The 57,671-nt window shown below is 46.3% G+C and carries 56 protein-coding genes and 3 rRNA genes (2 of these 59 running past the window's edge); 28 read left to right on the top strand and 31 right to left on the bottom strand.

All coding sequences use genetic code 11. The annotated features are described in order from the left end of the window. The 11 genes from OAG1_RS00425 to OAG1_RS00375 form a co-directional block, all read right to left on the bottom strand. Positions 1-422 carry the beginning of an alkaline phosphatase gene (locus tag OAG1_RS00425; RefSeq protein ID WP_338623035.1) on the bottom strand. Its footprint begins 1,813 nt before the window's first position, so 422 of the gene's 2,235 nt are visible here — the first part of the coding sequence; its start codon is at positions 420-422; its stop codon lies off the left edge, out of view. A 318-nt stretch (positions 423-740) separates the two neighbouring features. Continuing rightward, positions 741-2,684: a methyl-accepting chemotaxis protein gene (locus tag OAG1_RS00420; RefSeq protein WP_338623033.1), complete on the bottom strand. Its 1,944-nt coding sequence runs from the start codon at positions 2,682-2,684 to the stop codon at positions 741-743. Further along, positions 2,681-3,595, bottom strand: coding sequence for a hypothetical protein (locus tag OAG1_RS00415; protein ID WP_338623031.1), 915 nt, complete (start codon positions 3,593-3,595; stop codon positions 2,681-2,683). The genes OAG1_RS00420 and OAG1_RS00415 overlap by 4 nt, the downstream gene beginning before the upstream one ends. A 175-nt stretch (positions 3,596-3,770) precedes the next feature. Next, positions 3,771-4,580 carry a TatD family hydrolase gene (locus OAG1_RS00410; RefSeq protein WP_338623029.1) on the bottom strand — a complete coding sequence of 270 codons (810 nt, stop codon included), beginning with the start codon at positions 4,578-4,580 and terminating at the stop codon, positions 3,771-3,773. Continuing rightward, complete coding sequence (gene tatC / locus OAG1_RS00405; protein ID WP_016400023.1) at positions 4,558-5,298, bottom strand: twin-arginine translocase subunit TatC; 741 nt, start codon at positions 5,296-5,298, stop codon at positions 4,558-4,560. The genes OAG1_RS00410 and tatC overlap by 23 nt, the downstream gene beginning before the upstream one ends. Before the next feature lie 3 nt (positions 5,299-5,301). Continuing rightward, positions 5,302-5,685, bottom strand: a complete 384-nt coding sequence (gene tatB / locus OAG1_RS00400; protein ID WP_152783942.1) for a Sec-independent protein translocase protein TatB — start codon at positions 5,683-5,685, stop codon at positions 5,302-5,304. 2 nt (positions 5,686-5,687) lie between these two features. Continuing rightward, positions 5,688-5,924, bottom strand: coding sequence for a Sec-independent protein translocase subunit TatA (gene tatA / locus OAG1_RS00395; protein WP_016400025.1), 237 nt, complete (start codon positions 5,922-5,924; stop codon positions 5,688-5,690). A 45-nt stretch (positions 5,925-5,969) separates the two neighbouring features. Next, a complete protein-coding gene (gene ubiB, locus OAG1_RS00390) occupies positions 5,970-7,598 on the bottom strand; it encodes a ubiquinone biosynthesis regulatory protein kinase UbiB (protein WP_016400026.1) in 1,629 nt (542 codons plus the stop codon). Continuing rightward, on the bottom strand, positions 7,595-8,194 hold the full coding sequence (locus OAG1_RS00385) for an SCP2 sterol-binding domain-containing protein (protein ID WP_338623023.1): 600 nt from the start codon (positions 8,192-8,194) through the stop codon (positions 7,595-7,597). Before OAG1_RS00385 ends, ubiB begins: the two co-directional genes overlap by 4 nt. A 9-nt stretch (positions 8,195-8,203) precedes the next feature. After that, positions 8,204-8,956, bottom strand: coding sequence for a bifunctional demethylmenaquinone methyltransferase/2-methoxy-6-polyprenyl-1,4-benzoquinol methylase UbiE (ubiE, locus tag OAG1_RS00380; protein ID WP_016400028.1), 753 nt, complete (start codon positions 8,954-8,956; stop codon positions 8,204-8,206). 171 nt (positions 8,957-9,127) lie between these two features. Then, positions 9,128-9,412 (bottom strand): hypothetical protein, encoded by a 285-nt coding sequence (locus OAG1_RS00375; protein WP_016400030.1) that lies wholly within the window; start codon positions 9,410-9,412, stop codon positions 9,128-9,130. Positions 9,413-9,931: 519 nt separating this feature from the next. Here OAG1_RS00375 and OAG1_RS00370 point away from each other — a divergent pair. The 7 genes from OAG1_RS00370 (at position 9,932) to OAG1_RS00340 (ending at position 19,258) form a co-directional block, all read left to right on the top strand. After that, entirely contained in the window at positions 9,932-10,366 is a 435-nt protein-coding gene (locus OAG1_RS00370) for a hypothetical protein (protein WP_016400031.1), read from the top strand. Between the two features lie 202 nt (positions 10,367-10,568). Next, entirely contained in the window at positions 10,569-11,312 is a 744-nt protein-coding gene (locus tag OAG1_RS00365) for a GntR family transcriptional regulator (protein WP_338623018.1), read from the top strand. Continuing rightward, positions 11,312-12,196, top strand: a complete 885-nt coding sequence (prpB, locus tag OAG1_RS00360) for a methylisocitrate lyase (protein WP_338623016.1) — start codon at positions 11,312-11,314, stop codon at positions 12,194-12,196. The genes OAG1_RS00365 and prpB overlap by 1 nt, the downstream gene beginning before the upstream one ends. Positions 12,197-12,324: 128 nt before the next feature. Then, complete coding sequence (prpC, locus tag OAG1_RS00355) at positions 12,325-13,452, top strand: 2-methylcitrate synthase (RefSeq protein ID WP_338623014.1); 1,128 nt, start codon at positions 12,325-12,327, stop codon at positions 13,450-13,452. A 61-nt stretch (positions 13,453-13,513) separates the two neighbouring features. Continuing rightward, the gene (gene acnD / locus OAG1_RS00350; protein WP_338623012.1) at positions 13,514-16,102 is read left to right on the top strand and encodes a Fe/S-dependent 2-methylisocitrate dehydratase AcnD; all 2,589 of its coding nucleotides are present in this window, start codon (positions 13,514-13,516) and stop codon (positions 16,100-16,102) included. An 8-nt stretch (positions 16,103-16,110) separates the two neighbouring features. Continuing rightward, entirely contained in the window at positions 16,111-17,289 is a 1,179-nt protein-coding gene (gene prpF, locus OAG1_RS00345; protein ID WP_338623010.1) for a 2-methylaconitate cis-trans isomerase PrpF, read from the top strand. Positions 17,290-17,371: 82 nt separating this feature from the next. Then, positions 17,372-19,258: a propionyl-CoA synthetase gene (locus OAG1_RS00340; RefSeq protein WP_338623008.1), complete on the top strand. Its 1,887-nt coding sequence runs from the start codon at positions 17,372-17,374 to the stop codon at positions 19,256-19,258. Positions 19,259-19,588: 330 nt separating this feature from the next. Here the strand turns inward: OAG1_RS00340 and OAG1_RS00335 are convergent, their stop codons facing one another. Both OAG1_RS00335 and yeiP read right to left on the bottom strand, forming a co-directional pair. Next, positions 19,589-20,176 (bottom strand): hypothetical protein, encoded by a 588-nt coding sequence (locus OAG1_RS00335; protein ID WP_338623006.1) that lies wholly within the window; start codon positions 20,174-20,176, stop codon positions 19,589-19,591. 106 nt (positions 20,177-20,282) lie between these two features. After that, a complete protein-coding gene (gene yeiP / locus OAG1_RS00330; protein ID WP_338623004.1) occupies positions 20,283-20,855 on the bottom strand; it encodes an elongation factor P-like protein YeiP in 573 nt (190 codons plus the stop codon). Between the two features lie 259 nt (positions 20,856-21,114). On the opposite strand from yeiP, the gene OAG1_RS00325 reads away from it, so the two are divergent. Both OAG1_RS00325 and OAG1_RS00320 read left to right on the top strand, forming a co-directional pair. Beyond that, a complete protein-coding gene (locus tag OAG1_RS00325) occupies positions 21,115-21,633 on the top strand; it encodes a hypothetical protein (RefSeq protein ID WP_338623002.1) in 519 nt (172 codons plus the stop codon). A gap of 86 nt (positions 21,634-21,719) precedes the next feature. Continuing rightward, positions 21,720-22,223, top strand: a complete 504-nt coding sequence (locus OAG1_RS00320; RefSeq protein WP_338623000.1) for a hypothetical protein — start codon at positions 21,720-21,722, stop codon at positions 22,221-22,223. 55 nt (positions 22,224-22,278) lie between these two features. Here OAG1_RS00320 and OAG1_RS00315 read toward each other — a convergent pair whose 3' ends face one another. Further along, positions 22,279-23,529, bottom strand: coding sequence for a leucine-rich repeat-containing protein kinase family protein (locus tag OAG1_RS00315; protein ID WP_338622998.1), 1,251 nt, complete (start codon positions 23,527-23,529; stop codon positions 22,279-22,281). A 240-nt stretch (positions 23,530-23,769) separates the two neighbouring features. On the opposite strand from OAG1_RS00315, the gene OAG1_RS00310 reads away from it, so the two are divergent. Beyond that, positions 23,770-24,993 carry a dicarboxylate/amino acid:cation symporter gene (locus OAG1_RS00310; RefSeq protein ID WP_338622996.1) on the top strand — a complete coding sequence of 408 codons (1,224 nt, stop codon included), beginning with the start codon at positions 23,770-23,772 and terminating at the stop codon, positions 24,991-24,993. Here OAG1_RS00310 and OAG1_RS00305 read toward each other — a convergent pair. Genes OAG1_RS00305 through OAG1_RS00295 form a run of 3 tightly spaced genes read right to left on the bottom strand, consistent with a single transcriptional unit; the run spans position 24,990 to position 28,285 of the window. After that, positions 24,990-26,351 (bottom strand): sigma 54-interacting transcriptional regulator, encoded by a 1,362-nt coding sequence (locus OAG1_RS00305; RefSeq protein WP_338622994.1) that lies wholly within the window; start codon positions 26,349-26,351, stop codon positions 24,990-24,992. The two genes, OAG1_RS00310 and OAG1_RS00305, sit on opposite strands and share 4 nt — an antisense overlap. Beyond that, positions 26,338-26,859, bottom strand: coding sequence for a hypothetical protein (locus OAG1_RS00300; RefSeq protein WP_016403827.1), 522 nt, complete (start codon positions 26,857-26,859; stop codon positions 26,338-26,340). Before OAG1_RS00300 ends, OAG1_RS00305 begins: the two co-directional genes overlap by 14 nt. Then, on the bottom strand, positions 26,849-28,285 hold the full coding sequence (locus tag OAG1_RS00295) for a HAMP domain-containing sensor histidine kinase (RefSeq protein ID WP_152783976.1): 1,437 nt from the start codon (positions 28,283-28,285) through the stop codon (positions 26,849-26,851). The genes OAG1_RS00300 and OAG1_RS00295 overlap by 11 nt, the downstream gene beginning before the upstream one ends. 346 nt (positions 28,286-28,631) lie before the next feature. On the opposite strand from OAG1_RS00295, the gene OAG1_RS00290 reads away from it, so the two are divergent. The 10 genes from OAG1_RS00290 to OAG1_RS00245 all read left to right on the top strand — a co-directional run bounded on the left by OAG1_RS00290 (position 28,632) and on the right by OAG1_RS00245 (position 39,234). Further along, positions 28,632-28,976: a hypothetical protein gene (locus OAG1_RS00290; RefSeq protein WP_016403829.1), complete on the top strand. Its 345-nt coding sequence runs from the start codon at positions 28,632-28,634 to the stop codon at positions 28,974-28,976. Positions 28,977-29,144: 168 nt separating this feature from the next. Then, a complete protein-coding gene (gene asd, locus OAG1_RS00285) occupies positions 29,145-30,254 on the top strand; it encodes an aspartate-semialdehyde dehydrogenase (protein WP_152783978.1) in 1,110 nt (369 codons plus the stop codon). A gap of 226 nt (positions 30,255-30,480) precedes the next feature. Beyond that, positions 30,481-30,777: a hypothetical protein gene (locus tag OAG1_RS00280; RefSeq protein WP_016403831.1), complete on the top strand. Its 297-nt coding sequence runs from the start codon at positions 30,481-30,483 to the stop codon at positions 30,775-30,777. A gap of 137 nt (positions 30,778-30,914) precedes the next feature. Beyond that, the gene (locus OAG1_RS00275; RefSeq protein WP_152783982.1) at positions 30,915-31,940 is read left to right on the top strand and encodes a GGDEF domain-containing protein; all 1,026 of its coding nucleotides are present in this window, start codon (positions 30,915-30,917) and stop codon (positions 31,938-31,940) included. Positions 31,941-32,086: 146 nt separating this feature from the next. Then, entirely contained in the window at positions 32,087-34,201 is a 2,115-nt protein-coding gene (locus OAG1_RS00270) for a substrate-binding domain-containing protein (RefSeq protein ID WP_338622987.1), read from the top strand. A 278-nt stretch (positions 34,202-34,479) separates the two neighbouring features. Then, a complete protein-coding gene (locus tag OAG1_RS00265; protein WP_338622985.1) occupies positions 34,480-35,082 on the top strand; it encodes a TetR/AcrR family transcriptional regulator in 603 nt (200 codons plus the stop codon). A gap of 41 nt (positions 35,083-35,123) precedes the next feature. Next, entirely contained in the window at positions 35,124-35,951 is an 828-nt protein-coding gene (locus tag OAG1_RS00260; RefSeq protein WP_338622983.1) for a hypothetical protein, read from the top strand. Between the two features lie 19 nt (positions 35,952-35,970). Continuing rightward, entirely contained in the window at positions 35,971-36,990 is a 1,020-nt protein-coding gene (locus tag OAG1_RS00255) for a Gfo/Idh/MocA family oxidoreductase (RefSeq protein WP_338622980.1), read from the top strand. A 63-nt stretch (positions 36,991-37,053) separates the two neighbouring features. Beyond that, positions 37,054-37,767, top strand: a complete 714-nt coding sequence (locus tag OAG1_RS00250; RefSeq protein WP_338622978.1) for a sulfite exporter TauE/SafE family protein — start codon at positions 37,054-37,056, stop codon at positions 37,765-37,767. 108 nt (positions 37,768-37,875) lie between these two features. Beyond that, a complete protein-coding gene (locus OAG1_RS00245; protein ID WP_016403838.1) occupies positions 37,876-39,234 on the top strand; it encodes an MATE family efflux transporter in 1,359 nt (452 codons plus the stop codon). A gap of 11 nt (positions 39,235-39,245) precedes the next feature. On the opposite strand, the gene OAG1_RS00240 is transcribed toward OAG1_RS00245, so the two are convergent. The 4 genes from OAG1_RS00240 to OAG1_RS00225 form a co-directional block, all read right to left on the bottom strand. Continuing rightward, complete coding sequence (locus OAG1_RS00240) at positions 39,246-39,557, bottom strand: DUF3301 domain-containing protein (protein WP_152783992.1); 312 nt, start codon at positions 39,555-39,557, stop codon at positions 39,246-39,248. Positions 39,558-39,632: 75 nt separating this feature from the next. Next, positions 39,633-40,052 carry a secondary thiamine-phosphate synthase enzyme YjbQ gene (locus OAG1_RS00235; RefSeq protein WP_016403840.1) on the bottom strand — a complete coding sequence of 140 codons (420 nt, stop codon included), beginning with the start codon at positions 40,050-40,052 and terminating at the stop codon, positions 39,633-39,635. 78 nt (positions 40,053-40,130) lie between these two features. Beyond that, positions 40,131-41,714, bottom strand: coding sequence for a GMC family oxidoreductase (locus tag OAG1_RS00230; protein WP_338622974.1), 1,584 nt, complete (start codon positions 41,712-41,714; stop codon positions 40,131-40,133). Further along, positions 41,707-42,237, bottom strand: coding sequence for a hypothetical protein (locus tag OAG1_RS00225; RefSeq protein ID WP_338622972.1), 531 nt, complete (start codon positions 42,235-42,237; stop codon positions 41,707-41,709). Before OAG1_RS00225 ends, OAG1_RS00230 begins: the two co-directional genes overlap by 8 nt. A gap of 278 nt (positions 42,238-42,515) precedes the next feature. Between OAG1_RS00225 and OAG1_RS00220 the strand changes: the two genes are divergently transcribed. Next, the gene (locus OAG1_RS00220; protein WP_338622970.1) at positions 42,516-43,151 is read left to right on the top strand and encodes a TetR family transcriptional regulator; all 636 of its coding nucleotides are present in this window, start codon (positions 42,516-42,518) and stop codon (positions 43,149-43,151) included. On the opposite strand, the gene OAG1_RS00215 is transcribed toward OAG1_RS00220, so the two are convergent. Beyond that, positions 43,132-44,040 (bottom strand): LysR substrate-binding domain-containing protein, encoded by a 909-nt coding sequence (locus OAG1_RS00215; protein ID WP_338622968.1) that lies wholly within the window; start codon positions 44,038-44,040, stop codon positions 43,132-43,134. The two genes, OAG1_RS00220 and OAG1_RS00215, sit on opposite strands and share 20 nt — an antisense overlap. Before the next feature lie 112 nt (positions 44,041-44,152). Here OAG1_RS00215 and OAG1_RS00210 point away from each other — a divergent pair, with 112 nt between their 5' ends. Next, positions 44,153-45,058 carry a DMT family transporter gene (locus tag OAG1_RS00210; protein ID WP_152784000.1) on the top strand — a complete coding sequence of 302 codons (906 nt, stop codon included), beginning with the start codon at positions 44,153-44,155 and terminating at the stop codon, positions 45,056-45,058. A gap of 212 nt (positions 45,059-45,270) precedes the next feature. Further along, positions 45,271-46,041, top strand: a complete 771-nt coding sequence (locus OAG1_RS00205; RefSeq protein ID WP_338622965.1) for a transporter substrate-binding domain-containing protein — start codon at positions 45,271-45,273, stop codon at positions 46,039-46,041. A gap of 36 nt (positions 46,042-46,077) precedes the next feature. On the opposite strand, the gene OAG1_RS00200 is transcribed toward OAG1_RS00205, so the two are convergent. Continuing rightward, positions 46,078-46,410 carry a GIY-YIG nuclease family protein gene (locus OAG1_RS00200; RefSeq protein WP_338622963.1) on the bottom strand — a complete coding sequence of 111 codons (333 nt, stop codon included), beginning with the start codon at positions 46,408-46,410 and terminating at the stop codon, positions 46,078-46,080. Further along, complete coding sequence (locus tag OAG1_RS00195; protein ID WP_152784006.1) at positions 46,410-47,279, bottom strand: TIM44-like domain-containing protein; 870 nt, start codon at positions 47,277-47,279, stop codon at positions 46,410-46,412. Before OAG1_RS00195 ends, OAG1_RS00200 begins: the two co-directional genes overlap by 1 nt. 327 nt (positions 47,280-47,606) lie before the next feature. Between OAG1_RS00195 and OAG1_RS00190 the strand changes: the two genes are divergently transcribed. Next, on the top strand, positions 47,607-48,305 hold the full coding sequence (locus OAG1_RS00190) for an AAA family ATPase (RefSeq protein WP_016403850.1): 699 nt from the start codon (positions 47,607-47,609) through the stop codon (positions 48,303-48,305). After that, complete coding sequence (locus tag OAG1_RS00185; RefSeq protein WP_152784009.1) at positions 48,265-48,585, top strand: ribbon-helix-helix domain-containing protein; 321 nt, start codon at positions 48,265-48,267, stop codon at positions 48,583-48,585. Before OAG1_RS00190 ends, OAG1_RS00185 begins: the two co-directional genes overlap by 41 nt. 21 nt (positions 48,586-48,606) lie before the next feature. Here the strand turns inward: OAG1_RS00185 and OAG1_RS00180 are convergent, their stop codons facing one another. After that, positions 48,607-48,921, bottom strand: coding sequence for an MGMT family protein (locus OAG1_RS00180; protein ID WP_016403852.1), 315 nt, complete (start codon positions 48,919-48,921; stop codon positions 48,607-48,609). 5 nt (positions 48,922-48,926) lie between these two features. Continuing rightward, positions 48,927-49,328 (bottom strand): SMI1/KNR4 family protein, encoded by a 402-nt coding sequence (locus tag OAG1_RS00175; protein ID WP_338622961.1) that lies wholly within the window; start codon positions 49,326-49,328, stop codon positions 48,927-48,929. Between the two features lie 92 nt (positions 49,329-49,420). Here OAG1_RS00175 and OAG1_RS00170 point away from each other — a divergent pair, with 92 nt between their 5' ends. Continuing rightward, positions 49,421-50,074, top strand: a complete 654-nt coding sequence (locus tag OAG1_RS00170) for a dienelactone hydrolase family protein (RefSeq protein ID WP_338622959.1) — start codon at positions 49,421-49,423, stop codon at positions 50,072-50,074. Here the strand turns inward: OAG1_RS00170 and OAG1_RS00165 are convergent. After that, entirely contained in the window at positions 50,066-50,983 is a 918-nt protein-coding gene (locus tag OAG1_RS00165) for a LysR family transcriptional regulator (protein WP_338622957.1), read from the bottom strand. The genes OAG1_RS00170 and OAG1_RS00165 overlap by 9 nt on opposite strands. 103 nt (positions 50,984-51,086) lie before the next feature. Between OAG1_RS00165 and OAG1_RS00160 the strand changes: the two genes are divergently transcribed. Continuing rightward, on the top strand, positions 51,087-52,430 hold the full coding sequence (locus tag OAG1_RS00160) for an aspartate aminotransferase family protein (protein ID WP_338622955.1): 1,344 nt from the start codon (positions 51,087-51,089) through the stop codon (positions 52,428-52,430). Between the two features lie 18 nt (positions 52,431-52,448). After that, the gene (locus tag OAG1_RS00155) at positions 52,449-53,939 is read left to right on the top strand and encodes a CoA-acylating methylmalonate-semialdehyde dehydrogenase (RefSeq protein ID WP_338622953.1); all 1,491 of its coding nucleotides are present in this window, start codon (positions 52,449-52,451) and stop codon (positions 53,937-53,939) included. Positions 53,940-53,997: 58 nt separating this feature from the next. On the opposite strand, the gene pssA is transcribed toward OAG1_RS00155, so the two are convergent. The 4 genes from pssA to OAG1_RS00135 form a co-directional block, all read right to left on the bottom strand. After that, positions 53,998-55,470: a CDP-diacylglycerol--serine O-phosphatidyltransferase gene (gene pssA, locus OAG1_RS00150; protein WP_338622951.1), complete on the bottom strand. Its 1,473-nt coding sequence runs from the start codon at positions 55,468-55,470 to the stop codon at positions 53,998-54,000. Between the two features lie 43 nt (positions 55,471-55,513). Beyond that, positions 55,514-55,629, bottom strand: a 5S ribosomal RNA gene (gene rrf, locus OAG1_RS00145). A gap of 100 nt (positions 55,630-55,729) precedes the next feature. Beyond that, positions 55,730-55,845: ribosomal RNA gene (gene rrf, locus OAG1_RS00140) — 5S ribosomal RNA — on the bottom strand. A gap of 111 nt (positions 55,846-55,956) precedes the next feature. Next, positions 55,957-57,671, bottom strand: a 23S ribosomal RNA gene (locus OAG1_RS00135) (it continues 1,175 nt past the right edge of the window).

The raw sequence follows: 57,671 nt of genomic DNA, 5'->3' as shown, positions 1-57,671 counted from the left end.
TTCTGGTTACCAAAGTCGTCGTACTTGCGTTGCAATTCCATTGGGATATCAAATACCACTTCAGCATCGGCATCTTCACCAATCGCTAAGTCGCGCTCGGCACTCCAGCTTGGGTCAGAGATTTTGAAGGAGTACTCACCAGGCTGCATGCTAAATAAGGCAATGTATTCACCGTCGCCTTGGTAGTGTAACTGAGCTTCTGGGCGCGAAGACCAGCTATTCATAGAGCCCTTGATATACAAGCGACAATCTTTGTTGGCGTCGGCAGCAATTTCTTCATCGCTACATTTAAACGGCCCTAAATCAATACTGTCGGCGATGGGTGGATCGAGATACACATATTCGGTATCACTATTACAACCGACTACAGCAGATGCTATAGATACCCCTGCAACTACTTTTAATACTTTCCCTAAACGCATTACATTTCCTCAATAAGTACTGATTAACTTGCGGATACATCGAAATAAATACCGCGGGAAAGCTAGCTGCGAATAATGACACTTATATTAAGCCTATGAATCAAAAGCGGTTTACCATCAAAGCAAATGAGCAATTAAGCTCACTTAAAGATCAAAAAGAGGAAGATTAAACTAGCGAGAAGATCAGAAAGGCTTTTCAAAATGAATCGAAAACATTTTCATAAAGTAGGAAATAAAAAATAAGAAATAATTGTGACAGACCAGGTTAATAGTAAAAACCAAGGGAGACGCTAAACCAGCTTCCCTTGGTATACACTCTTACACTTTAAAATTAGCGATACTGGCTTGAATGAGGCTACTTAGTTGGCCTACTTTTTTGGCTTGCTCTGCGGTTTGTTCGGTACCTTCTAAACTCATTTGAGCTGCCGATTCAATATCTTGCATTTCACTAACCACTGTTTCAGAGGTTGATAATTGCGCATCACAAGCCGCACTTACATCATCAAGCAAACGTGTGATGTCGCTTACCAATTGATGGGTTTTCTCTACTGAGAGCTGCATTTCTGACATCAGTTCAAAACTGGTATTAGCTTGCACTTTACCTTGTTGCATTTGCCCCTCGGTTTTCTCAGCACCTTTCACTAAATCACTCATCATTTGTTCGATTTGATCGGTTGAACCACGGGTTTGCTTAGCTAAATTGCGGACCTCATCGGCAACTACCGCAAAGCCACGGCCATGCTCACCAGCGCGCGCAGACTCGATCGCAGCATTAAGCGCCAGCAAGTTAGTTTGTTCGGCAATGCCGTTAATCACTTCTAAGATTTTGCTGGCGTCTTTACTGTTTTGCGCTAATTCACGCATATCTACCGAGGCTGTATCTACTTGACTCACCAAGTGCTTAATTTCATTGGTAGCCGATTGAGTCAGGGTATTTCCTTGCATTGACGCTTCATCAATCGCAATTGCCGACTGATCAGCATTACGTACATGATTGGCCACTTCATTAAAACCTTGCGACAAGCTGCCAATATGCTGGCTTACTTCGGCAACAACTTGTTGCTGTTGACCTACTTGCCCCTTAGATTGCTGGGCCAACTGGTTCAGCTGATTGGCCGCTTCATTCAAGGTGGCAACATGCTGGTTAATGCTTGTAACCGTGCCTTGCAGCAACTCAATAAATTGATTAAATGCCGCCGCCAGCTGGGCTAATTCATCTTTACCTTTAACTTTTAAACGCTGGGTTAAATCCCCATCTCCTTGGGCAATCGCCTGCATGGCTTGCACCATAGTAACCACCGGTTGGCGAATGAGTCGAGTAATCACCCATGCGAGCAACAATGAAATAAATACAATTGATACGCCAAAAGCCAAGCTTGTGCGCGCAGTTTGGTGCAGCTGCTGGGCAATAGCTTGGCTAGATTCTCCTAAAATTTGCCATTGTGTTTGCTGGCTATCTCCTGCCCCTTTTACCACTTGCTCAGCAGCGGGATTAAGCAAATCGTCCATCAGTAACTGCTGCTCTTCGAGCAATTCAAAAATGCTGTTGGCAGCAACAGAGAGCTGGCCCACATACTGTTCTACTTCAATAATCCACGCTTTGTGGTGCTCTCTGTTTAAGCCCTTTTTCAAATCAATAAGATCATTTTCTGCGCCAAACAACTCCAAGTAAAACTGATCTTTACTGCGGCTATCACGGCGATTTAAGTGACTCATTAATCCGATACATGCAGCCTGAATATGATTCGCTAAACTCACGGTTAAAGCAGGTAAACGCCCTGAGTTAAGAAGATCTAAGGTGGCATGAATATCCGATGTTTTAGCTAAGGCTTGTGGCACTAGATGGCGCAGCACGGTGTTCTCGAGGCTACTCACCTCGGCTAACAGCGGCACCAGTTCATCAGCAAAGTGCTGATCCAACAATTGGCTATTGCTAGTTATTTGCTCGGCATTATTAAAGGCTGCCAAATAAGGGCTCTTAGCCAAAGCTAGGGCTTGCTCTGCCAACTGCTGGTATTGCTGCAACAAACGCGGGTCTTCTGTTTGGCTATAGCGCGATTGCAAAACCAGACGCTGCAAGGCATTCACCGACAGCTCACCAGCTAAGCGGGCGCTAGGTTCTACAGTATCGGAGAATTCTACCGCTTGTTGCTCTACACCACTAAGCGAGTAATGGCTATTCCACAGCATCAGCGCAAGCAGCAACACTATGCCCGCAGGGATAAGCGCAATTTTTTGGCTTAGGTTTAATTTGTCCATCATAAGGCTGCCGCTCCTACCATTACCAACAAGCCACTGCGCAAACTTACAAAGGCAGCATAAGCCTGATTAGCATCGGAATAGGCGTTTACTTGCTTGGGCGGGCTGTCTTTTTCTATTTGTAGAATGGTTTTAGCGCGATGCAGCTCGGCCAGTATATTCACACTTGTATCCACAAGTTGATAAGCGCTAGACTCTCCGGCCGGCAAACGCCCCGGTTTGCTAGGCTCAATAGCCAGTTGGCGAAACAGTCTTTCGAGCAAATACCAAGATTGCAAGGCAACAATGTTTACATCTGTTAGCTCTCTGCCGCTGACACTTTGCTCACTGGAAAACTGCAAAGGTAGTTCTCGGGCTTGGCTGATAAGTAGCAGTTCTGCTTGGGTTTTATTGACGTTGTTGGCTAAGTCTTGCAGTGAGTCTCGCTCGACCAAACCTTCAAACAGGTACTCGATGAGCACCAACTGTTGATACACATCGTTAACCGATTTCCCCAATGGTCGCTCCACTTCTGGCCCTGCGGGTACACCCAACTTAGTCATCACTTGACTCAACTGCAGCTCTAATTCCTCTAGATAAGGCATTACACTGCGTGGGCGAATTACACTATAAGCCACTGGCTTCGGCTCTATTGGGTTTAAACCTTGCGCACCTAATAAGCTAGCAGCCAAAGCACTTAGCTGACGAGTTTTAAACACCAAATGCACTGCTAGTTTATCGGCAAATATCTGTGGTTCGCTCTGTAATTCACTTAAATCTTTGGCTGAGCGAATGGCCTGCAATTGCCCGCTAATAAACTGCGTTTTTTGAAATAAGTGGTTGTTATTTACAATCGCCGCGAAGCTACTAGGGCTTATCAATAACAAACACACCCATACACTACGCCACGGTTTAACAATAAGTGATAAAATCATCAAAGTTTTTTCTCTTCCCTGAACTGCTATTCATAGCCAAATTGATTAAAGCTTACGATGAGTTTCAGATTTATCTTTCAAGCATAGAAAGCTTTTAAGAATAAAGCCAAGCAAGAGCCAAACCAACAAATGATGTTAGTCATAAAAAGATGACAATTGAATGACTTATATCAGCTTAGAGATTAAATAAGCGTTTTATGTTCTGCTGAGTGTGCAGCTGTATATCGGCCACCGTTTGCTCGCGCAAACCAGCGACTGTTTGATAGATGTGGGGCAAATAGCAAGGTTCGTTACGACGGCTTTTAGGCTTTGGGCGCAAATCGCGAGGTAACAAATAAGGGGCGTCGGTTTCTAACAACAAGCGATCATTAGGAATCTCGGTTACGCGCTGTTGCAGGTCTTCACCGCGGCGTTCATCACATACCCAGCCTGTGATACCAATATATAAGTCTAAATCTAAGCACGCTTTAAGTGCGGCTTTATCACTGGTAAAACAGTGCAACACTGCGCCGGGAAGCTTATCTCGCCAAGGTGTGAGGATATCGATAAAGCGTTGATGGGCATCACGTTCATGCATTACCACCGGCATGTTCAACTCGGCAGCTAAAGCTAACTGGGCTTCAAAAATGGCTTCTTGCTGCGGGCGCGGAGAAAAGTCACGGTTGAAATCTAAGCCACATTCCCCCACTGCCAGCACCTGTGGTTGTGCAAGCAAAGGTTTAAGCTGTTGTAATTGCTCAATAGTTACCGACTTTGCATCATGAGGGTGCACACCTGCGGTGGCATAACACACGCCAGGCCATTGCAAAGCCAACTCGCTAACCGCTAAGCTTTCATCCATATCGCTAGCCAGCAACAACATGCCGTTTACCCCGGCTTGTTGGGCGCGAGCGATCACTTCATCACGATCTTTATCAAACTGCGAGCTAGTTAGATTTAGTGCAATATCGAACATGGGTACGTTAAGCTTGCGCTTCTTCGTCATCTTTACGTACATAAAAGCGCGCAAAGAACAATCCCACTTCAAACAGCAACCACATTGGCAACGCCAACAAGGTTTGTGAAATAACATCTGGTGGAGTTAGCAACATGCCCACCACAAAGGCCCCCACAATTACGTAAGGGCGCTTGCTGCGCAGCTTTTCAGGCGTGGTGGCGCCAGACCAACATAACAACATGGTAGCGATGGGAATTTCAAAGGCTAAACCAAAAGCAAAAAACAGCTTAAGTACAAAATCCAAATAGTTGGAGATGTCGGTGGCAATGGTTACGCCTTCGGGCGCAACCGCAGTGAAAAAAGCAAACGCCAGTGGAAATACCACATAAAAGGCGAACGCCACGCCTGCATAAAACAACAAGCCTGAACCAAACACTAAGGGGATTAGCAGCTTGCGCTCGTGTTGATACAAACCCGGTGCAATAAAGCCCCAAGCTTGCGCTAACAAATACGGCATGGCTAAAAATACCGAGGCCACCAACGTTAGTTTTATCGGGGTAAAAAATGGCGCAGCAACATCGGTAGCAATCATGCTGGCGTTTTCTGGCATTACGCTTAACAAAGGCTCGGCGAGCAAGGCGTAAATGTCGTTAGCAAAATACACTAGGCAGAGAAAAATTAGCAAACAAGCCAATACTCCACGTAACAAGCGATTGCGTAACTCAACTAAATGCTCAATTAAGGGCTGCGCAGGGGCGTCACTCATAGCTTATTTTTTATCTTCTTGGCTGGATTCAGGTGGCGGATCACTGGGCATGGTTACCGTGTCGGCCTCGTGTTGATTTTGCTCTGGTGAACTCTTTTGATAAGGGCGAGTCACCGATTCGGCGCGGGCTTTTAAGGTTTCGAAAGATTCACTTAAATCACCATTAAGCGACTCAAGACCTTGCTGCTCGGCTTTTTTTAGGTTTTGGTGAAGCTCGTCTAGCTCAAGCTCTTGCTTAAGCTCGGTAGTTACCGAAGAGACTGACTGCTTTACCTTACGCACCACCGCCAACACACTACGAATAGCGCCTGGCAAGCGTTCTGGGCCTAGTATCACCAAGCCCATCACCGAGATAAGGATTAACTCCCAAAACCCAATATCAAACATGCTTAGCCTTGCTGTTGGTCTTTGCTTTTAGCGGTTTCTTCAGCTTGCTCTTTGTTTTGAGCAAGTTGTTCTGGTGTAGATTTTTCAGCCGTTTTGCTTTCATCGTCGTTCATGGCATTTTTAAAACCTTTTACTGCAGAACCTAGGTCTCCACCCATGTTACGCAGTTTTTTGGTTCCAAATAGCAACACCACAATTACCGCTACGATCAACAGTTGCCAAATACTAATTCCACCCATCTGTTTTTCCTTTTCCTATTCTGCTTAGCCACAATGGCTATATATCTATTTTAGTTGTCGCCAACTCATTAACCCAACAAACCCACTACTTATTGCCAAGGCTATCGATACAATCGGTAAACTTGGGTAAAGCAAAGCTGCCGAAATCAAACTTGAAGCGGCTGCCAAGGCTAAAATTAAACTACGCTGGCGCTGCTTTTGTTGCTGCAAATACTGTGCGGTAAATTGCTGAAACTTAAGCTGCTGTTGCTTTGCCAATTGCAGGTTATCATAAACCAACTCTGGTAAATGCGGCAGCGTTTCCAACCAGTAAGGCGCCTTTTCTTTAAAGGCGGTAAATACTGCCTCTGGCCCCACTTGTTTGCGCATCCAACGTTCTAAAAAGGGTTTAGCGGTTGCCCACAAATCCAATTCTGGATAAAGCTGACGCCCTAAACCTTCTATATATAACAAGGTTTTTTGTAACAATACCAACTGCGGCTGAACTTCCATATTGAAGCGACGCGCAGTATTAAACAAATTCAATAGTACGTGACCAAAGGAAATCTCTGATAGCGGCTTGGCAAAAATAGGCTCACACACGGTGCGAATTGCAGCCTCAAACTCTTCCACTTTGGTATCTGCTGGTACCCAACCCGAATCTACATGTAACTGGGCCACCTTGTGATAATCGCGATTAAAAAACGCCAGAAAGTTTTCGGCCAAATAGCGCTGATCTTCCTTGTTCAAGGTACCCACAATGCCGCAATCAATACCAATGTATTGCGGGTCTTCTGGGTGCTCGCGTGATACAAAAATATTCCCTGGATGCATATCCGCATGGAAAAAGCTGTCTCTGAATACCTGAGTAAAGAACACTTCCACACCACGCTCAGCCAATAGTTTCATATTGGTGTTTTGCGCTGTTAACTCATCAATGTTGGCAACAGGGATACCGTAAATGCGTTCCATAACCAACAAGGTCTTGCGGCAATGATCACTGTACACCTCTGGAACATACAGCTCTTTTGCGTCAGTAAAATTACGGCGTAGTTGTATGGCGTTAGAAGCTTCGCGCGCTAGGTCTAATTCATCAACAATGGTTTTTCGGTATTCTTCCACCACTTCTTTTGGACGCAAGCGGCGACCATCAGCAAAAAATAGGGCAAAAAAGCCAGCAACCCGCTGCATTAAAGCAATGTCTGAGAGTATGGTTTGCTCGATGCCAGGGCGAATAACTTTAAGCACCACCTCTTGGCCATTTTCTTTTAAGGTGGCGGTATGTACTTGGGCAATAGAGGCCGATGCCAATGGCTGCATATCAAAGTCATCAAACAGCTCGTCGATGGGGCGTTCTAAAGCCAACTCAATTTGTTGTTTAGCTAGCTCGCCAGAAAACGGGGACACTTGATCTTGCAGCAAAGCTAGCTCATCGGCGATATCAGGCGGTAACAAGTCGCGACGGGTCGACATCATTTGGCCAAATTTTATGAATACTGGCCCTAACTCTTCCATCGCCATGCGAATACGGGCACCAGCAGAGTCATTTTTATGCTGATTACGCCACCAAAACACCATACTGCGCAGTAAACGTAACGGCCAAGGCCAAAAACGCTTAGGTAACAGTTGGTCGATACCATAACGACAAAGGGTGCGGTTTATTTGACGAAAGCGCGCAAACTCCTTGGGCGTCATTTACTTAGCCCCTCAATGCGCAAGGCTAGTTTATCGAGATCCTTACTCATGGCTTGAACTTGCTGCTGCCAGCTTTGGTATTCCAATTGCCCAACCAGCAATCCCCATTCTTCACTGGCTATTTCATTTATCTTTGCTGGAGTTTTATTCAATACACTTTTAAGCGCTTGCGCCACCGTGCGACTTTTAGACACCACTTGGTAAGCGGCCACATCGCCAATGCGCTGCGATAGTTTCTCTTCAAAATCTGGATCTAGCTGCAAGAACAAATCGGCAAACTGTTGAGCAAGTTTAATGTCGCCTTCCAGTTGCAACTTATCTTGTTTAATTAAACTAGGGATTTTGTCGGCTTGTTTTAACTCAGCCAAGGTAAACAACGACATGCTTAAACTGCAATCGGGCTCTGCCTCATATTGATTAAGCACATCCAGCTGCTGTTCGCTAATCACGAAGTAAATACACGGTAGCGGCGTTATTTTAATCGCCAACACTTTACCCGCTAATTGGCCACGGCGCGCTTCACTGGATTCATCCAGCGCCAATACTTGGTTGCTGAGGGCTTCTACACCAGCACTAATTAAAGACGATAAGGGCATAGCGGCCTCTTAAAACTTATAACCACGATGCAGCGCAACTACACCACCGGTTAAATTGTAATATTCCGCACCTTCAAAACCCGCTTGCTGCATCATCTCTTTCAGCGTGTCTTGGTCAGGATGCATACGAATAGATTCCGCCAAGTATTGATAGCTCTCGGCATCATTGGCAATCAGCTGGCCCATTTTAGGTAATAAATGAAAAGAATAAGCATCATAGACTTTGCTCACTGCTTCAAGCTCTGGCTTTGAGAACTCTAGCACCAGCAAGCGTCCGCCAGGTTTTAATACGCGATACATAGAACGCAATGCAGCGTCTTTATCGGTAACGTTACGCAGGCCAAAGCTAATGGTGATCGCATCGAAGGTATTATCAGGAAATGGCAGGGCTTCGGCATTGGCTTGAACATAACGCACATTGCCTACGATACCTTTGTCACGCAATTTGCTGCGGCCCATTTTTAGCATCGAGTCATTAATATCGGCTAATACCACCTCGCCTTTACTGCCCACAATACGTGAAAACTTAGCGGTTAAATCGCCGGTTCCACCAGCCAAATCTAAGACTTTTTGACCAGGGCGAACGCCGCTGCAATCAATAGTGAAACGTTTCCATAAACGGTGAATACCACCCGACATAAGGTCATTCATTACGTCGTATTTAGCTGCAACCGAATGAAATACATCAGCGACAAGGTTTACCTTTTCATCGCGATTAACGGTTTTATAGCCAAAATGGGTAGTATCTTGCTCAGCGCTCATGTTTGCTTCCTACTTATGCGGTGTGTCGCTAGTGTACTGTAGCTGAGCTAATGCTCCAACACTTGCGAGAAATCGGTTATCGATTTTGTAACAAAATGAGTACTTCAACCTCGGTGAACGTCTTAAAAACACGGAAGAATAAACAAAAAAGCGCCCCGCAGGGCGCTTATTTTACGTCTCTATTTTCACAGTTTTCTGTCGTGTGCGCCAAGCTTTGTGGCTAGTTTGCTGCTTAAGCTCTTTAGCTTTAGTGGCTGGCTCAGCTTGCTTAACTTTGGCTCTAAATCGACCATCGGGATCGGCACCAATATCTTTAGCGATGTGGGCGTTTATACCCTCTACTCGCCAGCTTTGTTGGCGTTGTTGCTTAAGCCATTGCTGGACCTCTAAATGTGCTTGGTAGCGCAATAACAACTCTACAGTAAAGCTTAATACGCGAATTTTAAGTGACATCATGTCTCGTTCTCCTTGATAGAGAGCGAAGTGACACAGTTAAGATAGGGTTAAATTTGGAATTCCTTCACTGCGACACTTAGCAGCTCGGGTAAAATTGGTAGGTAACTCAATCTTAAATTAGCTGCATAGCCTTGCATTTCGCATCGCGGGTTTATTGTGACCAACGCGAACCGAGATAAAAGACGGAAGTCGGGCTGAGCGATATGCTGAACATAAACAATGTTTCATTGTTGCCTCGACCTATGCAGTAATTGATTGAAGGCATAACATAGCGTGAGTTTGCTCAAATAACAAGCTGCTTAATAAACATTTTTTAAGTTTTTTGTCAGCGCTTTAAGCAGCAGAATATCTACTAAAAACAAACGATTAATTCAGATTAAAACACTAAAATTCTTATTTTAAATTACAATTAGTCTAGTGATTTGCAGTTAGTTTGATTTACTAGTTTAATAAGAGAAATGAAGGCAATACGCGTTAATTAACATCCTTACCGCTGTAAGCAATTAATTCGAGGTTTGAATGCATCCAGCCAGTCATGGTTACTACCAACTGCACGCTCAAGAAGGATTCTTGCTGGCACAGCTTTATGATAGCTGGAACGTCACCACCACTAAGGAATATCGCAAAGACGTTCAACAGGAAATGAGCCAATTTGGCCCTAAACCTTGGGCGGCTATTTTTGATATTCGCCACTGGCAATTTCTTACCCCAGAAAGCCTGCCTATTATGCAACAGCAAATAGCTTGGTGTTTGCAAAATCAACTCAGCCACTGCATTTACCTAGCTCCAAACTCAGGCATATTAGAGTACTTAAAACAGCAAGCCCATGCCGAGGTGCCTAAGCACAATTGCAAATTTGTACAACTAAGCACTATTGAACATAGTTTGCAGCAGTTTAAAGACTGGCAGGTAGAAGTTCCCTCATCAGTAATATCTCAATTGCACATTAGTTAACTAAGCCCCCATTAAACTAACTCTAAAAGATTGTTAACAATCTCGCTTCTCGCTCGCCTTTTGTAAACAAAACCCAGCTTAAACAGGCTTTTTAAGGCCATTAAACTAAAGTATAAGCACAAATTGTCGACAATAATTTGATCGAAGCGCAACATCCGATCTACACTGTGCAACATTCAAGCAACCTGAGTGTAACCCGTATATGTCTCAACTTAGCCCCAGCAAATCGCTCAGCGACAAACAAAATCTACTCTCGCAGAACTTAAGCGACACCTTAATTGAAGCAATAGTGAGCGGCCAAATAGCTCAGGGAGAAAAAATCTCTGAGCCTGAATTAGCAAGGCATTACGGCGTTAGCAGAGGCCCATTACGCGAAGCAATCCTTAAATTACAAGGTATGGGATTAGTTGAACGAGTTCCGCACGTTGGCGCTAGAGTAGTACAACTAAACCAGCAGCAATTGTTAGATATTTACTCGGTGCGAGAAGCGCTTGAAGGTATGGCTTGTCGCTTAGCCGCAGAGCAATTGTCGACAATTCAGCTTGAAGAGTTAAAAACCTTACTTGAACACCATCAAAGTTACCTGCAACAACACCAAGGTAAAGCCTATTTTGAGCAACAAGGTGATTTCGATTTTCACTATCTGATCATTAAAGGCAGCGCGAACCAACGTTTAGTGAACCTACTATGTGATGAGCTCTATCATTTACTGCGCATGTATCGCTATCAAGCTGCTAAACAAGTTTCGCGCCCAGAGCGCGCATTAAAGGAACACTGGGCGATTTGGCAAGCACTGGCCGATCGCGATGGTGAACTCGCCGAATTACTGATGCGTCGCCACATTGCTCGCGCGCGCAAAGCCATAGAACAACAACACCAAAATACCCAGACCGACCAAAGCTTAGAAACCACCGCTTCGGCAAATCAAATTCAAGGAGTGAACTAATGAGCAGCTCAAAACTCTCGCCCGGCGCACGCTTTCGCCAAGCAGTAAGCCAACAAAACCCATTACAAATTGTTGGCACTATTAACCCCTACTGCGCCATGATGGCACAGCGCGAAGGCCACCAAGCTATTTACCTCTCAGGTGGCGGAATTGCCAATGCCTCATACGGTTTACCCGACCTTGGCATTACTACTATGAATGACGTACTAGAAGATGTTCGCCGAATTACCGCCGCCTGTGATTTACCTTTGCTGGTAGACATAGATGTAGGTTTTGGCGGCGCATTTAATATTGCTCGCACCGTAAAAGAAATGATCCGCTCCGATGCTGCCGCCGTGCACATGGAAGACCAAGTCGCGCAAAAACGCTGTGGCCACCGCCCCAATAAAGCCATTGTTTCTAGCCAAGAAATGGTTGATCGCATCAAGGCTGCAGTAGATGCCCGCGTAGATCCAGATTTTGTGATAATGGCTCGTACCGACGCCCTGCAAATAGAAGGCATGGGAGGCGCCATTGAACGTGCTTGCCAATATGTTGAAGCTGGCGCCGACATGATCTTCCCCGAAGCCATGCTCACGCTTGAGCAATACCAACAATTTGCCGACGCTGTAAAAGTGCCGATTTTGGCCAATATTACCGAGTTTGGCCAAACCCCATTATTTAGTGGCGAAGAGCTAGCGAGCGTAGGTGTAGATATGGTGCTTTACCCACTATCGGCCTTTAGAGCAATGAACCAAGCCGCAGTAAATGTATATCGTAGCTTGCGTGAAAATGGCCACCAGCGTGATGTTGTTAACAGCATGCAAACCCGCGCTGAGCTCTATGACTACTTGGGCTACCACGACTACGAACAAAAACTGGACCAATTATTTAAGCAGGATTAATAAACCCCAACTACGTGAACGGACTTAGCCAGCCAAACCAAGATTTAGCGGCTAAGCCACTATTAACAAGCCAAAAATTCGCGCATCAGACGCCACGCTTGTTAACCAAAGGAATGAAGGAGAACATCATGGTACAAAAAGCTTTAGGAGGCGCAGGCTTACGAGGCCAAAGCGCAGGTGAAACCAAATTATGTACAGTTGGCCAAAGTGGTTCTGGGCTTACCTATTGTGGTTACGATATTAGTGAGTTGGCCGAGCAAGCGACCTTTGAAGAAGTGGCTTATTTGTTATTTCATGGCGAGCTACCTAATCGTGACCAACTAGCTGCGTATCACGACACCTTGCACAATCTACGTGAATTGCCAGATGCGCTTAAAGCGGTATTAGAGCTTATTCCCGCAGATGCTCACCCAATGGATGTTATGCGTACTGGGGTTTCTATGCTGGGTAACTTAGAAACCGAAGCCAGCTTTGCAGAGCAACAGCAACACACTGACCGTTTATTAGCGACCTTGCCGGGCATTATCTGTTACTGGTATCGCTTTAGCCACGACGGCGTGCGTATCTCCACCCAAAGTTCTGCTAAGTCTATTGCTGGGCATTTCTTAGAGTTATTGCATGGCCAACCTGCCGATCCGCTACACGAACAAGTCATGCAATGCTCACTGATTTTATACGCTGAGCATGAATTTAACGCCTCCACTTTTACTGGCCGAGTTATCGCCTCAACCCTTTCCGATATTCATTCTGCTGTATCTGGCGCGATTGGAGCCTTACGCGGGCCGCTGCATGGTGGCGCGAACGAGGCCGCCATGGCAATGATTGAAAATTGGACCAGCGCTGAACAAGCTGAAACTGAAATCATGGCCATGTTAGCTCGAAAAGATAAAATCATGGGTTTTGGTCATGCGATTTATCGCACCAGCGATCCACGCAACGCGCTGATTAAAGCCTGGTCGAAAAAGTTAAGCGAAGCCACTGGCGATCAGCACCTTTACGTCGTATCCGAGCGCGTAGAAGCGGTAATGTGGCGCGAAAAAGAGCTGTTTTGTAACGCAGACTTTTTCCATGCCAGCGCTTACCACTTCATGAATATTCCCACACCACTATTTACGCCAATTTTTGTTTGCTCGCGGGTAAGTGGCTGGGCTGCACACATCATGGAACAGCGTGCCAATAACCGGATTATTCGCCCCAGCGCCGACTACACCGGTAGCGAGCCTCGCAGCTATGTACCGCTAGAGCAGCGCGACTAGTTTTTGCCAGTAAGTGGAGCCAAGTGCTCCACTGCCTTCCCTTTTTGCTGTGGAAACGCTTATGAATACCGAATACCGCAAACCTCTAGCCAATAGCCAACTCGACTATTTTGATACTCGCGCGGCAGTAGAAGCCATTCAAGCTGGTGCCTACGCTGGCCTGCCTTATACCTCGCGGGTGCTGGCCGAAAACCTAGTACGCCGCTGCCCCCCCGAGCAACTCAATGCTGCGCTTAGCCAAATCATTAAGCGCAAACGCGACTTAGATTTTCCGTGGTACCCTGCTCGCGTAGTCTGCCACGACATTCTAGGCCAAACCGCCTTGGTCGATTTAGCAGGCTTGCGAGACGCCATTGCCGATAAAGGCGGTGATCCCGCCAAGGTAAACCCTGTGGTGCCCACCCAGCTAATTGTTGACCACTCCTTAGCAGTAGAGCATGCCGGCTTTGAAGCCGATGCCTTTGAAAAAAACCGTGCCATTGAAGATCGCCGCAATGACGACCGCTTCCACTTTATCAACTGGTGTAAAACCGCCTTTGAAAATGTAGATGTTATTCCGCCAGGTAACGGCATCATGCACCAAATCAATCTGGAAAAAATGTCGCCGGTGATTCAAGCGCGTGAGGGTGTGGCCTTTCCCGATACATTAGTGGGCACCGACAGCCATACTCCGCACGTAGATGCCTTAGGGGTCATTGCTATTGGTGTGGGCGGATTAGAAGCCGAAAACGTGATGCTTGGGCGCGCATCTTACATGCGTTTACCCGATATTATTGGCGTAGAACTAACTGGCCAGCGCCAAGCTGGCATTACCGCCACCGACATCGTACTGGCCATTACCGAATTTTTGCGTGAGCAAGGGGTAGTGTCTAGCTACTTAGAGTTTTATGGTGAGGGGGCTGCGCAGCTAAGCTTGGGCGACCGCGCCACGATCTCCAACATGACTCCAGAATTTGGCGCAACCGCTGCCATGTTTTACATCGACAACAATACTCTCGACTACCTTAAACTCACAGGGCGAGAGGCCGAGCAAGTAGCCTTAGTAGAAAACTACGCCAAAACCACTGGCCTATGGGCCGATGACTTACAACAGGCCGAATACGAACGCGTGTTACACTTCGACCTATCCAGCGTTGGCCGCAATATCGCAGGGCCGTCCAATCCGCATCGTCGGGTAGCCACCAGCGATTTAGCTAGCCAAGGTATTGCGTCACCGGTACCACAGCTTGACGGCATAATGCCTGATGGCGCGTGTATTATTGCCGCTATAACCAGCTGTACCAATACCTCTAACCCACGCAACGTTATTGCCGCGGGTTTATTAGCGCGTAAAGCCAATCAATTAGGTTTAAGCCGCAAACCATGGGTAAAAACCTCCCTCGCACCTGGCTCAAAAGCAGTACAACTATATTTAGAAGATGCCAATTTGTTGGCCGAGCTAGAGCAACTAGGTTTTGGCATTGTGGGATTTGCCTGTACTACCTGTAACGGCATGAGCGGTGCGCTCGATCCTAAGATTCAGCAAGAAGTGATTGAACGAGACCTTTACGCCACCGCGGTGCTATCGGGCAATCGTAACTTCGACGGCCGTATTCACCCCTACGCCAAGCAAGCCTTTTTGGCATCGCCACCTTTGGTTGTGGCTTATGCCATTGCCGGCACTATTCGCTTTGATATTGAAAAAGACGCATTAGGCCACGATAGCCAAGGTAAGCCTATTACCCTAAAAGATATTTGGCCAAGTGATGAAGAAATAGATGCAGTGGTTAAACAAAGTGTTAAACCCGAGCAATTTCGCCAAGTGTACCAACCAATGTTCGACCTAAAAGTCGATTATGGCAGTGCCAGTTCTCCTCTCTATGAATGGCGGCCACAAAGCACCTATATTCGCCGCCCTCCCTACTGGGAAGGAGCCTTGGCTGGCGAGCGAAGCTTACAAGGTATGCGCCCGTTGGCGGTATTGGGGGATAACATCACCACCGACCATTTATCCCCGTCGAACGCGATTATGCTAGACAGCGCCGCTGGCGCTTATCTCGATAAGATGGGTTTACCGGAAGAAGATTTTAACTCCTACGCCACTCACCGCGGTGACCATTTAACTGCACAACGCGCCACCTTTGCCAACCCTAAGCTGTTCAACGAAATGGTGAAAGAAAGCGGCAAGGTTAAGCAAGGTTCTCTAGCGAGAGTAGAGCCCGAAGGCAAAGTAATGCGCATGTGGGAGGCCATAGAAACCTACATGCAGCGTAAGCAACCATTAATCATTGTGGCAGGTGCTGACTATGGCCAAGGCTCGTCTCGCGATTGGGCCGCCAAAGGGGTGCGCCTTGCAGGCGTTGAGGTAATAGTGGCCGAAGGCTTCGAGCGAATTCACCGCACCAATTTAGTGGGCATGGGGGTATTACCGCTGGAATTTACCAAGGGTAACAACCGCCATAGATACCGCATAGATGGCAGCGAAACCTTCGATGTAATTGGTACACCAGCACCGGGCGAACTGCTTACTTTAGTGATTACTCGCACCAGCGGCGAACGCATCGACTTACCGGTAGTTTGTCGCTTAGACACCGCCGAAGAAGTCTCGGTTTATCAAGCCGGTGGAGTATTACAGCGCTTCGCTCAAGACTTTCTTGAGAATAGCCAATAGGAGGCAGCATGAGCCAAATTAAGCAACAACGCATTGCTGCCACCTATATGCGTGGCGGCACCAGTAAAGGGGTGTTTTTTAAGCTTGATGACTTGCCCAAAGCTGCGCAGCAACCCGGTGAGGCGCGTAACAACTTGTTGTTGCGAGTGATTGGCAGCCCCGACCCTTACGCCAAGCAAATTGATGGCATGGGTGGCGCTACGTCAAGCACCAGCAAAACGGTAATTCTAGCGAAAAGCCAGCAGCCTAATCACCATGTCGATTACCTGTTTGGCCAAGTTGCTATCGAAAAGGCCTTTGTAGATTGGAGTGGCAACTGCGGCAACTTAACCGCTGCTGTGGGCGCTTTTGCAATTAACGCAGGCTTGATAGATGCCGCTACTCTGCCACAGAATGGCCTTGCCAGCATCCGCATTTGGCAAGCCAACATTCAAAAAACCATTGTTGCTCATGTACCTATGCTTAATGGCGAGGTGCAGGAGTGTGGCGATTTTGAATTAGATGGCGTGACCTTCCCGGCTGCCGAAGTGCAAATTGACTTCATTGACCCTGCCGATGGCGAAGGGGCCTTATTTCCTACTGGTAACTTGTGCGAACAATTAGAGGTTCCGGGAATTGGTAGCCTGCAAGCCACCATGATTAACGCCGGCATCCCTACAATTTTTGTTGATGCCAAGCAGCTTGGTTACAGCGGCGTAGAGCTACAAGAAGACATTAATAATGATGAAAAAGCCTTAGCCATGTTTGAAAGCATTCGCGCCCATGGCGCACTTAAAATGGGCTTAATAGACTCACTGGAACAAGCCGCTCAACGCCAACATACACCCAAAGTCGCCTTTGTTGCCAAGTCGCAAAACTATCAAAGCTCTAGCGGCAAACAGATTAAAGCAGAAGACAACGACTTATGTGTACGCGCTTTATCTATGGGTAAATTACACCACGCCATGATGGGCACCGCAGCAGTAGCCATAGGCACAGCGGCAGCTATTCCCGGTACTTTGGTAAATCAAGCCGCTGGTGGCGGCGAGAGCGAGGTAGTACGTTTTGGCCACCCCTCAGGCAGCCTTAAAGTTGGCGCACAAGCTCAACAAGTTAACCAACAATGGCAAGTGACCAAAGTAAGCATGAGTCGCAGCGCCAGAATACTAATGGAAGGTTGGGTACGCGTGCCCAGCAACAGCTTTTAAGTTACCTAAGGTAACCAAAGTAAAGCCTAATAAAAAATTCCCCTTGCCAAGTGGTAAACAGCTTAGGGACGAGGAGCATATTATGAGTTATCAGCAACAAGCAGACCACGCCAAACAGCAACCCGAACAGTTTTGGTTAGAGCAAGCCCAACAATTGGCTTGGTATAGCCCGCCAGAACAAGCACTTAGCCAAGATGAACACGGCAATTATCGCTGGTTTAAAGGCGGCAGCATGAACACCGCGTATTTGGCGCTTGATTACCATTGTGAAAATGGCCGAGCGGAACAAACCGCGCTTATTTATGACTCGCCAGTAGCCGAGCAAAAACAACAATTCACTTACGCACAATTGCGTGATGAAGTAGCCAGTACCGCTGGTATGTTAGCTGCCCAAGGCGTCACTAAAGGCGACCGAGTGGTGCTGTATATGCCAATGATCCCTCAAGCTGCCATCGCCATGCTAGCTTGTGCACGCCTTGGAGCGATTCACTCGGTGGTATTTGGTGGCTTTGCTGCCCAAGAATTAGCGGTACGCATAGACGACGCCCAACCTAAAGTCATTCTTACCGCCAGCTGCGGGCTGGAAGGCGCCAAAGTCATCAACTACATGCCCATGTTAAGCCTGGCTTTAGAGCAAAGCCAACAGATGACTACCCCAGTATTAGTATGGCAACGCCCTCAGCAAGCGGTTGAATTTAATCAGCAATATCTAGATTGGCAAGCACTGCAACAGCAAGCTGAGCCGGCTGATTGCGTTCCGGTAGACGCCACCGATCCGCTATACATTTTGTATACCTCTGGCACCACCGGCAAACCCAAAGGTGTGGTGCGCGACAACGGCGGCCACGCGGTTGCGATGAACTACTCGATGCAAGCGGTGTACAACGTAAAACCCGGTGATGTATTTTGGGCTGCCTCCGATGTAGGCTGGGTAGTGGGTCACTCTTACATCGTTTACGCTCCGTTAATTTACGGCTGCACCACCATCTTGTACGAAGGCAAACCAGTGCGCACTCCCGATGCTGGCGCATTTTGGCGGGTTGCTAGCGAGCACAAAGTAAAAGTATTGTTTGCCGCCCCTACTGCCTTTCGCGCGATTAAAAAAGAAGATCCCGATGGCGCGTTGGTTAAAGATTACGACCTAAGCCAACTGCAAGACATCTTCATGGCGGGCGAACGTTTAGACCCACCAACATTAGAATGGACCATCAACAAAACCGACAAACCAGTGACCGACCACTGGTGGCAAACCGAAACCGGCTGGGCCATTGCAGGTAACCCTCTTGGCTTAGAACGTATGCCAGTAAAAGCCGGCAGCGCCACCAAAGCCCTACCCGGCTACCAAGTCACTATTTTAGATGAAATGGGCGACGAGTGTGGTCCAATGGCGCAAGGCTTTATCGCCATAAAACTGCCGCTTCCGCCTGGTTGTTTGCCTACCGTTTGGGGAGACCAAGCGAGGTTTGAATCGGCCTATTTAAAACAGTTCCCCGGTTACTATGTCTCTGGTGATGGCGGATACATTGATGAAGATGATTACCTGTTTGTAATGGGTCGTATCGACGATGTAATTAACGTAGCAGGTCACCGTTTATCAACCGGTGAGATGGAAGAAGTGGTTGGCGCCCACCCCGCGGTAGCCGAGTGCGCGGTTATTGGCAGCCACGACGACCTAAAAGGCCAAGTGCCCTTTGGCCTAGTGGTGCTTAAAGATGGCGTGCAACAAAGTGAGCAAGAGGTATCCAAAGAACTGGTACAAAAAGTACGTAATGAAATTGGCCCTTTAGCCTGCTTTAAACAAGCCATTATTGTGCAGCGTTTGCCTAAAACCCGCTCCGGCAAAATCCTCCGCCGCACCCTGCGCCAACTGGCCGACGGCGAAGAATACGCCATCCCTTCCACCATCGACGACCCAGCCAGCTTAGGCGAAATAGAAGAGCTGATGCGCCAAGGTAGAACGATGATTTAGTTAGAAAAATATTAAAAAAGCAGCCGAAAGGCTGCTTTACGTTTTCTAAGTTTCACTAGTCTTGGAGCAGTCTCGCAGCAAGTTCACCCTCACTCCTGTAAGTATCAACTATCCAAGTGCGTGCTAATTTCCCTCATCACCGCCGAGTAGCGTAAGTCATCTAGCGATTAAAGCTAAGGCCTGTTTGAGCGAAGCGAGTTGCCGCGGCGCGCTGGATGATGCGCAACGCAGGATGAAGGTGATGCGGGGCGGGCTTTCTTTTGCTTACTGTTCTTTGCCCGTCAAAGAAAAGTAAGTCGCCAACGGCGAAAAAGTTTGGTTCAATGCAGTTTATCGTGAACCGTTATACTCGACACTTATCTTATTTAAGCCAATATCATTACGCATAGCATTGGTTAGAAGTAATGCGTGATAACGAATGTCTTCCCAAGATGTAGGCTTATCGTCGTAAATCAATGCCAACAAAAGATCCATCAATTTGTCGTTTGCATCCATAATATTTTGAGGCGCTAACATCGCCAAATATCCGTATATTCTTAACCTTTCAGCTTCAAAAAGCTCTTGTTCTTCTGGCGAAAGCTTCTCTTTATTTTTTAAATATACCATTTCAATCTTAGCCAACATTGTTGCAACAAGGTCTATAGTCGCCCTATAAATCATGAGTTTATCACTGTGTTCTCTGAGGTGGGTCTGTTTGTAGATTTCAATCTCACTGGTTAATTTTGACAGATATTCCTCACTATCCCTTCGTAACTCATTACGAAGAGACTCTATTTCTCTATCGTACTTATTGCGCTCTTTTGCAAACAGCCTATTTGCCCATATGCTTCCTAAATAGTTAGATAGCCCCCAAATAATCACTCCACTAGTCCCTAGAGAAGCAAGTATCGCTGTTGCAACATTTAAATAATTAACCACCTTTTACTCCTAACAAATATCAAAAAAGCTAAACAACCTACCTAATAGCGCAAACAAAAAAGCAGCCCTAAAGCTGCTTTGTCCACCTAACTTCCATCAAAGCAAGTTACTTCTCTGCGCGACTCATAAATTTCTTCTCGGCAGTGCTTACCTTAATCTTCTCGCCGCTGGCGATGTATTCAGGCACCTGTACCGACAAGCCGGTGCTTAAAATAGCTGGCTTAGTGCGGGCGCTAGCTGAAGCACCTTTAATTGAAGGGTCTGTTTCTACGATCACCAACTCAACACTGGCAGGTAGTTCAACAGCTACTGGGGCGCCGTCTACGGTAACCACTTGCATACCCGCGGTATCTTCGGTGATGAAGGGAATTTCATCACCGATGGTTTCGCTGTTTAGGTTGTAAGGGGTGTAGTCCTCATTATCCATAAACACATACTCGTCACCATCAATGTAAGAAAACATCACTTGATGGCGGCTCACATCAGCAAGGTTAATCATTTCGTCGGCTTTAAAGCTTTCGTCAGCTTTTGCGCCGGTGGCTACATCGTATAAGCGCATACGGTACAGGCTAGCACCAGCACGTCCGCTAGGGGTTAACTTAGCGATGTCTTTTACAAAATACACTTTGCCGTTATGTTCGATGGCGGCATTCTTTTTTATTTCACTGGCCTTTGGCATGGCTGAAGTCCTTAACTAAATCGTGCAACGAAAATATCATGTACAGATTTTTAGGCAACCGTTGGCGGACCTAGAGCTAAGCAATTAGTAAGCTTTGTGTTATTAATCTCGCAAAAACTAAAATAATTACCGATAGTTAGCCAACAATTAAAAGTTTCACTTGCGTCTGTTAAACGCTTTCTGTAAAAAGCTCGGTAATTACTCAGGGACGATAATAGCTAACAGGAAAGTTAGCCTTGTTGCTTATTTAGGAGTTTAAATGTTGTCCCCGCGTATTGCTGTTGTTGCGCTATTGTCTGCTTTATTGATGGCTTGTTCTGTTGAAGATGACCAACCCAGAAGCCAAATTGCTGTCACTTTTTACCCCCCTGCAACGTCTTTCCCTGGTGCTGCCGGCGACACTGAAACGATTACTCAAAAACGTCACTTTAGAGCTGATGGCGGGTCGCCCGCGCAAAGCATCACCATTAACCAACGTCGTGATGGTGAGCAGCCAAGAATTAACGGCGAAGACGCCAGCCAAAACGCTACTTTCTTAATTGATTTTTTAGGCAGCACGACCTTAGATGTTTATTCTGAGAGCGGTGAGTTTTTATATAACATCGATATCTTCGCAGATATGACCCAGCGCCACCTTTGCTTACCCAGTATCTACATGAGCAAATTTGAGCTAGTAGTGGACTCGCCTGTCAAAATTGCCGAAACCAAAAAAGAAGCCCACGAGTTCATTTTAGCCTGCCGAACAATTAATGAAGGCATGGAAGAAAAAGCCGAATAAAACTGAAGATGACGCTTCAAGCTTTTTGAAGCGTCTCTTAAGGAAGCCAAACCACAGGATGTGAAAAACTATAAATAGGAAAGCACATGACCTGTCGATTACTTAGCGCACTGCTATTAACTTTAGGCTTAACGGCCTGTAATGATTCATCTGAAACCGATGATCTCAACCGCGTGTTTCTAACATTTTACCCTTCACAGCAATCTTTCCCTGAAGATGTAGCAAACAACGATACGGTCAACTTTAAGCGCTTGTTAATAGCGAACGGCGTTGAACAGGTGAACGTTACATTAAATCAACGCCTTGATGGTGAAGAACCTTTAGATGACGCGAACAATCCAGCTTATCAATATGCAGTATTTCGTGTGAGTTATGGGACAAGCAATACCTTCGACTTATACGATGAGGACCAAAACTTTCTTTATACGCATACCATTTTTGAAGAAGATAACGATAAGCACTACTGCATAGCGATTGATGAACAAAAGCCACAGCTCATCGAGGCAGATCTAGAAATGCGCTTCCCATCAGATAATGCAGAAGCCCACGAGTTTATTAGCCATTGTAGAACCTTAAATAACCAACAATAAGCGGCTTCTATAAGGTGTGGTTGCTATTTACTGCGACACTCACAAAACCGATATCTTAAAAGCCAAGCAACTCTTTTGCTTGGCTTTTAAGTTGCTTATAGGTATTTGAGGCTTGCGCATTTAGCCTACAAATACTCAGCATATCTTCGATAAAAAACGCCAATGCACGTTGCTCCACTCGTTCAAGTTTCAACTGCACTTCTTTTGGTAGATACTCGTAATGCGAAGCAGCACCAAAATCTCCCAGCACAATATTGTAGTCTTCATCCACCAACACATTATGTGCGTACAAGTCTCCGTGGCACATGTGATGCTCAACCAAGTGTTGCAGAAGGCTTTGCATTTGCTCCACAATCTTAGCAATTGCCACAATGCCCAGTTGCTGTCCCGGTAAAAAAGTATCCCGCGTACAAGTCGCTAAGCTAGGTGGCTGGCCTAAATTGCTAAAATGCTCGGGAATCAGCTTCATTACCACCGCAGAGCAATCGGGTTCACTAATTTGACCAATAAAATTAACCAAGGCTGGATGTTGGTCTACATGTAAGCAGGCGTCTAGCTCATCACTTGGATAACCGTCGCTGGTAAGTTCTCCCTTAAACACTTTAATAGCCACGCTGCTGGGTAGCGCTGCACCGGATTTAGGATGAGCTAGAGAAATAACGCCCGAGGCACCTTGTCCCAGAACTTTATCAAACACAAAATCGTCAAGTGAATATTTTGCTAAACCAGATCCATGCTCAAAACCTTGGCAAAAAGGGTTTCCGGCAAACGCCAGCCATGCCAAGCGCGGAAGCTCTAATAATTGAGTAGGAAAACTAGCCAGTTGGTTGGCGGATACACGCAGTAGTTCTAATTTGTGGCAGTGCTGCATTGATTGTGGCAAGGCAGTAAGGCGGTTGCCCGCCAAGGCACACTTTTGCAGCTCGCTACACTCACCCAGTTGTTCGGGCAAGCTTTCAATTTGGTTGTCGGTAAGAATTAACCAACGCAACTTTGCCGGCAATGCTGCTGCAGATACGTGGCGAATGCTATTTGATTTAAAACCTATCATATCAAGCTTAGCGCAGCGCCCCAGCACCTCTGGCAGTACTTCAAACTGGTTATTAGAGGCAAACACTATTCGCAAGTTTTGCAATTGGCTAAGTGATTCAGGTAAGGCGCTCAATTGATTGTCACTTAAGTCCAGCACCTCGACTTGTGGGCAATACTCAGCAAACTCTTCTGGCAGTTGCTCTAGGTTATCTTTGATATTAATGCGAGTGTGTTGGCGTAGTTGGCCGGAACGAAGTTGCTCTAAAGTATGCATGCTAGGAAAACTAAATAATAAAAGTGCGACATAATAGCCTGTTGAAAAACCGATAGTGAACAATTTAACAATAGAAGCGCAATTACACCTCAAATAACTGCCCGTTCCCCAACATCACCAACAACACATAAAACTGAACATCAATCAAAAATAGGTATATATGATTACTTTATAGCTTTTATGCAGTACAATTCGCGACCATCAATTGCACTGATAACACTATTCACAACAGGAAACTTGATGGACACAGCACAACCACTCTATAAAAATATTGGCGTACAAGTAGTCATAGCAATGATTATTGGTACGGTAGTTGGCGCAGTAATGGGTGAGCAAGCTGCTATATTTGCCCCACTTGGCGCGATCTTCATCCATTTAATTAAAATGCTGGTTATTCCACTCATTGGCGTGTCGATTATTTCTGGCGCAGCCAACCTTGGTAACAGCCCTGCAGCAGGTAAAATTGGTATTTCTACCTTTGGCTTCTTTATGGCAACCTCAGCGGTTGCAGTGGCGCTCGCCTTAGTTATGGGTTCTCTATTCCAACCGGGTACCGGTTTAGACTTAAGCCAAGCTAGCGATATGTTTTCTAACGAATACGCCGATAAAGGTGGCGTACCGGGTGTAATGGAAACCGTAATCGGCATGATCCCAGAAAACATTTTTGCCTCGTTAATGGATGCAAATATTCTGCAGATCATGGTGTTTTGTTTGTTCTTCGGTATCGCCTTATCAAAGCAACCTAGCGATAAAACAGCTCCTATCATGGGCGGCTTAGACACTGTTATTCGTGCCTTTATTTGGATGATCAACGTAGTAATGCTAATTGCGCCACTTGGTGTATTTGGTCTTATGGCTGAATCGGTGGGCACCTTTGGCTTTGCCATGCTAGGCCTTGTCGCTAAGCTGTTTGCCGTATATGTAGCAGCTATTCTTATTTATGGTTTTGTCTTCTACCCACTCACCATTAAGCTGTTCTCTAACATGTCGGTGCGTGAGTTTATGAGTGCTATGAAAAAGCCTCAAGCAGTGGCGCTTTCAACGTCATCGTCTATGGCAACCCTGCCGGTTACCATGGAAGTAGTAGAAGAAGAACTAAAAGTATCTAAAGCGACAGCCTCTTTTGTACTGCCTTTAGGGGCAACCATTAACATGAGTGGTAATGCTATTTACTACGGTTTAGTGGCGGTGTTTTTTGCGCAAATGTTCCAAGTAGACTTAGGCTTAGCGGCTTATGCGGCAATTATTTTTACCGCTACTTTGGGGGCAATTGGTCAAGCAGGTGTGCCAGGCCCGTCGTTCTTGGTAGTCGCGGTATTGCTAGCGGCAGGCATTCCTATTGAAGGCCTACCACTATTGTTTGCATTGGACCGTATTTTCGACATGATCCGTACTTCGTTAAACATCACTGGCGATGCAGCTTGTGCGGTGATTGTTGATCGTTTTAACGAAAAGCACCTTTAAGCACGGAACGATTCGGGGCGCAGATGATGGCGCTCCAGTAACTTATAAAACTCGGTGCGATTACGCATCGCTAAGCGCGCTGCCTGACTCACGTTACCTTGAGTTAGGCGCAATAAGCGCGCTAAATAACCTCGCTCAAACTCATCCCTAGCCTGAGAAAAACTCACCAACTCGGCCTTTTCTCGCAAGGCTTGTTGAACCAGCTGCGCCGGAATCAACGGCCCAGTAGATAAGGCATTGGTTTGCTCAACCACATTCATTAGCTGCCTAACATTGCCTGGCCAACGCGCCGATACCAAGCTAGACATGGCTTCTGGAGAATAGGTTTTTAGCGCACTGCCTTGACGATCGGCAATTTGCTGGCTGAAGTGATGCACCAATAAAGGAATATCTTCGCGGCGCTTGGCTAATGGCGGCAAGCCCAGCTCCACCACATTAAGGCGATAATAAAGATCTTCCCTGAACTCTTGTTGCTGCACTGCTTGATATAGATCTTGGTGGGTGGCCGAGACAATTCGCACATCAACTGGAATGTTCTTGGTTGAACCCACCGGACGTACTTCCCGCTCCTGCAGTGCACGCAGTAATTTAACTTGCACACTTAAGGGCGTATCAGCGATTTCATCTAAAAATAGGGTTCCACCGTTAGCTGCTTGAAATAAACCGGGATGCGCATTGGCTGCACCACTAAACGCGCCTTTGGCATGACCAAATAGCTCAGACTCAAACAAGCCTTCGGGAATAGCGGCACAGTTCACCGCAACAAATGGGCCCTGGTGACGCTGGCTAGCCTGATGAATCGCCTTAGCCAACAACTCTTTACCTGAGCCACTTTCACCCTGAATCATGATATTTACATCACTGGGTGCAACTTGCTGAATTTGCTTGATCAGCACATCCATAATTGGGCTACGACTAATAATGTCACTGCGCCAGCTAGCCTGAGGCTGTTGGCTTTCACTTTCCGCAATATTTGGCTGAAGCTGTAAAGCGTCTGCCACTTTTGCCAGCAACTCTTGGCTGTCGAAAGGTTTAGTTAAATAGCCAAATACACCTTGTTGAGTGGCCGCAATAGCATCGGGAATATTACCGTGAGCGGTAAGTAACATCACCGGCAAGCTGGGGTACAACTGCTTTATTGCATTAAACAAGGCAAGGCCGTCCATACCGTCCATGCGTACATCACTAATAACCAGTTGTGCCGGGTAGCTTTCCAACTCTGCCAAGGCTTCTTTGGCGCTGGCAACAGCGTGCACTTCATATCCGGCTGATTGTAATCGCAGGCTTATCAGACGTAGTAGGCTGGGGTCGTCATCGACAACCAGTAGCTTTCCGCCTTGATGATTAATTTCGTTCATTTAGTTGTTGCTCAATTCGCGTGAGTTCATCTAGCTGCATTTTTAATGCCCCAATTTGCTGCTGCAGTAAATCTTCTTGCTGCTGCTGGGTAGAAGCGAGATCTTCGTATTTATGTAACCAACGCAAGCTATCCGCAATTTGGTCGTTTAAGGCCACCAGCATGCCACGTTGGGCAAATACTTGCTCGCTAGCTAACGCCTTATTAAACAGCGCATGAGCGCGGTGCGGATTCTTCACTGGTGACTTCTTATAGGCATATATTAGGCCAAGTTTAATACCATTATTACCCTGCTGCGGATCCAGTAATAACAGCTCTAACTCGTTGAATATTTGATCTTCACTGAGGCTTTCAAGGTTTAAATAATAGGCCGCTGGGTCAAACTTACCCAACTCAAGTTGCTGAGCGTCGCTAACAGGCACCACTGGTTGATTGGGGCGTGTTAACTCACAACCGCTAAGCATTAGCGTTACCATACTAAGCAGCATTACGTACAATTTAACTTTCATCTAACTCGCTTCCTTGTAAACCTTCTACGACAAATCGACTGCCTTGTTCTAAGCGCTGATAACGCAAACTGGCGTGTTGCCGTTCAACTAACTCTTTGGCAATGGTTAAACCTAAACCGCTGCCTTTTAAACGCGGATCTTTAGCGGTTTTTCCTTGAACGAAGGGTTGGAAGATCCGTTGCTGTAGCTCATCTTCAATGCCTTCACCTTCGTCATCAATATATAAACTTACCCCGTTTACCGTGGCAAACGAGCCTAGTTTTATCACCCCCGCTTGTGGCGAGAACTTAATCGCGTTCGACAATAGATTATCGACGATCACCCGGAGCTGCTCTTGGTTGGCCATCACACAGCTCTCTCCCAGCTCTATCTTAGGGTTTAAGCCCCGGCTAGACAGGCTCAAGCGATGGCTTGCCAACACTTTTTCAATAAGTGGCTTTAAGTCCACAGGGTGATGAACTTGTTCACCAGGGGTATCCAACAGCAAATTAAAATCCAGCAAGGCTTCAATCAACTGCTGTAAGCGCAAACTGCTATCACGCAGTATTTCGGTAATTTCCTGCTGCTGAGCGTTAAGAGGCCCTGCACTGTTGTCATAGAGCAGTTCGTTACCTTCACGAATAGCCGCCAACGGAGTTTTTAGCTCATGCGAAATATGTCGAATAAAAGCGGTTTTTTGCTGCTCTAAACTCAATAGCCTTAAACGCATATCATCCAAGGCATCGGCAATCGCCATCACTTCGGTAGCGCCACTTACCTTAATGGCTTGCTCAAACTCACCCGACTTTAGACGAGCAATTTGTGGCCGTAACTGTTGCAAGGGCCGAGTAATCACCAATACCAGCAATACCGCCGCGGCCAAGGCAAAAGGCAGGCTGATCATGCTAAACAACAAACGTTGCTGAGCCTGTTGCGTAGTATGTTGCAAAGCCATAGCCAGTTCATTAATTAAACTTTGACTGCGTTGGTCGAAGCGATGACTTAAGCTAGCAAAGCGCTTAAATTGTATATTTAGAGCCACTCTTTGTAAGGCTTGAGGGCTCTCCATTAGCTCACTTAAAGATTGCAGTTGCTGCTCTAATTCATAAACAATCTGCAATAGCTCTTTATCTTCAGTGCCAGTACGCAGCTCAAACAAACCTTTAGATACCCGTTGCCACTGGCGCTGATAAAGCTTTAAACGATTTTCATCGGCAAGTACTCTAAACTGCCGCGCACTGCGTTCTAAATCTAATAAAGACTCGTCTAAACGTTTACTTGCCGACACCACTTGCGCCGACAAAAACGCAGTTTGCTGGCCTTGCATAGACACTTGTTGCAAATAATATGAGGCAAGCAATAAACTAAGTAGTAAGGGCAATCCCAAGGTGGCTAAGGCCCAAAAGCTAAGCCGGCGAATAGAGGCCAGCACGCGAAAATTAATCAAACAACTATCCCTAGCGAGGAACAACAATCCAAACAGCGGACTATAATGCCAGAGATGCACAAAAATCCCACTGTCGCCAATCAGAGACAGTTATTACATATGATAAATAACCAAGCTAAGTCTCTGATTTATGGTACAAGTGTAAACTTTTGTTGCTAGTAGGCTAGATTTAAACCGCAAATTTTCCCACCACTGTCGCCAATCAGCGACACTTTTTATCACCTCTACAACTAAGGCTTTGATTTTTAAGTGCTAAATTTTTGGCTTAATTTGTGCTGTAGCTCACAGGGTTTAGGGTGAGCGGCTTCTTATTATCTCGCCAAATTATTTAGCTAAAGGAATCAAAATGGAACAGTTTGATCAACGTTGTTTAAGAATTGGCGATTGGATTTTCGAAATAAAAATGGTGCGCGCTATCCGAGTAAGCGAATATGGGCAACCCTATGATGCCTGCGCCAATATCAACTTTAACGGCACCCAAGCCTACATCGACAGCCAACTCACCCGCAGTGACAACGCCTTTAGCGGTAAGGACTTTGCCAGCTTCGTGCAATTCTGCCAAGAAATGGGCATTACCGATGCTTGCTACGACCGCTATTCCCAAGGAAAGCGCCGCAGCCGCAACATAAACATTAGCGAAGATCAGCGCCAATCTCCCAAAGTGGTTAACTTTCCAACTAGCCCACGCTAAATCGCGCTGCAATCATCTTCGCAAATAGTGGTTGAAAAGCGCTCAACTTTCTTTGATAAGCGCTAGTGTTAAAGGCTTGCCAATGGTAATCTCAAAGATTGGCTAAACTCACTTGTTTAGCCAAACAGCAAACACAAAGATCATAAAATAAAGGATGTAAAACGGACCATGAAAGTAGGTTTGGTTGGTTGGCGCGGCATGGTGGGTTCCGTGTTAATGCAGCGTATGCGCGAAGAGAGCGATTTTGCCCACATAGCTCCGGTTTTTTTTAGTACTTCTCAAGTAGGTATTGCAGGTCCAGATGTTGGCACCGGCGAAACCATCTTGCAAGATGCCTTCGATATCGACAGCCTAAAAACCATGGACACCATTATCACCTGTCAGGGTGGTGATTACACCAAAGACGTTTACCCTAAACTACGCGAAAGTGGTTGGGACGGGTACTGGATTGATGCAGCATCAGCACTTCGTATGGAAGATGATGCAGTTATTGTATTAGACCCAGTAAACCGTGACGTGATTGACCAAGCCTTAAGCAAGGGTGTAAAAACTTATGTAGGCGGTAACTGTACCGTTTCATTGTTATTAATGGCCATTGGCGGATTGTTCGAAAAAGACCTTATCGAATGGGTTAGCCCAATGACCTACCAAGCTGCTTCTGGCGCTGGTGCGCGTAACATGCGTGAATTAATCAGCCAAATGGGCGAGATTCGTGACGATGTAGCCACAGAGTTAGCCGATCCAGCATCTGCCATTCTTGATATCGACCGCAAAGTGGCTGATAAAATGCGTAGTGACGATTTCCCTACCGATCAATTTGGCGTACCGTTAGCTGGCAGCTTAATCCCTTGGATTGACGTGCCACTAGCCAGTGGTCAAAGTAAAGAAGAATGGAAAGCGCAAGTTGAAGCGAACAAAATTCTTGGCACCAGCGATCAACAAACCCCTATCGACGGGATATGTGTGCGCATTGGCGCTATGCGTTGTCACAGCCAAGCGCTTACCATTAAGCTGAAAAAAGACATTCCAGTTGCCGAGATTGAAGAAATTTTAGCCGCTCACAATGATTGGGTAAAAGTAATTCCAAACGATCGCGAATTATCAGCTCAAGAACTTACTCCAACCAAAGTAACTGGCACACTTAGTGTTCCGGTTGGTCGTATTCGTAAGCTCACCATGGGCCCGGAATACATTTCGGCCTTCACAGTGGGTGACCAATTGCTATGGGGCGCAGCAGAACCGCTACGCCGCATGTTGCGCATCTTAATTGGCAAGTAAGCAAGTTTAAAATCGATAAAGCCCAGTTCCTCAACTGGGCTTTTTTTTGCTTTTCATTAGCTCTGCAAGTTACAAATTGGGATTTTAGGCTGGGCCATTTTCTCCCTTGCGCAACACAAACAACAATTAAGCAGCAAATTGTTTTCATAGCTGAGCAAAATTTACTAAGCTATTGATAAGAAAAATATCCTTTATTTACTAATTCGTTGAAATTGTAGGAATCGCGATGAAAAAAACTCTCCTTGTTGCCAGCGCCATTGCCTTACTGGGAGCTTGTTCAAGCTCTGCTCCTGAACAAAACCAAGGTGTGATGATTACCGAGAAATCAACCGATGTGGTTGATTGCAATATTCTAGGGGTATTTAACGTAGACCCGCAAAGTTTAGACAGCGATAGCGGCAAACAAGAGTTAAGCCAGCGGGTTATTAGTCTTAAAGGTAATGCAGTGCAGCTGATTCCTTTAACCACAGCAGAGCCAGAGTTAGTTAGCGCACATGTTTACCAGTGTCCCGAGGCTTCATAATAAGATTGATAACCTCGAATGAAGGAGCTTACTCGGCTCCTGTTGGTTCATTATTGATTAACAAAAGCCGTATTGTTTACAACGCCAAATAAGCAGGCTGCGAATGGCGTTAAGCAACGAGTATCGATGGAGCTCATATGAGCGATAAAATTTTAAAAAAAGCGACCCTAAATTTAAAAAAGGCAGTGCCTTTGATGATGAAGCATCAAATTCCTGCCACACCTAGCAACTATGCCTTATGGTATTTGTACGTTGATGATCAAAACCCTGAGCTAAATGCCGCCATTGACGAAATCATTAGCGAATACGACACCGTTCCAACTACTAGCAGCCAAATCCTTTATCAAAATCATATTGCTAGCCAAGAAGAATTAGATGTGAAAAGCATGCGCCATAGCCTAGAAGCCATGGCCACCGAGCTGTCACAAACCATGACCGATACCGGCTCAGATACCAACGCCTTCCAATCCAGCATAGATAAGAACTTCGCCAAATTAAATCGCATTGAAGAAGACGGCATTCCACTAGAGCAAGTGCTTGGCTTAGTTCGCAATCTGATCGACGATGCCGCCAGCATTCGACAAAGCACCGACTTTTTCAACTCTCAATTAGGCAAAGCCCAAGCTGAAATCGAGAACCTAAAAAATCAACTTAAAGAAACCGAGAAAGAAGCTCTCTACGATGCGCTTACTGGCGCGTTGAATAGACGTGCCTTTGACGCAGACTTTAAAGACTTGTTCGAATCAAGCCCAGAAGGTTTGTGCATTATTCTGGCCGACATCGATCACTTTAAAGCCTTTAACGACAATTACGGCCACGTTCTCGGTGACCAAGTACTAAAAATTGTGGCTAAGCGGATTAACGAAGCATGTCGCGATGGCGCAAAAGCCTATCGAATTGGCGGCGAAGAATTTGCCATTATCTGCCCTAAATCAAACCTACGCTCAGCGCGCCATTTAGCAGAGTCGGTTCGCCGAGCTATTGAGAAACTAAGCCTTAAAGATCGTCGCTCCAACCAACGTATCGACAACATCACAAGCTCCTTTGGTGTAGCCGAATATAACGTGGTGAGTAAGTCTCGGGCGATTGTTGATGCAGCAGATACCCAGCTTTACGAAGCCAAAAGGCTAGGTCGCAATCGAGTAATGCCTATCGTTAGCTAAATGTGACCGGCATGCTTCTTTGCCAAAAGAAGCATGCCACTAAGCAGCAAAAATACAATTTATTAACAATTCTCCTAGCTAAATCACAGCAATCTCAGTTTCACTTGTTACATTGAAAGGTATTAACACCAAAACTATTGTTCTAAATGAAAAAACGCATTGCGATTATATTGCCAACCTTGTCTCAAACCATCGATCAGCAGGTGATTCGAGGCATTCAAACGAGTCTTGATCCGCAATTATATAGCTGCCTATTCATGCCTGTTGGCTACCTCCCTGATGAGCAAGATTTTCAAGACAAAGATCTATGGCTTATAAAACAACTAAGCAAACTAGATATAGACGGGGTGGTCTTATACGGCGGAGGTGTAGGCTACAAGACCTCAGATACGGTAATGCGCAAAGTAGTTGAAGCGATTGGTGAGCTACCCATCGTAAATGTTGGATCGGTGATAGCAGGCATTCCATCGGTACTGGTCGATAACTACAGCGGCATGTATCAACTCACCCAGCATATGCTAGAGATTGGCTGCAAAGACATTCTTTATATCGACGGCCCAGAAAACAATTTCGACTCCCAGCAACGTTATAAAGCCTTTAGAGATGTACTCGCAGAACATGGTTTAAGTCACGCTCCTGAACAACACCTGCATGGCGATATGACACCTGTTGGTGCAGGCAAGCTCTGCCATCAATGGCTAGCCAAGCAGCAGCGCCTGCCCGATGCCATTATGTGTGTTAACGACCTAAGCGCCAAAGGTGTAATCGAAGAACTCGATAAGCAACAAGTGGCTATACCAGAGCAAGTAAAAGTAAGTGGCTTTGATGATTTTGAATATGCCGATGCCATTCGCCCTAGCCTCACCACCGCTATTTACCCCGCTCAGCGCACTGGCTCTCTTGCAGCGCAATTAGTAGTCGAAAGCATTAATGGAGCAACTCTCGACGCCCAATATCAATTAGAAACCATGTCGATACTCCGAGCGAGCACCGGAGCTCCGGCAAAAGATGTCGAGCTACGCAGCAACGACGAGCAAAACCGTTTGCTTATCCAACAGCGCGACAGCAATGCCCAGCGCCTAGCGGTCACTCGCTTACTGCACCAACGACAAACCTTAGATACCATTTTAACTCAAGCCCAACCCACCCTAGACGAACTTGGTATACCGGAGCTGTATATCTATCAGCAAGGCTTTAGTGAACAAGGAAAAAGCCACACTTATTTGGCTCACCGCTTACAACCTGGCAGCCTAGCCTTAGCAGAATCGGTAACGCCCTTGCCAGCCGCCTTTGAGGAGGTAATTGGCGACAAAGCGCATCAAGGTCTTTGGGTGATAAGCGAACTTAAAAGTGGTAACCAGCACTTTGGCTATATGGTAGCGCTTACTGAAGGCGTGCATGCTGAATTCATCGAATTTATGGCACCGCAAATCGCCGATATTATTGACCACCAGCGGCTACTCGAAGAAACCAAACAATACCAAGCTCAAGTTGAGTTAAGTGAAAAAATGGCGGCCTTAGGCGGCTTGGTCAGTGGTGTTGCCCATGAAATAAATACCCCTTTGGGCAACAGTTTACTAGCAGCAAGCCACCTTAAAGAACAAATTGCGCTGTTGGCTTCACAAATGAAAAACCAGCAGCTTACCAAAGCCAATTTTGAAAAGTTTGTTGATGATGCCTCCAATACCAGCGACATTATCATTAGCAGTGCGCAACGCGCTGCAGAACTTATCACCAGCTTTAAGCAAGTTGCAGTAGACCAAAGCTACGAAGAGCAACGCAGTATCAATCTTGCCGACTACATCAACAAAGTTCTCCGTAGCTTACAGCATCAACTTAAGGGCACTAAGGTTAGCCTCAATACTCAGCTAGAGCCCAATCTACATGTATTTACCTATCCGGGAGCGATCGCCCAAGTGATTACCAATTTGTTTGGCAATGCGCTTATTCACGGGCTCGGTCATGGAAAAACCGAAGGCAAAATAAGTATTTCCTTAGAAAAAGCTGGCCAAGGCGCGCAACTCATCGTGGCCGATACAGGAAAAGGTGCCAGCCAAGAAACCGTAAGCCACATTTTTGAGCCCTTCTATACTACAGCCCGTGGCCAAGGAGGCTGCGGCTTAGGTATGCATATAGTGTATAACCTCATCACCCAAAAACTGCAGTGGCAGCTACAAGTTGATACTCAACCAGAAAAAGGCTTTCGCTTTATTATCTCGATTCCACAGCAGGCGCTAAACCAAACTGAAGCGGCCAACTAAGCAACAAGTAATACTGGCGTAAACTGGGAGGTAAGCCGCTTAGTTTTTTACTAATATCACTTCGCTCATAAGGTGGGTATTGCCACTCTCGCTCTAAAACAGTGTCTTGGTTCATCTTGAAAGCCCATGCTCAATTCTCCTTCCCAGTGTGGCTGTTATTGCGAACCTGCAGGTGACATTTCAATGAACAATCAGCGGCAATTTGTTAGCCCATGTATTTACTAAATTTGTTAGAATCAGCCAACAGCAATTCCGCTTAAATTAATTTTTCCTGAACAATGACTCTTAGCCAAAAAAAACGCGCTCAAATCATCAATGCAGCTATCACTGAATTTAAGGCTAGTGGCTATGCCGCCACCAGCATGGATCGCGTTGCTCAAACGGCTCAGGTAAGTAAACGCACAGTTTATAACCACTTTCCCAGTAAACAGGCTTTGTTTATTGGCATTGTTAGCATGATGCTAGATTTGATTTCTGCAGCCACTAAAATGGACTATTCCAGTCAACTGAGTTTGGCAGAGCAGCTGCAGCAACTGGCGCAAAAAGAATTAAGGTTATTTGCCGATCCCGAGTTTATCGACCTTGCTCGATTAGTGATTGCCGAAGCGATTCATATGCCGGAGCAAATGGTTGCAACCATGCAACATATGGCTACCTTAGAAAACAGCATCAATTATTGGTTTGAATGTGCCATTAAAGACGGACGCATCCAAAGTGAAAACCCTAGTTTGGTGAGCAGTCAGTTTTTATCGATGTTAAAAGGCCGCTGTTTTTGGCCACAAATTATCAACCGCATGCCAATGCCAAGCGCTGACGAACAAGCAGAACTTGTAGAAAGCTGCATTGCCATGTTCTTAAGTTATTACCAGCCTAAGCCATAAAAGCTGCGGTTTTTTATCGATGTCGCCAAGGTGGGCACAGCATGTTTAAAGTTATTGGTTTAATCGCCCTATTAATGATTGGCACCCTGGTCGGCTTGGTGATGTTTCCACCGCCAAGTAGTGAGTTTCAAGATAGTCCTTTAGCAAAGCACAGCGTAAAACCGCAGTTAGTAGCGCAACTAAACGGCATACCAAATGCGGCCAGCCTTTTGTGGCTGCCAAAACAACAGCACTGGTTAATTGGCACGCTGGCACCGCAAACCGTGTTAGTCACTGGTTCTGCAAAACTGGCTTACCTTAACCCGCAGCTCACCGAAGCCAGACTAGAAGAGTTACCCGCCAGTGGCGATATCGCCGACTTAGTCTTGTTAGATGATCATCTAGTGGGTATTTCCAGCGATGCACGCTTATTGTATTTTGAGCTAGCCGAGCAAAGCTGGAAGTTTGTAGATAAGCGCAAATGGTTACGTGACGGCTTACATCATAAAACAGCAGGTTTGATCTGGGATCCACAAGCTCAACTTCTTTATACCTGCGAACGCGAAGGCCTAAAACGCTGTTATCGCGGCAACCGCGACGGTCAACAACAACAAAGCTTTGAGCTGAGCCGCACAGGCCAGCAAGATCAGCTCTCTCAATATCAATTAGGCAGCATGACTTTGCATCAAGGTAGTTGGTTTGTGCTCAGCTCTCGATACAGTAGCCTATTGGAAATTGAGCCACAATCTGGGGAAGTGCTGCAGGTAATAGCATTGGAACAAGCCGATACCGCGCAAGCCATTGCTAGCGACGGCGAGCAACTTTGGTTACTTTCGGTCATACGCCAGCAACCTGAGGCGGTTAAGCTAGCAACAATTCCTTTGCCTTAAGCCCATTATAGGAGCACGCATGTTAAACGTTGGTATTATTGGATTTGGTTTATCTGGTCGAGTATTTCACGGCCCATTGATTAGCGCCCATCAGCAGCTGAACGTATTTGCCATCGCAAGCTCTCGCAAGCAAGAGATTGCCGATGCTTACCCCAAGGCATTATGTTTGGACAGCGATACACTGATCAATCACCCCAACATTGATATTGTCGTTATCGCCAGCCCCAACTCGCTGCATGCAGAGCAAGCCGAACAAGCCATGCTAGCCGGCAAACATGTAATCGTTGAAAAACCCTTGGCCATAACCAGCGAACAATGTCTGCAACTGCAACAAATCGCAGACCAAACCGGTAAGTGTTTAAGCGTGTTTCATAATCGCCGCTGGGACAGTGACTTTTTAACTATCTCTCAGCTGCTTGCTAGCCAAAGCCTTGGTCGTATTCATAGTTATTCCGCCCATTTTCACCGCTATCGCCCGGTAGTGAAACAACGCTGGAAGGAACTCGACCCTCAAGGCGGTGGAGTGCTCTACGATTTGGGCGCTCACCTTATCGACCAAGTACTTAGCTTATTTGGTAAGCCAGACAAACTATGGGCTCATCTGGATACTCAGCGTGACGGGGCGGTAACACCTGACAGCTTTGACCTACAGCTGATTTATCCCGACAAAAAAGTACAGCTTAGCTGTAATTCCTTAATGGTTGAGCCGGGTCCACGCTTTCAGATACATGGTAGTAAAGGCTCCTACGCTAAATGGGGCATGGATCCTCAAGAGCAGCAACTTGCAGCGGGCTTGTCGGCTAATGCAGCCATATTTGGCCAAGACAATAATCGCAGCGAAATTCACTTAGCAGGCCAAGCCTTGTTGCATAAGTCATTAATTAAAGGTAATTATTTGGCATTTTATGATAACTTTGTAAATGCAGTGACTAAGGGTGAACCGCTTGCTGTAAGTGCTCAGCAAGCCAGCGAAGTAATTGCCTTAATCGAACTAGCTACTCTTAGCCACCAGCAACAAACGATATATTCGCTTAATTAGGCGAATAGCTTTTATCAACGACCCACTTTGCTTAGCCAAGGCTTGGGTGAGTGAGGTGGCAAAGTGATTACACTGTTAGCCTGTTTACTGGTGTTAAGCGGTGCATTTGTGCAATACACCATAGGTTTTGGCCTAGCGGTAATTGCTGCGCCGTTATTGTTCCAACTCTCCCCTGTTTATGTACCAGGTCCCATGGTTGTGGTTGCGCTGGTAGTGGCAAGCTTAAGTGCCATTGAATACCGACACAGCATTGCATTTGGTGGCTTAAAAGCGGCGATTATCGGCCGCATCCCTGGCTCTATTGCGGGCGGACTTTTATTACTGTGGGCCGACCTAGCAAGTTTGTCTTTTTGGTTAGGTTTGTCGGTAATTATCGCCGTAGCCATTAGCTTGTTTCCTATTCGTATCGCTCCCACACCTAGGCGCATGGCAATAGCCGGATTCATTTCTGGTTTTATGGGAACGAGCAGCTCAATTGGCGGACCACCAATGGCCTTGCTATTACAACATCAGCAAGCCAGCTATTTACGAGCAAATCTGTCGGCTTTTTTTGTTGCTAGCTGCTTTATGTCGCTCATCGTGCAAACGTCGGTAGGATTTATGTCGCTAACGCATTTATCTGCGACTCTGCCTTTAATTCCTGCTGCGCTGTTAGGGGCTTTTCTGGGGCGACGCTACGGCAAACGCTTTCCACAGCAATGGATTCGTACATTTTCTTTAAGTTTATGTGCCATTTCTGGTGTTAGTGCCATGCTAAGTTATTTTTTAATGTCTTAGTAAAACGCTGCTTATTTCAACAGAATTTGATCTATCAACTTAATTTGTAATACAAAACCACATATACTACTGATTATCCTAAATTGATTGCTATAACTAGAGACTGTTGTGCCGAGCCAATCCTACCTTAAAAAGAATATCGCCTTAGCTTGGCCGCTCGCCTTAAACGGCCTATTAATGCAATCAATGTTGATGGTAGACACCTTATTGGTGTCTCCTCTGGGCGAGATCCCTCTAGCTGCTATGGGTATAGCGGCGACCCTGGTGGCCTTTATCATGGGCATTCAAATGGCCTTGGCCAACGGCTCACAATTAGTACTTAGTCGAGCAATAGGTTCGGGCAATAAGCAAGCCATTGCCAAAGGTTTTTGGTCTGGTTTAGCGATCAACGTGACTGTAGCGATAATCTTTTGGTTAGTATTGCACCTTGGTGACCAAGCCATTGTTGGCGCGCTCGCCGATGACATCGCGCTACAGCAACAAATTATTAGCTACTTAGCCATTTCTAAATACTTGGTGCTATTTACCGCCGTTACCCAAGTGATGATCGCCCTGCTCAACAGCCAAGGAAAAAGCAAAATTCCGCTGCAAGGCTACCTCATCGAAATGCCAATCAACGCCTTGCTATCTTACTTACTCATTCATGGCTGGGGTGAGTTTTCGGGCATGGGAGTAGAGGGCGCAGCCTTGGGTAGCTTAATAGCTATCGTTATCCGCATGAGCTATTTAAGTTTATGTTTAAAAGCCGATCAAAGCCTACAGCTAAGTTTAAATCAGTCGATGCCAGCCTTGTTTAATAGCATTCGACTTCATAGCAAGGAAATCTTCCCGGTAGCGGTGAACGTTACCATCCTGCAAATTGGTATTAGCGTTTATCAGCTGCTGTACTCCCAGCTCAACATTAACGCTTACGTGGCGATTACTTTGGTGATGCCTTGGCTTAGGGCCGGCACCCAGTTTATTGCCGCTTGGGCACACTCTTCTGCGATCAGTATTAGCCAAGCCATTGGTTCAAGAAAGCTCGATGACTTAAGCGCAAATGTGAACAAAAGTATTGATGTTTCTGTAGCAATATCGGTGATTTGTGCGCTGTTATTTGCCGGGCTTAGTTTTATGCTGCCAAATATCTACCCCGATTTAGATGCCGAAACCTATCAAGCGCTTAGTCTCATCGCACCTTTGTATATCTTTTTACCGATAGTGAGGGGTTACAATACCGTGCATGGACATGCCTTACGCGCTTTAGGTAAAACCACCAGCGTGTTTAAAATCAACTTTATAGGGCAATGGCTAATCTCTATTCCATTGTGCGCACTGCTGATTCTTTATTTTGAGGTATCTATCTTTTGGGCCTTTGCTATTCAGCCCTTTGAAGAAATAGTAAAAGCCCTACCTTTTAGGCAGCTAGCACGTAAATCTTTGAAAGAGTTTGATAGCAATAAAGCAGAAACGCTGATGTATGATTAGTAGGGCTTAGCCTACCCCTCATACAAATCATCACCCACGCGGTAAACGGGTAACTCAAATTTGTATTGGCTGCCAGCCATAATCAATTGGCCTTGATAACGGCTGTCGCCAGTGGAAGAAAATTCAAACTGGTAGTAACGACACCAGCGCCAGTAGCCTGCCATTTTCTGCGGCTTTTCTTGCTTAAAATTTACTTCAAGCAGCTGTAGTTCTAGCGTCTTACATTTTTGTTTGATTAAGTGTTGAGCACGCTCAGCGTCTTTTCGGCGACGCCAAAAGAACATCACAATAAAGGTGAGCAGAAATATAGCTAACAGATCCATGGCGCCAACTTAGATAAAGACTTTGCTTAAGATATTGGGACGGTATTGTGAATAACAAGTAAAGCTATACAAGGACTATTCACCGGAGATGGTAGCGATAATTTGCCGATTACCACCTTGATTGCGATGCTCACCAAGATAAATGCCCTGCCATATTCCCAATGCCAACTCACCTCGGTTAATCGGCAGGGTTAATTCGGCGCCTAGCATGCTGCTTTTAATATGAGCAGGCATGTCGTCGGCGCCTTCGTAGGTGTGCTCAAAATAGGGGGCATTTTCCGGTACCATTTTGTTTAGATGAGCGTCTAAATCGGCTCGAACACTGGGATCTGCATTTTCATTCAAGCTTAAGCTGGCACTGGTATGCTGCAATAACAGGTGGCACAAGCCCACTTTAAAATCTTGCAGCTCAGGTAACTGCAAAATCAATTCTTCGGTAATTAGATGAAAGCCGCGCGGTCGCGCCTTTAACCTTACCAAACGTTGTAACCACATGAAGCTAGGCCTTTTTTAATCTTTATTTAAGACTAGCAGTGGCTAGCTTGGTTTGTAAACGCTTTGCTTAAGCAAAGCCTAAGCTTGTAGGCGTTTTGCCAGCAATTCGGCATTTCTTAAAGCCATAGCATAAATACTGAGTTGCGGATTAGCTCCTAGGCTAGTAGGAAACACCGAGCCATCAATCACACTTAAGCCATCCAGCCAGCGATAATTACCCTCTTCATCTACTAAGGATGTTTGTTCTTCGCCTCCCATAGCACAGCCTCCCATCACATGCGCTGACGCTAAACGCGTAGCCAAGGCCAGCATTGGCAATTGCTCAATCATAGCCTTGGCCTGCGGCCATGAACTCACTAGCCTGCTTTGTTCATGCAAGGGAAATACTTGTTTAGCGCCTGCAGCAAACTGCAACTCAGCCATGCTCAATAACGCCCGACGCGCTCCGCGCCACACAAAGTCACTAATTGGATAATCCAGCACAGGACTTCCATCATCGCGAAGCTGCACCTGTCCGCCAATACTTTGCTCATTAAAGCCGTCGCGCAGTAGGGCAATGGTGACTTGCAGATGGTTAATCTGCTGCATCATGTCACTATGAAACTGACCAAAGCCGCTAATTTTGGTGGCCAAAAGAATAGGATGTACCGGAGGTACTTCCAGTTTGTAGCCACACTCTCCTTCACTGCCTTCTCGCCATACAAAGTGATCAGAATACACCGATTGCGGTGCGCCTTGATGACTGTTTACCGCTTGCTCAAACACCGCCCCACTCATCACACTTGGGTGCAAAAAAGTTCGTTTGCCCACTAGCTGATAAGGATCTGGAACCTTGGAGCGTAACAGCACAGCAGGACTACCAATAGCACCTGCCGACAACACGACCTGGCGCGCTTTAATCTTAATACTCGCGCTATGTAAGCGCTGCGAAGTATTTAAAGCCTGCAATTGCACACCGGTGATAGCACCTTTATCGAAATGCAAAGTTTGCACTCGAAACCGACTTAACAAGGTAGCGCCAGCACTGAGCGCAGCTGGAATTGTTGTTACTAACATCGACTGCTTAGCGTTGGTTGGACAACCCATGCCACAGTAACCTAAGTCCCAACACTGTTTTACATTGCGAGGTATCGCTTGATAAGACCACGCTAAAGCCTCGCAGCCTTTCGCCAATAAAGCATTGTTTTGATTTGTTTGCAGCCAAGGGCTAATGCCCAACATTTGTTCTGCCTTAACAAAGTAAGGCGCAAGGCTTTTCGAATTTACCTGCTTAAAACCCCAGCGCTGTTGCCAATGCTGCAACGTGAGCTCTGGAGTACGCAAAGAGGTGGTCCAATTCACCGTGGTTGAGCCGCCCACACAACGCCCTTGGAAGATGCTAATGGCTTTATCTTTGGTTTTTCGTGCAGCCGATTCTTGGTATAAGTCGGGGTAAGCGCTGCGCTCTTGCATCTTAAAATCTTGGCTGCTTTTGAGTGGCCCCTCATCAACGACCATCACTTTAAGCCCTGCCTGGCTAAGCACTTGCGCACTGATCCCGCCACCTGCGCCACTGCCAACAATTAGTACGTCACAATCTAGCTCTTGCTTTCCTTGTTGGCTGGCTCCATCGATATGTTGCCAGCCCGATGCTAGGCCCTCAACAATAATATCTTTAATCATTCACTAAGCCCCTAGCTTGCACTGGCAGATGATAAGCTAATTCTGGCCATGCTGTTGGATCACCGTACCAAGCGGCAGTAATCAGTTCATGTAAGCCTTGATAGGCTTGTCGTAATAGCTGTAGATAGTGCTGCTGCCATTGCTGTAACAACAATAAGCGCTGCGCTATCGATAACTCACTAAGTTGGGCCGCACCGGCACTTAGCAATAACCAACCTCCACGAGAGGCCAATATCTCTAGTAGTTGATTTAACTCAGCTTGGGTATGGGGTTCTAGAATGCTGAACGCTTGATCGATATTGGCCAGCACATGTTGCTTTCGCGCTACATCATCGCTAGCCACTGCACCTTCTAAGAAAGCAGGAATTAAGTACCAAAACACCTGTTGGTATTGCGGCTTTAAAGTAAGCTTTGGCATAGGTTTAAAATCTATGGAAGCAGGGCTCACCAGCCATGCTCCTCCACTAACTAGCGCAGCAGTAGCAATACTGTATTTTAACAATGAACGGCGACTGAGTTTCACTTGGCTCCCTGCCCTAGGACTTAAATTAAGATACCACTGGTAACTTATATAGACCTCACCACTTCTAAACACAAGTTTCCATGAGTAACTTATTTAAAGTTTGGATCAAAGCTCGCAAAACTTAGGTTTATTTATCGCCAAACTTGGCGGTATTATCACTTAATAATAGAACGCTACAGTAAACCTGCTCTCTCCCATAAGAGATTTGCCAAGAGCTAAGCAATTGCTAAATAGCTTTTAGCGCAATTAGTGACTAAGGTTTACCTATCAAGAGCTTAATGAATACCATTGTGAATACAGCTATTAAAAAACGCGCCATCAGCCCTGAACAAAAGCAATTACGCCGCCAACAGATACTCAGCACCGCTAAATTAGCCTTAGGCGAACATGGCTACGAACAGGTAGTACTTAGCCAACTTGCCGAACAACTAGAGCTATCAAAGCCGGCTTTGTATCGTTACTTTGCCAACAAAGAAAGCTTGTTTATGGCACTTTACTTAGAAGAGGCTAAACAGCTATTACTAGGGCTAGAGCGTTTGTCTCAGCAAAATCTAAAACCTAGAGTATTAGCCGAGACCATTGCCGCTCAACCTACCTTTTGTTACCTCTCGGCCATTTTGCATACGGTATTAGAAAAACAAGAGAACATTGAACAAGCCATCAGCTTTAAACGAGAGCTCAAAACCATGGCCGAACAACTAGCCAAGTTGTTTTTACATTGGTCGCCTCAGCTAAGCCAACAACAAGCCCTCACTAAAGTGATGTTTCTTTATCAAGCTGTTATTGGTTGTTGGCATACCAGCCACCCTTCGTCGACCATGCAGCAAGTGATGCAAAACGAGGAGTTTGAAATTTTACGTTTAGACTTTGTCGACAGCTTAAGTTTACTGTTAGTTAAACTTCTAGCGGACTAGCTGCCGTTTCTATCAGCCAATCGGCCACTGCGCGTAAGCCTTGGTCGCGGCTGCGAGCTTGTTTATAACAAAGGTAGAAGTCGTAACCGGTATATACCGAAGAAACCGGTAGATCGACTAAACTACCCTCGCGAATGTCTTTTTCCACCATAAAATCGCTCACTAGCGCAATGCCTTGACCAGTTGCTGCGGCTTCTAAGGCGAGTACTTGGTGGCTAAAACTATGGAAGCCTTGATTGCTTGGCAGCGATATCCCCAAACCCTTAGACCACACCGCCCAATCCCCGCCTGGTTGCTGAGCATCTTCATCTAAGTCACAAGACAACAAGGGGAATTGTGGGAGTTCTTGCCGCCAGTTATTTTGGTCGATTTCTTGATAAAAGCTGGGCGAACATACCGCCACCAACCGTTCTTTGTGCAATAAATGGCTCACATAACCAGGAGCTGAATCAGCAAAACAAATGAACAAGTCACCAGTAGCGCTAGACAAAACCGGCTCCTCGGTAATCATTTGCAAGCGTAAATCAATTTCTGGATTACGTGCCCTAAAGCTTGGAAGCAAGGGTATCAAACGTTTTAAGGCAAATGAGCTGTAAGCAGTAAGCCTAAGTTGCGCAACCCCCTCACCTTTTACTTGCCGAGTAATGTGGCTTAGTTCATTTAAGATACGCTCTACTTCGCTAAAGTAGCTGCGCCCAGCCTCACTAAGTTGTAGTTGGCGGCCAACTTTAATCAGCAAAGGCTCGGCTAAATACTCTTCTAGCAAGCGCAAACGGTGGCTTATCGCGCTTTGGCTAATGCCTAATTCTTCGCCTGCTTTGGCGACACTTTGATTTCGCGCTACAGCCTCAAAGGCAATTAAGGCATTAAGTGGAGGTAGAGTTCGCATGCAAATACATTAAATTTATTCATGTGTTTTTAATTATTATCATTTTTTTAATGTTTAACAAGCTTCTACACTGCTGCTTCACCTATTAGCCATTAATTAACGGGAGGCAGCTATGCGTAACAACTCAACCTTTATTGCCATCCTCATTTTAGTGGTTGCTAATCAGATCGCAGTGCTGTCTGACGCACTGATGAAAGTAGCCGGAGAACAAGCCTCAGTATTTGAAATACTGCTATATCGCCAACTCAGCACGCTATTATTGTTATTGCCTTTATTTTTGCTCACCAAGCAAAAACTGCCAGCAAAACCCTTAGTGCATGTAGTTCGTGGGCATTTATGGTTAGCGGGCTCTGGCTGCATGGTGGTAGCCTTAATAGCGCTGCCGCTAGCCACCGCTAATGCGCTATTTTACGCCGCACCCATTATGATGTTGCCACTAGGCATGTGGTTACACAAAAGCCCAGTAAACCGAACTCAGGTGGCTGCCGCATTCATCGGCTTTATCGGCGTACTGGTAATTATTCGCCCCACCGAATTTAACTGGGGAGCTATCGCAGCTTTAGGCACGGCGCTTACACTTGCCTTAAGCAACCTAACGGTAAAGTACATTCCCAAACAAGAATCGGTAGTCACCAGCTTATTTTGGACCAACCTAATGGTTGTCCCGGCCACGCTAACTCTGGCTTGGCCACACTTGCACGGCTTTAATTGGTCACTGCTTTACCTTGCAGGCGGAAGTAGCTTATTCATTTTGTTTTTGCACGCCGGTTCCGTCATTGCCTATAAGTCGGCTAACGCCAACAGCATTGCTAGCGCCGAATACACCGGATTGATTGGTGCAGCAATCTTTGGCTGGTTATTTTTTAGTGAAATGCCCGACTGGTTAACCTGGCTTGGCGCGGCTCTAATTGTGGTTCCTTTGGTATTGCAAAGCCCCTTACCTAAGCAACTCGCCCTATGGAAAAAACAGTTAAGCCAGAAGCGCGTAAAGCGTTCTGCGTCAGACACTGGCCTATAAGCTTAGGCCAGCAAGCTTGTGCCTAAGCAGCTTTAAATCTCGAAGAAAAGCTTTTACTGTCAACTTAGCTAAACAGCACTATAGAATTAACCGCTAAGGTGCCTTAGGTAAATCAGTACAATCCATCAATAAATCAGCATAATACACTGCATTAACTAGCTGTATTGAGATTATGCAATGCTTACTATCGTCACCCTTGATTTAAGCTCGCCTTGTTAGCCTACAAAAACACCTTAACCACCTTACTGTTGCTGGTACTTAGCTTGCCGAGCGCAGCTAGCCAAGCGGAGCCTCTGCGTTTGGCCGCTGATCGCTGGTGCCCTTTTAACTGCCAAGCAAGCAGTCGCTCACCGGGTTACATCATCGAGATTGCACAGCAGATTTTTGCGCCCGATTATCAAGTAAGCCTGGTTGAGATGCCTTGGTCACGCGCGCTGCGTCATACTCAAAAAGGTGTTTATCAAGCGGTGGTAGGGGCGCTCGCCGGCGAAGCCGAAGGTTTTGTTTACCCTAGGTTAGCCATTGGTAAAGCCCAGCAAGTACTAGTGATGCGTAGCGATAGCAATTGGCAGTATCAAGGCGTTCCTTCACTGGAAGACCTGACGATAGCGGTGATTGCTGATTATGACTACAACGATGAACTTGACGCCTATATTAGTGCTCATCAACATCGACGTAACTTAGTGGTTGTTCGCAGTGAACAGGCACTGGAGCGTATGCATAAGCTGCTGATGGAACGCAAAATTGATGGCTACGTCGAAGATAAAAGTGTAGTGAATTATTACACCCACCAACGGGGAGATAATAACAACATTCGCTTCGCCACAAGCTTTAGTACCGAGCCAGTGTACATTGCGTTTTCTCCGGCTAATCCACAAAGCCCGGCTTTAGCTCATCGCTTAAGCGAAGGCATACAAGGTTTAAGAAACAGCGGAGAGTTAGCCAAAATTTTACAACGCTATGGACTTAGCGACTGGCAATAACATTGATGTTTAGAGCTTAAGTTAACTCTTAGTAACTTAAGCTTTGGAGCTTGATTCTGGCAACACGCTTTGCCAATCTATTTCTCCCTGCACCAAGCGTTCCTTAGCGGCTTTTGGTAATTGTTTAATGGCATACTCTAAGCGCATCGCCTGCTGCTTAGAGGCTAAGCATTGTTGATACACCAACTGTAGCGGACCTTTTCCTCGTAGGGCTTTGGCACCTTTTACACCACCTTGTTGGTGCTCAGTAAAACGGCGCGCTACATCGGTAGTCACGCCGGTATACAAATGCTGTTGTTTGGTTCTAATAATATACAAAAACCACTCACTAGCAGCTTGTTTAACTACTAGTGAGTCATCACCAGACATTACGCTTCTATGCCAACAATCAACCACGGTGAATTAGCTTGATCGAGTTTGCGCTCTAAGTGCCACACTTCGGCAACATCGCTTTCTTGGCCGCTAACCTCATCACGTGTTTTACCGGTGAACTTAACGCTTACTTCGGCATTTAACATTGAGTGATCAGCACGAACTAGTTCGGCATCAATAAATACAACACTACTATTTATTTCTTCAGAACCGTATGAGCGACGCTCTTCAGCTAGGGCGTTATAAAGTTCAATGCTCAAGTATTCTTGCATCACCTCTAGCTTGTTGTCATTCCAAGCGCGCTGCAGAGTATCAAAGTGACCACGAGCGCCTTCTAAAAAGGCATTCGCGTCAAAACCTGCTGGCGGATTAAACGGCACGTCGTCTTCGCCTCCGCTAGCAAGTTGACTAGCACTAGCAAAGCCACCTTGTTGCCACTGTTGCTCTGCCTGAGGGCCTTGATAAGCCTGCGCGGGTTGGTGATTCATTGCCGCTGCCTTTTGTTGGTTGAGGCCACGTAAGAAACGCACCGCCACAAAGGCAATTAAAGCAAATAACAATATATCCATCATCTGTAGGCCTTCAAAGGCCCCGCCGCCAAGCAAAGCAGCAAACAAACCGCCGGCTAATAAGCCGCCTAACAATCCACCCATCATCCCTGAGCGACGGCCAGTATTTGCGGCAGTACCATTGTTTTGGTTCTGCTGCTGATTGGCCTGTTGATTAGTTTGGCTTGGTTGTTTTTTAAAGGTAGGTTGGCTTTTGCCCCAAGACTTACCTCCACCAAAGCGTTTGGCCTCTGCGTCGGGGGTAATAATCAATACCGCCATCACCAACGCCATAACACTCATCAATTTTTTTAACATGCGCTCCGCCTTCTAAGGAGTAATTCAGCGATAAGCAGTGTAACTAGCTTGCAGCGAGGTTCAAGTGAAAACTATCTCAAGGACTAAGCAAGCTGAAGCACTACGACTTTAGTATTGATGTAAAACTTTTGTTACAGCTAGATTCAGCTTGTTCAATAGCCACTAATATATATTAAATTCAATAACTTAAACACATTTACAAACACTCAAAACAATTAGGGTTATTGCTTTGATTATTTTTTCGCCTAAGCTGGTGGAGTCGGCTAAAAAACAATAATTCCGCCGACATAGACACTTACAAAAGACCAAAACAAAAAGGACTTAGCCATGATACTTCTCGTTGGCGGTGAAAAGGGGGGCAGTGGAAAAAGCTGTCTGGCCCAAAACTTGGCGGTGTATTTGAAACAACGCTTTAATACCGAAATTCTCTTGGTTGATTGCGATCCACAGCGTACTAGCTCCGATTGGGTGCAAGCACGTAACGAGCAAGAAGACCTTCCAACTATTAACTGCGTGCAACTGTACGGCAACATTCGCAACGACTTACTTAGCCTACAAAATCGCTTCGACTTTGTGGTAGTAGATTGCGGAGGGCAAGATAGCAAAGCCCTACGCTCGAGTATGGCGGTTGCCACCCACGCTATAGTTCCACTACGCCCAAAGCGGCGTGACATAAAAACCCTGCCCCATTTAGAAGAGTTAGTTAACACCTGTAAAGCGGTAAACTTTCATTTAAAAGAAGCAGTTGTACTCACCCAATGCCCTTCGTTGCCAAGCCAATACAAGCGTATTGAAGAGGCCAAAGAGGTATGCAGAACCTACGGTTTAAATGTGCTAGACGCCATCACCTTTAATCGCAATATCTATGACGATAGCGAAGAGCGTGGCTACACGGTGTTGGAGCTTGAGCCGGAAGGAAAAGCAGCCCAAGAAATCCGCAATATTGCTGAAGAATTTATAGTATGTGAGCAAGGAGCGGCAGATCATGGCATTGCACGATCTCAAGAAAAAGCCTCGGGCTTCTAAACCGAAACAGTTTTGCGATGTAGATAGCTTTATTGCGCAAGCCGAGCTGTACGCTCGTGGCTGCGAAAATGTGGTGCACTTGCCGATACAAGCTAGGCGCAATGCATCTAAGCAGCCAGCAAAAAATGCCACGTTTAGCTTAAACCAAGCGGTAATTGCCGAGTTAGATCAAATAAAGCAAAAAACCGGTTTGTCTAAGTCTTACTTGGTACGAGCATTGACTCATCACTTAGCAGGCTTAGAAGAACCCAAACAACAGGCTATATTAAAGCCCAAATAGCCTTAAGCTACTTAAAGTAACTTAATCACCCAGCCAAAGGTGCTGGGTGAGAGGCACTTTGTTATTGCGAAAGATAATCCCTTCATCCTCAAGACGCTGACGCTGACATTGATATTGCGGAGAGCCTTCTGGGAAGGAAATCATGCCTTTAGCATTAATCACTCTATGCCATGGTAAATTGGAATCTTCGGGTAAGGTTTTTAAGCAACGCCCTACTGCACGCGCCATTCGAGGATAACCAGCCATTTCGGCAACCCCGCCATAAGTGGCCACCTTCCCTTCTGGAATATGCCCAATCACCAACCAAAACTTAGCGAGGTAGTCTTGTTGATCCATGCTGTTTAGCTTTGCATCCAAACTTCACTAGCCCAATCCCAGATGGTATCCCACTCTGGTACTAGATCTTCTTGGCCTTGCCAGTAGCCAATTTCACCTTCTTGGCTAATGAAGTAGAAGTTGTCACCATTTTGGCAAATAGGAATAAACTCACGCGGTAAACCTAAGCTCCATGCGGTAGCCGCTACCTCTGGCAAATAAGTATGTAAGTAAGGGTCGCTAATGGTTACAGGCTCTAAGCTACCACAGATAACATTACTCACGGTAAGTTGGAAAGCACGCAGATCACTAGGCATGGGAATTAAGATAAGTTCTTCAACTTCAACTAATTGCGCTTCTGTTGGTAGCTCACTAGGATAGGAGCCAGACTGATCGGCAGCTCTAATTTCATCGATTAATTCTTGCATGCTTGTCTCTCCGCGGCATTGGCATACAATGCCTGTTGCTAAAACTGGTGCACAGCTTACCTAGAAGACTCTCAATCAGCAAAGGAATATCCATGCCACTTCACGCTATAACTGTAGAACCCGAGCAAGCTGCTCGCCATTGTATTATTTGGCTACATGGCTTAGGCGCAGGACCAGAAGATTTTGTACCTTTAGCTAAGCAACTAAAGCTGCCTGATGAAGCAGCAGTGCGCTTTATCTTTCCAGCAGCGCCCGAGCGCGCCGTTACAGTTAACGCTGGCTACTTTATGCCCGCTTGGTACGACATACTGGCGTTTTCACCGCAGCGTAAAATTAATCAACAGCACTTAGAACAAGTAAGCCAAGAAATTAGCCAGCTAATTGAGCAACAACTTGCTCAAGGCATCCCCAGTAAAAACATTATTTTGGCCGGTTTCTCTCAAGGCGGTGCGGTGGCGTATCACTGTGCATTAAACCTAAAGCATGCCTTAGGTGGTGTGTTGTGTATGTCTACTTACTTAGTCAATGAAAGCCTGCCTAAACAGCACTTCCAAGCTAATACGCCGATCCTCATCCAGCATGGCCGACAAGACGATGTAGTTGCCCCAAGCTTAGGTGAGCAAGCCTATCAGCAACTATCAGCTTTAGGCTACCAAGCGGAATTTAGCCTATTTGATATGGCGCACAGTGTATCGCCGAGCCAAATAAAGGCGATTAAAGCCTGGATAGGTGCCCGTTTAAACTAAGTGATGGGCTTGCTTTAAGCACTCTAGGAAACAAGCCAATATCCGTGAGGGTTTGGGTGATATACGATTTACCGCTAAAAACGGACAGTCATAGCTAAACACCTCACCACCAATGGCTCTAATCAGCCCTTGCTCCACAAAACTACGTGCATAATGGTCGGGCAAATAAGCCAAATAACTGCCCGACAACAATAAAGTTGCGACTGCCTCTTGGTCGTAAGCAGTGGCGTGTCGCTTAAAGCCTTTTTGCTGAGAAGTATCCATATTAGGTGAGTTGTGGCCAAGGCCTGCATATTTTTGACTAACTATCTCTTGCTCGCTAATCGTAATATCACTGCGTTTAAACAAGGGGTGGTGATAGCCACAATACAGAGACATTTTTTCATCAAATAGCCACTGATAGGCCAAACTGGCAGATTGACGCGGCCCCGGCACCACACCAACATGATAACGCCCTTCTATCACTCCACTTTCGATCACCGATAAGGTTTCTACGTATAAATCTAAACTAACCTTGGGTGCTCGTTGATCGAATAGCTGCAATGCTTGGGAGATTTTAGCTTCTTGGTTGGTGACGGTTTTATCGAACAAGGCAATGGCTAGGTTACCGGTCATTTCTTTGTGTAAGCCTTGAACGTCTGCGCGAAACTCATCTAAGGCGCCCATCAAACGCAAGCTAGATTGATAGATATGTTGCCCTTCGGCACTTAGCACAAACCCAGCTCGCCCTCGCTGGCATAAGGTAACCCCAAGGCGGATCTCCAAATCCTTAACATGTCGGCTAATGGTTGAGCGACCAATATTGAGTTCGACTTCGGCTGCCGAAATACCTCCACACTCCACCACCACCCTAAAAACTTTTAACAGGCGTAAATCAATGTCACTAAGTTGGCCTAAAATTTTCTGCATTATGTTTCATCCTTATGAAACTTTAGATTCAAAGATACATATTTATGTAACTTAAAACCAGCATTAGGCTAAACCTAGCGTAAAGCTTTGCTAGGAGAAGCAAATGGCCACATTGCAAGATATGGGAATTACTCAAAATCAACTTGATAGCCACTGGATGGCTTATTCAGGTAATCGCCAGTTCAAACAAGATCCACGAATGATTTGCCAAGCTAAGGGCAAATATTACTTCGACGCCGACGGCCGAAAAATATTTGATGGTTTGTCAGGCCTGTGGACTTGCGGCTTGGGACATGGCCGCCAAGAAATAGTAGATGCCATTGCCCAACAGGCCAGCCAGCTTGATTACTCACCCGCTTTTCAGTTTGGTCACCCAAAATCATTTCAGCTGGCAGAGCGAATTACCGAGTTTATGCCAGAGGGCTTAAACCGAGTATTTTTCACTGGTTCAGGTTCTGAGTCTGCCGATACCTCACTAAAAATCGCTCGTGCTTATTGGCGCAAAAAAGGCCTTGCCAGTAAAACCAAATTGATTGGCCGCGGCAAAGGCTATCACGGGGTAAACTTTGGCGGCATATCAGTGGGTGGCATAGGCCCAAATCGCGCCATATTTGGTGCCGGGGTAGATAGCGCCCACATGCGCCATACGGTATTGCCAGAAAATGCTTTTACTAAAGGCCAACCAAGCCAAGGCGCTGAACTCGCCAATGACTTAATTGACTTAATCGCCATGCATGATGCTTCCAATATAGCAGCGGTGATTGTTGAGCCTATGGCCGGCAGTGCTGGGGTAATTCCGCCGCCTATTGGCTACTTAAAACGTTTACGTGAGATTTGCGACCAGCACCAAATTTTATTGATTTTCGATGAGGTGATTTGTGCTTTTGGCCGCTTAGGTTACAAAACCGGAGCAGAGGCCTGCGGCGTTACACCAGACATCATTAACATGGCCAAGCAGCTCACCAATGGGGTCATTCCTATGGGAGCAGTGGCCTGCAAGCAAGAAATTTACGACACCTTTATGGACGAAGGTGGTCCAAACTACATGTTAGAGCTGCCCCACGGCTATACCTACTCAGCTCACCCTATTGCTTGTGCCGCAGCACTTGCCTCCTTGGACTTATTAGAAAAAGAACATATGTTCGAGCAAGTAAGGGAAATGAGCCCAATACTTGAACATGCTGCGCATCAGCTGGGACAGTTGGATTTAGTAAGCGATGTAAGAAACATGGGCTTAGCCGCAGGCTTAAGCCTTGTTCATGCACCCGGTGAGCCGGCACTTAATCCGTTTTTGGTGGCCCAACAAATGTGGCAAAAAGGATACTACGTGCGCTATGGCGCCGACACCATACAAATAGCGCCTCCGTTTAACGTAAGCGCAGCAGAAATCGACAGCCTATTTAATGCCTTAGGCGACTCCATCAATCAACTATCAGGCCAAGCCTAAGCCTATAAGGAAAGCTTTATGTCTATCATCGGTCATTTAATTAACGGCGAAAGCCACAACGAGTATACACGCTCACAAGAAGTGTATAACCCTTCTACCGGTCAAGTTGCTAGCCAAGTTGCCTTGGCTGACAAAACTACGGTTGAGCAAGCCATAAGCGCCGCTCAGCAAGCTTTTCCCGCTTGGCGAGATACGCCAGTGGCAAAACGTGCCCAAATTATGTTTCGCTACAAAACCTTGCTGGAAGAGAATGCCGAGCGCATTTGTGAACTGGTAGGCCAACAGCACGGAAAAATCGTCCATGACGCTATGGGCGAGCTTACCCGTGGCATTGAAAATGTTGAATACGCCTGTGCTGCACCCGAGGTACTTAAAGGAGAACATTCGCGCAACGTTGGCCCAGGCATAGACTCATGGAGTGAATTCCAAGCCTTGGGAGTAGTAGCTGGGATTACCCCATTCAATTTCCCTGTGATGGTGCCTATGTGGATGTTCCCCATGGCACTTATGTGCGGTAATAGCTTTGTATTAAAACCCTCTGAGCGAGATCCGTCGGCGACAATGCTAATTGCCGAACTCCTTCATCAAGCAGGATTACCGGCAGGTGTATTTAATGTAGTGAATGGCGATAAAGAAGCCGTCGATACCTTACTTACCGACCCGCGTGTTGCAGCAGTAAGCTTTGTAGGTTCTACCCCAATCGCCGAGTACATTTACAGCACCGCTACCGCCAATGGTAAGCGCTGCCAGGCCTTAGGCGGGGCAAAAAATCACGCCATCATCATGCCTGATGCCGATTTAGATAACGCTGTAAACTCTCTACTTGGCGCAGCTTTTGGCTCCTCAGGTGAACGTTGTATGGCCTTATCGGTTGCGGTTGCCGTAGGTGACGAAATTGCCGACAAGCTGGTAGATGGTTTAACTCAGCAAATGCAGAACCTAAAGGTTGGTGCCTACTCAGATAAAGAAAACGACTTTGGCCCCCTAATTAGTGCCGAGCAGCGAGACAAAGTTGAAATGTACATCAGTAGTGCTGAAGCTGACGGCGCCACCGTAGTTGTAGATGGTCGCAATACTCAAGTAGCGGGCTACCCTGATGGCTTCTACGTTGGTGGAACCCTAGTCGACCATGTCACCGAAACAATGAAAGCCTACCAAGAAGAGATTTTTGGACCGGTGTTGTGTGTGGTTCGAGTGGATAGCATGGAACAAGGTATGCAGCTAATTAACAAGCACCAGTTTGGTAATGGTACTTGCCTTTATACCCGTGATGGAGAGGCAGCACGTTACTTCTCAGACAATATTCAGGTTGGAATGGTAGGTATCAACATCCCTCTGCCTGTGCCAGTTTCTTATCATAGTTTTGGTGGTTGGAAGCGTTCTTTATTTGGTGATTTACACGCCTACGGCCCAGATGCTGTGCGCTTTTATACTAAACGTAAAACCATTACCCAGCGTTGGCCATCAGCGTCGGTACGCGAAGGGGTAAATTTCTCGTTCCCTAGCTAATGGGCTTATTTGTCTTACTAGCCCAGCTTAAGGCTGGGCTAAGCAGGTAGACAGCTACCTATAAGATTTGTTTTAACAAACGGTCCGCGCGCACTCTGTTTATTCGTTTTAGCAAGCGCTTCACTGGCAAGGGGTAATTAGCCAGGCTGTCTAAATCTGCTACGCAATGCACTAACTTAGTGTGAGCCAATATATTATTCAGCTCGACCTGCTTTTGCTCACTCAATAATCCTTTCGGGTCATCAATCAATAAGCCATTCTCTAAATCCAAGTTCCAAGCGCGTGGATTCAAGTTATTACCGGTTAATAAGCTATAGCGCTCATCGACCCACAAACCTTTTACATGAAAGCTATTATCTTGATGCGACCACAAATGAATACTTAACAAACCACTATTTATGTATTTTAGCTGGCGTTTAACAAACTTAGACAAATTCAGTTCGTACAGATAAGGTAGCGCATGGATAACCTTAAAGTTTTCATCTGGCTTGCTGTAAAAGTCGCTTGCGGTTTTATCGCCAACAATCAGCTTTACTTTCACACCATTTTTTAAAGCTTTGCTAATTTCCCTAGACAAGCTACCTGGAGGATTAAAATACGGCGTGCATAAGGTTATTTGATGGCTGGCTTTTATGATCAGCTGGCGAATGGTTTTATTGAGTAAATTTTGGCGACGCCCCAAACCCAGTAAAGGTGTGATGCCAACTTCAGATTCCTCACATTGCTGAGGATAGTAAGAGTATTGCTCACGTTGCAATGACAAGCGTAAACGACGAATAGCAGGCTTTAGCGAACGAGTAGTCACCGGCTCATTGGTCGATAAGCTAGACACTGCTTCGCTATTCACTAGGTACTGCTCTACATAGTCAACCATCGCATTAGCTAGGCGAGCATTATCAATCAAGTGGTAACGATCAAAGCGGTAGCGCTGTTGCTGCGCTAAATAGATATTGTTAATACTGGCACCGCTATACACTACCGTATCATCAATAATGCTACCTTTTAAATGCAGTACGCCAAACAATTCGCGATTACTCACAGGCACACCGTAGAAGGTAATAAGGCCTGGGTAACGTTGTTCATACTCACGGTACATCGCAGCGTTACCCTCGGCCTGCTCATCGCCAATCAAACCACGTTGAGCACGATGCCAATCAACTAAGACAACAACTTCTAGCTCTGGGTTACGCTGTTTAGCAGCATACAGGCCTTCCATTATGCTGCGGCCAGCTTGATCATCTTCAAGGTAAAGCGCAACGATATAAATCCGAGACTTAGCCTCAGCTATCTGCTCTAACAAGGCAAGGCGATACTCTTCTGCACTCAGCAAGGTTTTAAACTGCAGTGGATCTTGCGCAATTTTGGGAAGAGACTGTAACGATGCGTTACGAGAAAAACGTGGAGTCATTAATATAGATTCTTGATTACTAGCACTATGCTTGGCTAATTGTAACAAAGGATCAGCTTGGCCACTAAGAAAGCTATCAACAAAGCGTAAAATTGCTGCTAGCTCCACACAACTATGGCGCACAAAGAAAAAGGGCTTCCCATTGGGAAGCCCTTTACTATTTGGAGCCTAGCAGTGACCTACTTTCACATGGGGAAGCCCCACACTATCATCGGCGCAGTTGCGTTTCACTTCTGAGTTCGGCATGGGATCAGGTGGGTCCACAACGCTATTGCCACTAGGCAAAAACTTTTACATTGTTCACTCAAGCTAGTTGGCGAGGCCAAAATTTCCTTAGCTAGAGTAAAAAGCCCTCGTCATTAGACGAGGGCTTAGTATGAGAGCCTGGCGGTGACCTACTTTCACATGGGGAAGCCCCACACTATCATCGGCGCAGTTGCGTTTCACTTCTGAGTTCGGCATGGAGTCAGGTGGGTCCACAACGCTATTGCCACCAGGCAAAAACTGTTGTCTTTAACATTCGAAAAAGCTGAAATATCTCATGAGCACTAACAAGTATTCATGGTTTCTAAAATAAAGTATCTATAAGCAACACCCTTTAGGTGTTGTATGGTTAAGCCTCACGGGTAATTAGTACAAGTTAGCTCAATGCCTCACAGCACTTACACACCTTGCCTATCAACGTTGTAGTCTCCAACGGCCCTTCAGAGGACTTAAAGTCCTAGTGAGAATTAATCTCGAGGCCTGCTTCCCGCTTAGATGCTTTCAGCGGTTATCAGTTCCGAACGTAGCTACTGGGCAATGCTATTGGCATAACAACCCAAACACCAGCGGTTCGTCCACTCCGGTCCTCTCGTACTAGGAGCAGCTCCCCTCAATTCTCAAACGCCCACGGCAGATAGGGACCGAACTGTCTCACGACGTTCTAAACCCAGCTCGCGTACCACTTTAAATGGCGAACAGCCATACCCTTGGGACCGACTTCAGCCCCAGGATGTGATGAGCCGACATCGAGGTGCCAAACACCGCCGTCGATATGAACTCTTGGGCGGTATCAGCCTGTTATCCCCGGAGTACCTTTTATCCGTTGAGCGATGGCCCTTCCATACAGAACCACCGGATCACTATGACCTACTTTCGTACCTGCTCGACGTGTCTGTCTCGCAGTTAAGCTGGCTTATGCCATTGCACTAACCGTATGATGTCCGACCATACTTAGCCAACCTTCGTGCTCCTCCGTTACTCTTTGGGAGGAGACCGCCCCAGTCAAACTACCCACCAGACACTGTCCGCAATCCCGATAAGGGACCAACGTTAGAACATCAACACTACAAGGGTGGTATTTCAAGGTCGGCTCCACGTCATCTAGCGACAACGCTTCAAAGCCTCCCACCTATCCTACACATGTAGGGTCAATGTTCAGTGTCAAGCTGTAGTAAAGGTTCACGGGGTCTTTCCGTCTAGCCGCGGGTACACCGCATCTTCACGGCAATTTCAATTTCACTGAGTCTCGGGTGGAGACAGCTTGGCCATCATTACGCCATTCGTGCAGGTCGGAACTTACCCGACAAGGAATTTCGCTACCTTAGGACCGTTATAGTTACGGCCGCCGTTTACCGGGGCTTCGATCAATAGCTTCGCGCGAACGCTAACCACATCAATTAACCTTCCGGCACCGGGCAGGCGTCACACCGTATACGTCATCTTTCGATTTAGCACAGTGCTGTGTTTTTAATAAACAGTTGCAGCCAACTGGTATCTGCGACTCTCAGCAGCTTAGGGAGCAAGTCCCATCACCATCAAGAGCGTACCTTCTCCCGAAGTTACGGTACCATTTTGCCTAGTTCCTTCACCCGAGTTCTCTCAAGCGCCTTGGTATTCTCTACCCAACCACCTGTGTCGGTTTGGGGTACGGTTTCGTATAATCTGAAGCTTAGAGACTTTTCCTGGAAGCAGGGCATCAACCACTTCGTGTCCGTAGACACTCGTCATCAACTCTCAGCGTAATGTAAACCCGGATTTGCCTAAGTTTACCGCCTACTGCCTTTCACGTGGACAACCATCGCCACGCTGGCCTAGCCTTCTCCGTCCTCCCATCGCAATTATACGAAGTACAGGAATATTAACCTGTTTCCCATCGACTACACTTTTCAGTCTCGCCTTAGGGGCCGACTCACCCTGCCCTGATTAACATTGGACAGGAAACCTTGGTCTTTCGGCGAGGGGGCTTTTCACCCCCTTTATCGTTACTCATGTCAACATTCGCACTTCTGATACCTCCAGCAAACCTTACGATTCACCTTCAACGGCTTACAGAACGCTCC

It is taken from the genome of Agarivorans sp. OAG1 (assembly GCF_037076485.1).
Taxonomy (GTDB): Bacteria; Pseudomonadota; Gammaproteobacteria; order Enterobacterales; family Celerinatantimonadaceae; genus Agarivorans; species Agarivorans albus.
The sequence above is the reverse complement of the archived record's forward strand: the minus strand, read 5'-3'. Positions and strand labels throughout refer to the sequence as shown.

Coding starts and splice junctions, on each gene's coding strand:
- OAG1_RS00315 (WP_338622998.1), bottom strand. CDS start 23,529: ATGCATACTTTAGAGCAACTTCGTTCCGGCCAACTACGCCAACACACT.
- OAG1_RS00170 (WP_338622959.1), top strand. CDS start 49,421: ATGCCACTTCACGCTATAACTGTAGAACCCGAGCAAGCTGCTCGCCAT.
- acnD (WP_338623012.1), top strand. CDS start 13,514: ATGAATACCGAATACCGCAAACCTCTAGCCAATAGCCAACTCGACTAT.
- OAG1_RS00200 (WP_338622963.1), bottom strand. CDS start 46,410: ATGTCTGGTGATGACTCACTAGTAGTTAAACAAGCTGCTAGTGAGTGG.
- OAG1_RS00305 (WP_338622994.1), bottom strand. CDS start 26,351: ATGAACGAAATTAATCATCAAGGCGGAAAGCTACTGGTTGTCGATGAC.
- OAG1_RS00255 (WP_338622980.1), top strand. CDS start 35,971: ATGTTAAACGTTGGTATTATTGGATTTGGTTTATCTGGTCGAGTATTT.
- OAG1_RS00415 (WP_338623031.1), bottom strand. CDS start 3,595: ATGATTTTATCACTTATTGTTAAACCGTGGCGTAGTGTATGGGTGTGT.
- prpC (WP_338623014.1), top strand. CDS start 12,325: ATGGTACAAAAAGCTTTAGGAGGCGCAGGCTTACGAGGCCAAAGCGCA.
- prpF (WP_338623010.1), top strand. CDS start 16,111: ATGAGCCAAATTAAGCAACAACGCATTGCTGCCACCTATATGCGTGGC.
- OAG1_RS00240 (WP_152783992.1), bottom strand. CDS start 39,557: ATGGATCTGTTAGCTATATTTCTGCTCACCTTTATTGTGATGTTCTTT.
- OAG1_RS00290 (WP_016403829.1), top strand. CDS start 28,632: ATGGAACAGTTTGATCAACGTTGTTTAAGAATTGGCGATTGGATTTTC.
- OAG1_RS00180 (WP_016403852.1), bottom strand. CDS start 48,921: ATGGATCAACAAGACTACCTCGCTAAGTTTTGGTTGGTGATTGGGCAT.
- OAG1_RS00260 (WP_338622983.1), top strand. CDS start 35,124: ATGTTTAAAGTTATTGGTTTAATCGCCCTATTAATGATTGGCACCCTG.
- prpB (WP_338623016.1), top strand. CDS start 11,312: ATGAGCAGCTCAAAACTCTCGCCCGGCGCACGCTTTCGCCAAGCAGTA.
- asd (WP_152783978.1), top strand. CDS start 29,145: ATGAAAGTAGGTTTGGTTGGTTGGCGCGGCATGGTGGGTTCCGTGTTA.
- OAG1_RS00340 (WP_338623008.1), top strand. CDS start 17,372: ATGAGTTATCAGCAACAAGCAGACCACGCCAAACAGCAACCCGAACAG.
- OAG1_RS00160 (WP_338622955.1), top strand. CDS start 51,087: ATGGCCACATTGCAAGATATGGGAATTACTCAAAATCAACTTGATAGC.
- OAG1_RS00175 (WP_338622961.1), bottom strand. CDS start 49,328: ATGCAAGAATTAATCGATGAAATTAGAGCTGCCGATCAGTCTGGCTCC.
- OAG1_RS00420 (WP_338623033.1), bottom strand. CDS start 2,684: ATGATGGACAAATTAAACCTAAGCCAAAAAATTGCGCTTATCCCTGCG.
- OAG1_RS00275 (WP_152783982.1), top strand. CDS start 30,915: ATGAGCGATAAAATTTTAAAAAAAGCGACCCTAAATTTAAAAAAGGCA.
- OAG1_RS00280 (WP_016403831.1), top strand. CDS start 30,481: ATGAAAAAAACTCTCCTTGTTGCCAGCGCCATTGCCTTACTGGGAGCT.
- OAG1_RS00155 (WP_338622953.1), top strand. CDS start 52,449: ATGTCTATCATCGGTCATTTAATTAACGGCGAAAGCCACAACGAGTAT.
- OAG1_RS00325 (WP_338623002.1), top strand. CDS start 21,115: ATGTTGTCCCCGCGTATTGCTGTTGTTGCGCTATTGTCTGCTTTATTG.
- OAG1_RS00230 (WP_338622974.1), bottom strand. CDS start 41,714: ATGATTAAAGATATTATTGTTGAGGGCCTAGCATCGGGCTGGCAACAT.
- OAG1_RS00210 (WP_152784000.1), top strand. CDS start 44,153: ATGCGTAACAACTCAACCTTTATTGCCATCCTCATTTTAGTGGTTGCT.
- tatA (WP_016400025.1), bottom strand. CDS start 5,924: ATGGGTGGAATTAGTATTTGGCAACTGTTGATCGTAGCGGTAATTGTG.
- OAG1_RS00370 (WP_016400031.1), top strand. CDS start 9,932: ATGCATCCAGCCAGTCATGGTTACTACCAACTGCACGCTCAAGAAGGA.
- OAG1_RS00220 (WP_338622970.1), top strand. CDS start 42,516: ATGAATACCATTGTGAATACAGCTATTAAAAAACGCGCCATCAGCCCT.
- yeiP (WP_338623004.1), bottom strand. CDS start 20,855: ATGCCAAAGGCCAGTGAAATAAAAAAGAATGCCGCCATCGAACATAAC.
- OAG1_RS00190 (WP_016403850.1), top strand. CDS start 47,607: ATGATACTTCTCGTTGGCGGTGAAAAGGGGGGCAGTGGAAAAAGCTGT.
- tatC (WP_016400023.1), bottom strand. CDS start 5,298: ATGAGTGACGCCCCTGCGCAGCCCTTAATTGAGCATTTAGTTGAGTTA.
- OAG1_RS00365 (WP_338623018.1), top strand. CDS start 10,569: ATGTCTCAACTTAGCCCCAGCAAATCGCTCAGCGACAAACAAAATCTA.
- OAG1_RS00235 (WP_016403840.1), bottom strand. CDS start 40,052: ATGTGGTTACAACGTTTGGTAAGGTTAAAGGCGCGACCGCGCGGCTTT.
- OAG1_RS00410 (WP_338623029.1), bottom strand. CDS start 4,580: ATGACGAAGAAGCGCAAGCTTAACGTACCCATGTTCGATATTGCACTA.
- ubiE (WP_016400028.1), bottom strand. CDS start 8,956: ATGAGCGCTGAGCAAGATACTACCCATTTTGGCTATAAAACCGTTAAT.
- OAG1_RS00185 (WP_152784009.1), top strand. CDS start 48,265: ATGGCATTGCACGATCTCAAGAAAAAGCCTCGGGCTTCTAAACCGAAA.
- OAG1_RS00165 (WP_338622957.1), bottom strand. CDS start 50,983: ATGCAGAAAATTTTAGGCCAACTTAGTGACATTGATTTACGCCTGTTA.
- ubiB (WP_016400026.1), bottom strand. CDS start 7,598: ATGACGCCCAAGGAGTTTGCGCGCTTTCGTCAAATAAACCGCACCCTT.
- OAG1_RS00195 (WP_152784006.1), bottom strand. CDS start 47,279: ATGTTAAAAAAATTGATGAGTGTTATGGCGTTGGTGATGGCGGTATTG.
- OAG1_RS00265 (WP_338622985.1), top strand. CDS start 34,480: ATGACTCTTAGCCAAAAAAAACGCGCTCAAATCATCAATGCAGCTATC.
- OAG1_RS00375 (WP_016400030.1), bottom strand. CDS start 9,412: ATGATGTCACTTAAAATTCGCGTATTAAGCTTTACTGTAGAGTTGTTA.
- OAG1_RS00215 (WP_338622968.1), bottom strand. CDS start 44,040: ATGCGAACTCTACCTCCACTTAATGCCTTAATTGCCTTTGAGGCTGTA.
- tatB (WP_152783942.1), bottom strand. CDS start 5,685: ATGTTTGATATTGGGTTTTGGGAGTTAATCCTTATCTCGGTGATGGGC.
- OAG1_RS00320 (WP_338623000.1), top strand. CDS start 21,720: ATGACCTGTCGATTACTTAGCGCACTGCTATTAACTTTAGGCTTAACG.
- OAG1_RS00300 (WP_016403827.1), bottom strand. CDS start 26,859: ATGAAAGTTAAATTGTACGTAATGCTGCTTAGTATGGTAACGCTAATG.
- OAG1_RS00310 (WP_338622996.1), top strand. CDS start 23,770: ATGGACACAGCACAACCACTCTATAAAAATATTGGCGTACAAGTAGTC.
- OAG1_RS00385 (WP_338623023.1), bottom strand. CDS start 8,194: ATGCCCTTATCGTCTTTAATTAGTGCTGGTGTAGAAGCCCTCAGCAAC.
- OAG1_RS00270 (WP_338622987.1), top strand. CDS start 32,087: ATGAAAAAACGCATTGCGATTATATTGCCAACCTTGTCTCAAACCATC.